Below are 57,671 nucleotides of genomic sequence, written 5' to 3' on the forward strand. Positions count from 1 at the left end.
GAAAGTCATTCATCCTATTGGAGAACCAGATTCATTTATTCATATAGACAATGAAGAAAATGCCAACTATGCAGAATACAAAATCGTTGAAAGTCAAAGCCCAGAAGGTTTCAAAGAACCTGACGAAAACGACACATGGATCTTGCGACTGTACGATAATGAGGCAGGTACCATCCAGCTTAGACAAACAGGTGAAGCAAATTGGCAATATCTCACCCATTCAACAGACGAAGAGGGCCGATTATGGGTAGAATTTACTGCTTACAATACGTTTGATTATCGGGAGATCCGAGTTAGAAAATTAAATCATGAAGGCAATCCTTTAGATGGTGCAGGTTTTGATATCAGAAAAATAGGGGATTCTTCCTTCCCACTGTATCGAGCATACACAGGCAACCCGTTAGAACCCGAAGAATCGAAACGTTTGTCTGGAATCGGTTACTTCTATCTTTATACAGTCGGTGTAGAGAAATATGTCGATTTAGAATACAGTCAACCTTTACGCTTGTCTATCGGCGAATATGAGGTCTCAGAATCTGTTGCACCAAACGGGTATCAATTGTCTGATCAAGTATTCCAGTTTGCACTGAATGAAGAAGGGAAATTTGTCATTGGAGAGACAGTCATCGAAGACGAAACTGATCCGTTACCGGAGGGTTATGACATCATCGATGGTGTATTACAAGTAACCTTAGAAGATGAACTAGCACCAATCGATCTGGAACTTTTGAAAGTTGACAGTATAAGTAGTCGACGTCTTGAAGGCGCAGAATTTTCAATTGAGAAACAAAATAGTGCAGGAGACTATGAACTCATCGTCGGAGGCTTGGCACCAGATCCAAACGATTCTTCCCTATTCAATGCTTTGGATTTGACGGAAGGATTCTATCGGATCAAGGAAGTGAAGTCGCCGGACGGCTACAGGAAACTTCCAGGCTACTTTATTTTAGAAATTAGTTATCGTGAAGAACCAGAAGTGGAAAATGATCGGGTCGTTCCAGGAAAAGAAGCCGGGACACTAAAAGTTGAGGTTTCTTATTATCCAAACGAAGAAGCAGAGACTCCTGATCTGCAGCAAGAGTTAGAATATGAACTTTTGGATACGAACCGAATCAGGCTACAGCTTAGTGTCGGGAATGATCCTGAAAATCCATTGCCTGCTACAGGGGGATCCGGACGATTATTCTATATCCTGCTTGCTGCATTCTTCGTGGCACTTGCCGGTGCTGCCTATGGTTTGTATGTCAGACAATCTAAAAAGGAGGGGGCAAGGTAATGAAAAAGCTGTTGTGTTTGATGCTTCAATTACTTGTTTTACTACCATTTGTAGCAGTCCTTCTTCCTCAAACGATGTCGGCAGAAGAATTAGGGGAAGACGTTGTGGAATTCGTATTGCATAAACGGATGATTCGAGATATCGATTATAACGACCAATTTGAATTCCATGAAAATGACGGTCTGGCTATCTCTGAGGAAGCGGGAAAAACAGCAGATATCATTTCGCAGACGGTCCCGCTAAATGGAGCGACATTCGCCGTTTACGATATGACCGATTATTATCATGACAAAAAAGCTGCTGAGAACATGACCTCTAGAGAATTCGTCCAGCAAATCGCTGAAACGAGCAGAAACAATATCCGTCAGTTGATCACAGAAGAAAGACTTGCCCAGGTTGGGGAGTCGGTAACGACTGGAAAAGATACGGTTGGTGGATTAGGAGATGGGATTGCACGCATCCAAGTACCTAAGAAAAACCAAGATCGAGATGCAGTTTATTTGATTTTTGAAGAATCAATTGATCCGGAAATCGGGTTGAATGTGGATATCGATCAAACAGCGATCCCGATTGCTGCTGTTTTGCCAATCTATCATCCAACAGAACCAACCGAGGAACTGCAAGAGATCCATATCTATCCTAAAAATGTCGGTTATTTAAGAGATCCATACTTTTTCAAGTATGGACGACAAAGAGGAACAACTGAAAAAGGACGCCCATTAGAAGGTGCTGTTTTTGCTCTGTATCAGATGATAGAAGGAGAAAAATATTATTTAGACATGGCTCCTGCGAATGACTTGAAAAATCAATGGATCAAACCAGCAAACAACGATCCTTTGAATGATAAAAATGTAAGCAAATTCATTTCAGATAAAGACGGTCTAGTCACGACAGGTCAACGATTCTTGCCCTCTGGTACCTATTATTTTGAAGAATTGAAAAGTGTAGAAGGGTACGAAATGGACGAAGCAAGTAAGCAAATCGAGGTCATTGTCCCTGAATCTTGGGTGGATGCAGAAGGACAGCCGCAATATGTAATGGTCAATGGGCAGAAGATGGCTGAATTGGAATCCGGAAAAGTTCCAGCCTCTGCCTATGAATCAGCAACGCCACGCGTGTATAACGAGACCATAAAAGAAACAACGGACAAACCGAAAGAACCAAGTGGGCCAAGCAATCCAAATCAACCAGTGAAAGGGTCCGTATTTCCACAAACCAATGAAGCAAGAACACTGATTTCTTTATTAGGAATCCTTTTGTTGTTAGGTGCTGTTTTATTAATAAAAAAAGAACGGGGAGAAAAAAATGAATAAAAAAATGATGACCATGGGGATGAGTGCACTGTGGCTCGCAGCTGTAGGATTAGGAAGTTTTGGAAATGGAAAATTAGTTCACGCTGAAGAAGTCACGGAAAAACCAAGTGAAGTGACGATCACATTACACAAAAAAGCATTCACGACTGTGCCTGAAGAACGACCGAATAGCGGGTTGGTATCAGATGATTTTGATAATGAGAATCTTCCAGGCGTCGATTTTGAAATGTTTGATGTTACAGATGTCTATTATAATTTGCTGAAAGATGACCCTAGAACAACTGACATAGATGATGATGGGTTAGAACCTGCCGCTGCGATTGCTTTGATCCAATCAGATCACACAGCAGCATGGTTTGTATCTTATGGTATCGAAAGTATAGATAAGCAGACGACTGGCGAAAATGGTGAAGCTGTTTTCAGAAATGTCCAAGTGACGGAAGAGGCACCTTCTTCGAGAGATAAAGTCTATCTCTTCTTAGAAACATATTCACCAGCTCATATTTCAAGAATCGCGTCTCCAATGGTTGTCATGATGCCAGTTATGATGCCAGATATTATTGGCGGTGTATGGGATGGAACCTCTTGGAAAGATACGTACAACACCGATGTACACTTATATCCTAAAAATGAAATCCAAGATTCTTCCAAAGAAATGAATGTAGATGAAGCAGACGTTAGAACTGTGACGATTCGCAATGAAAATGGTGAAGAAGAAACGATCCGATATGTTGACTTAGAAAAAGGAAAAACAGTTTCTTATACAATAACTGCACCGATTCCTTACTTTATTGATGAAATCAATGAGGACAATACAACAGTCATCACGCATTTCACAATCACAGATACGCCAACAGAAGGTTTGAGTTATTTTGATCAGGAACTCCTTGTACAAGCAGGAGATACAACACTGATAAAAGATACTGATTATACAGTAACAAAAGCGGGTAACGGTTTTGTCGTGGAGATCATTCTTGAAACAGGAGGTATACCGAACACAGCAACACTGGAAAAATTAGGGAATCATCGTGGCGGGGAATTAACTGTTACCTATGACTTGCAAGTCAACGCAGTTATCAATGCAGACGAATTCCATAACAATACAGCATTGATCGAAATCGGTAGAGGTGACGAGTATGACTACAACGAACGTCGCGTGCCACCAGAAGAAGTAACGACTGGCGGGAGAAGATTTGAAAAGTTTGATGCTTCAAGCAATGCTTTACTAGACGGTGCAAGATTTGAATTGTGGAACGAAGAGAAAACTGCTTATGCTGTTTTCTATAAAGATGGCGTACGTTTACCTGTTTATGAGTCAGGTGCTGATGCAGAAGAAATCACAATCGATTGGGTAAGTGATAATAGTGTAGAGGCAACAGAATTTGTCTCAAATGACCAAGGATACTTCGAAGTTGTTGGATTAGATTACGGAACATACTTCATGAAAGAAACAGTAGCACCAGAAGGATATGTTTTACCAACAGGTGAAGCAGCTTTCACAGAGTTCAATGTAGAATATGGTAGCTATGATGATGAACTTGTGATTGTGGACTATGAGTATCCAGGAGCAGCACGCGTACCAAACGTAAGACAAGGATTTCTTCCTTCTACTGGAGGGAACGGGATCTTAGCATTCTTGCTGATCGGTCTAAGTTTGATGATTGGGGCCTACAGCTGGTACCGTAAATCTAAAATGAAGTCTGAAGTATAAGCAACAAAAATAAGCTGCAGCAATCGGTTTTTATAAAGGTTGCTGCAGTTTTTTTAAATAAGAAGGTGAAGAAAATGAAAAAGAAAACAGAGAAAAGACCTCAAACAAAAATCAGTATGTTATTACAATTATTCATGGCAGTGATGTTTCTTACAGGAGCTGCAGTTTTTACATATCCATTTTTAGCTGATGCTCTCAGCAATTATTTGGACCAAAGAAGGATCGAGAATTATCAAAAACAGCTTGCACGAGAGAAAGAAGAAAAACATGAGCAACGATTAGCAGTACAAGAAAAGAAAAATCAGGCGCTTGCTAGTACGGCAGCCATCCCAGGAATGGGTCAAGTCAAAGATCCTTTTGAACAAGCGGTTAGAGATGTCCGAAATCCAGGAAAAGAATACTACGAACAACATATGATCGGAGCAATCTATATTCCAAAAATCAATGTTAGCTTGCCTTTATTCGATGAAACAAATGATCTTTTATTAGATAGAGGAGCGACAGTTCTACAAGGTACCTCTTTTCCAATTGGAGGAGAAAATACACATTCCGTCATTACCGCCCATAGCGGTGTTGCTGAGAAAAAATTGTTTACAGATCTTGAAAAAATGGAGAAAAATGACCGTTTCTATCTTGAAGTATATGGTCAGATGCTCGCTTATGAAGTCGTTGAGAAAATCGTTGTCCTTCCAACAAAAACAGATACATTAGCAATCAGAGAAAAACAGGATCTGGTCACACTTATTACTTGCACACCTTATACTGTGAACACCCACAGGTTACTAGTGACAGGGAAGCGAGTCCCCTTTACAGAAGAAGCCTCTTCGAAGATGGAAAAGACAAAAAGATACCATCTTTATCGATTACTTGCGCTCTTATTAGGTGTATTGCTAATACTAACTCTTTTCGGTTATTGGGGTTATCGAAAATTTAAAAGACAAAAACAACCAAAGAAAAATAACAGATGATAGACCAATTATTAAGAATAACATAATAAATTTAAGCTGCTTGGAAGAGACAAACGCGATTAAATCGCCTATTTCCAGTTTTTTTGAACGTTTTCTAAAATGACATTTTACAGGTAAGCCAACTTGTTTCACAAAGGCTTCTTTGATATTGTAGAAGCAAGAAGAAAGATGGAGGGATTTTTTATGGCAAAAATCATGGTAGTCGAGGATGAAGAAATCATTCGACAATTGATTATGGAAGAACTTGAGAAATGGCAATTCGAAACCTTTGGAACGACCGATTTCAACCAAGTATTTTCAGACTTTGAAAGAGAAGAACCACAGCTTGTATTGCTAGACATCAATCTTCCTGTTTTGGATGGGTATTATTGGTGTCAAAAAATACGTGAAGTATCGAAAGTACCGATCATTTTTATCTCCAGCAGGAATACGAATATGGACATGATCATGGCCATGAACATGGGAGCAGATGATTTTGTGACAAAGCCTTTCCAAATCGATGTACTGATTGCCAAAATCAATGCGTTGCTTCGCCGTTCTTATAATTACACAGAATTATCCAGTGAGATGATGAGCCATAATGGTATTACGTTGAATGTCGACAACGGAAGTATGGAGATCAATGGAGAGATCATTGATTTGAGCAAAAATGAATACCGCCTGCTATTTATTTTGATGAAACACAACGGAAAGATCTTAAGCCGTGAAAAATTGCTGCGAGCACTTTGGGATGACGAGCGGTTTGTAGATGACAATACATTGACAGTGAACATCAATCGGTTACGCCGAAAAATCGAACAGGCAGGTATCCAAGGATATATCGAAACAAAAGTAGGACAGGGATATATCGTTCCCTGAAAGGATGAGCTTTTAAGATGAATTTCTTTAAATATTTGAAAGATCAGTGGACATTGATCTTGGGATGGCTGTTTTTTATTGCCTTAACGATCTTTGTGATGTGGCTAGCCCCAAATATCAAAGTGGATTTGAGTACGATTGCTTATTTAGCTTTGATCGAGGGCGTCTTTCTGATTTTTTATCTGCTAGGTGGCTACTTGAGCAAAAGAAGATGGTGGGGGAAGTTAGCTGACATACAAAAAACATCTCCTTTGCAAAATTATTTGAGTGGCGGGCGGACAGAAGAAGAAAAACTGGTAGAAGAATATATCAATCAGCTGATCCGCGAACATCAAGAAGTGATGCAATCAGCAATCAGCAATCAACAAGACCAAAAAGATTATATTGACTCATGGGTCCATGAGATCAAAGTACCACTTTCCGCTTCCAAGTTACTGGTTCGTTCGATCGAGTTCGATATTGACGATCAAAAGTATACCTTACTCGAAAATGAATTATCAAAAATCGACGAATACGTAGAGCAAGTCTTGTATTATGCAAGACTCGACAGTTTCTCGCGGGACTATCTCATCCAAGAGTATGGATTGAAAGGAATCATCCAGCCTGTGATACGCAGTCAGGCCAATTATTTTATCCAAAAAAATCTTCGCTACGAAATCATTGGTGAGGATCATACTGTTTTGACTGATGCTAAATGGGTCGCTTTTATCTTCAACCAACTGCTTAGCAATGCCATCAAATATACGCCGGACCACGGAAATATCATGGTGAGCATAAAAAAGGAAGCGCAAGGAGTCAGTCTTTCTGTTAAAGATTCAGGAATCGGTATCCCGGAGGAAGATTTGAAACGAATCTTTGATAAGGGGTTTACTGGAAGAAATGGACGACTTAGTAAAACGCATTCAACAGGATTAGGCCTGTATTTGGCAAAAAATCTAGCAGAAAAATTAGGTATCCAATTGACGGCTGAATCAACTGAAGGAAAAGGGACGACAATGACTTTATTTTTCCCAATCTTAAATTTTTATAATGAAAAACGTTAGAAAATCGTTAGAAACGAAAAAAAACGCTTGTGTTGTTAACGTTTTCGCTGATAAGTTTCTTATCATGTGAAATAAAAGGAGATTGGTTATGGAAATTTTAATAGCATTAGTCCCTATGTTGGCATGGGGTAGTATTGGTTTAGTAAGTGGTAAAATTGGTGGCGATGCCAATCAACAAACACTAGGAATGACGATTGGTGCATTTCTGTTTTCTTTAGTTGTCTTTTTCGTTGTTAGTCCTGTAATCACCCCTTGGATTTTCTTGATCGGATTTTTATCTGGCTTAGCTTGGAGTGTTGGACAAAATGGACAATTCCATGGAATGAAGTACATGGGTGTTTCTGTAGGGTTACCATTGTCTACTGGTTTTCAATTAATTTTGAATACGATTGCGGGAGCCGTTTTCTTCCAAGAATGGACACAAACGAAAGATTATGTATACGGTATTATTGCTTTAGCTCTTCTTGTAAGCGGTGCGTATTTGACGGCACGACAAGATGACGAAGGAAAAATAGATACAGATAATAAAATGCTTGATTTTGGTAAGGGTTTTAGAGCATTGATCTTCTCTACGATTGGTTATGGCGTATATACGATCATTGTCAACTGGGCGAATTTGGATGCGATGTCAATTATCTTACCTCAAAGTATCGGAATGATCTTAGGTGCAAGCTTCTTTGCTTTCCGTAAAGTTAAAGTAGATCAATTTGTATGGAAAAACATGATCTGTGGATTATTATGGGGCTTAGGTAATATCTGTATGCTTCTAACAGTCAAATCACTTGGTTTAGCTGTTGGATTCTCACTTTCACAAATGGGGATCATTATCTCTACTTTAGGTGGGATTTTCATCCTTGGCGAAAGAAAAACGAAAAAAGAGCTCATTTATGTTATTGTTGGTTGCCTTTTAGTCATTTTAGGTGGTATCCTTTTAGGGTACATGAAAACAGTTTAATCACTGTTTTCCAACCTAAAATGGGGAGGAACTTCAATGGATTTGTTTCGTAAGAAAGAAATCAATCTCAATCATACGAGTGAGATGAAAAAAGAACTAAAAACGTCTGATTTGATCATGCTTGGAATTGGCGCGATCATCGGTACGGGAATATTTGTGGTGACAGGGGTTGCGGCCAATCAAAATGCTGGTCCAGCACTGTCACTTTCATTTGTCTTAGCTGCAATCGTTGTCATTTTGTCTGGACTGAGTTTCGCAGAGTTTGCTTCGCGAGTGCCAGTGATCGGTGGGCCATATGCCTATCTGTATGTTGTCTTTGGTGAATTTGCTGCCTGGTTGACAGGGTGGTTGTTAATCGGGGAATTTTTGCTAGCAGTTTCCTCTGTGGCTTCCGGCTGGTCTGGCTATATGCAAGGTTTCTTGAAAAGCTTAGGAGCCGAACTTCCACAAGCATTAACTGGCGGGTACAATTCGGAAAATGGTACATACATTGACTTGATTGCGGTACTCGTAGTGATATTCGTCACTTACATCGTGTCGCTTGAAGCCAAGAAAGCATTACGTTTGAATAATGTCATGGTATATGTCAAATTTAGTATCATCGCGTTGTTTATCATTGTAGGGATATTTTTCGTTAAGCCTGATAATTGGCAGCCATTTATGCCTTTTGGTTTTTCCGGTGTGCTAGATGGTGCAGCTCTTGTGTTTTTTGCTTTCTTGGGATTTGATGCTGTTGCAATGGCAGCTGAGGAAGTCAAAAACCCACAAAAAGATGTACCAAGAGGGATCATTGGTTCGATACTGATCGCTACGGTCCTTTATATCATCGTGACGTTGATCTTGACAGGAATCGTTCCTTATACTGAACTAGGTGTCAATGATCCAGTGGCCTTTGCCATGAGGTATGTAGGACATGGAACAGTTGGCGCAGTGATTGCTGTAGGGGCAATCTTGACGTTGCTGACGGTGACGATCTCGATGATGTATTCACTCGCTCGTTTGTTGTTTGCTGTCAGCAAGGATGGTTTGCTACCTAAATTTATGACAGAAATCGATCAAAAGCATCGTACACCGAAAAAAGCGACTTATGCCGCTGGTGTGGCAGCTGTATTCTTTGCCGGATTTTTCCCATTGAATGTATTGGCGGAACTAACGAATATCATGGCGCTCGCCTATTTGATGCTAGTTAGTCTAGGCTTACTGAAGTTAAGAAAAATGTTTGGCAAACCAAAAGCAGGAGAATTCAAAGTGCCATTCGTTCCGATCTTGCCAATCGTCTCGATCTTGACTTGTATCGTCTTGATGCTTCGTCTGCAGACGGTGACTTGGATCGTGTTCGGTATCGTAATGGTTATTGGACTGATCATTTATTTTGGCTATGGCTATGGACACAGCAAGATGAACGAGAAATAGATTCCAATGGAGAAGTTAGAAGAAAGATAAGAAAAACGCCCATCAACAGTTTATTGAACTGTTGATGGGCGTTTGTTTTAGTAACAAGCAAAAAATGGTCTATTGGGTTAAATCCAAAAGTTTTTGTTTCAGATCTTCTTCCATGTGTCCAAGTTCTACTTCTGCATGACGACGTTTTTCTTTTCCTTCTTTTTGGATACGCAAAGTTTCTTGGATCGTTTCGATCAAATCGTTTTGTGTAGTTTGCAGGGTCTCAATATCCACGATTCCGCGTTCGTTTTCTTTCGCTGTTTCGATGGCTGAGATTTTCAGCATTTCTGAATTTTTCTTCAATAAGTCGTTTGTTGTTTCAGAGACTTGGCGTTGAGCGGTCACTGCATCTTTTTGACGAAGCAAGGTCAATGCGATCACGACTTGGTTTTTCCACAGCGGAATGGCTGTAGCGATAGATGCTTGGATCTTTTCAGCTAAGGCCTGATTTGTATTTTGAATCAAGCGGATTTGTGGGGCTTGCTGAATCGTGATCTGTCTAGCTAAGCGAAGGTCATGTGTACGTTTATCCAGACGATCTAGGAATTGTGTATAATCGTTGGCGATTTGGACATCCATCTGATCACCAGTTTCTTCTGCTTTTTTCATTGCTTCTGGAATGATCGTTGTTTGAAGTTCTTCCATTTTCAATTCTCCAGCAGCAATATAAATATTCAATGCATCAAAGTAGTCTTTGTTTTTTTGGTAAAGCTGTTCTAACATCAGATTATCTTTTAATAGTCCGTCTTTTTCTTTATCTAATTTCACTGAGATCTTGTCGATTTGTGCACCAATTTTTTGATATTTTGCTGTCACTTCATAAATCGATTGTTTGACCTTACCGAAGACACGTTGGAAGATATTTCCTTCTCCGGCACGCAGTTCATCAGGGTTGGCTTCTTGGAGACGGTACATCAGTTCAGTCAACGAATCTCCGACTGGGCCAATATCTTGAGCTTGTACGTGATTCAACATTGATTGTGAGAACTCACTTAATTTCGCTTGAGCAGCTGAGCCATAGCTGATGACAGACTGTGCATCATTGGCATCGATTTTTGCTGCCAGCTGTTTTGCTTGTTCTTGGCGTTCCGCCGGTAGTTTGTCAATTAAGCGAGCAGCTGTCTGTTGCTCTTGGAGCTGATCAATCTCCGCTTGTTGTGAAGTGGTCAGCGTGTCTGTTGGGGTTGAAAACGGGTTGTTCAATAAGTCTTCAAGTGTATCGTTAACTGGTGTGATATCTTTTGTTTCAGTCGGTTTATGATCCATAAAAAATTCCTCCTTGTCGTATCTGTTCTCGATTCTTACATGAATGTCTCTACTTTAGAAAAAGTACTCGAAACAACCAGACATCATCTGAATGTTCCGAGTCTTTTTTATGAACAAAAGAGTTACTCTTTTTGTTCTGGTTCATGTTTATTATCACGCTTTAAGCTTTGTTTCGCAACAGATATCTCTACGTCGATGTCGTCTAGGTCATCAGCGACGAATTTTTGATAATCTTGTGCAATCAAAGCGGATAGCTGATCGATGATTTGCGCGCTTTCTTCTAGTTTTTCATAGGTTTGTTTGTTTTTGATCTCATGGTCATTGATCTCATTATACTTATTTGTCAAATCAACTAGATTCGGCAGATGCGTATAAAGAAATTGACTTGCTTCATGCAGTCGGTTTGGTTCCTTCACTAATTCTTTGAATAAAGCTTTTGCCGCTTTGACTGGATCATGACGGAGATCGATTGCTTTAAGTTTGGCTGTCTGCTGCATGTTCGCTTGCAACTGATTGATCTCGTTTTTTGTTTGATTCATCGTTTGTCGGAAAAATGAGATTTCATTCGCTGTCATACCGCTTTTTTCATAGTGAGTCTCAAGTTCGTCAGTCAGTGCAGGGATTTCTTCTTGTTTTCCTTTTTTCCTGCGCGAACCGAAGAGCCCCCACAAAACTAAAACCACGCCTATCAATAAAAGTCCTAGAACAAAAGAAAAACCATTGTTTCGGACAAAGAGAAACAGCAAGACCAGTGCTAGAAGCCACGGCCAATTTCGTTTTATCATAATAAGCCCTCCAAGTCATTTATCGTTGAGTATTGAATTCTTTCCGTTATTCGATTACATTCTTATTTTAGCATACTGACTACTAGAAAGAGTATCGGACTAAAGAAGGATTTTCTATATTTAGAGAAAATCTAAGGTTTATCTATGGTAAACTAATAGGGAGTTTTCGAGAAAAATTGAAAAATGAAAAAAAAGCAGTTATGATTACAAAGAAAGCAGGAGAAGATATGCTGAACAATGAGCAATTTGAAGAAAAAACAATCAGTCGCAAAGAAATCTATAGCGGGAAAATTATCGATGTTGCTGTAGATGAAGTTCGTTTACCAGACGGGGGAACTTCGAAGAGGGAACTGGTATTTCATCCTGGCGGTGTTGGGATCATTGCTTTTGATGAACATGACCGCCTGCTCCTTGTCAAACAGTTTCGAAAGCCTTTAGAAAAAGTGATCTTGGAGATACCAGCTGGAAAAATCGATCCAGGAGAAGGAAAAAATCCTGAAATGACTGCAGCCAGAGAATTAGAAGAAGAAACCGGCTATCGTGCGAAGTCGCTGAGCCATCTTACTTCGATGTATCTTTCACCAGGTTTTGCAAATGAAGTCCTTCATATTTATCATGCACAAGGAGTAGAGAAGGTCGAGAATCCTTTAGCTCAAGATGAAGACGAAGTACTGGAGCTGTATCATCTAACTCTTGAAGAGGCACAACAAGCGATGAAAGATCAGTTGATTTGTGATGCAAAGACGATTTATGCGATTCAATACTGGAAATTATTGACCAAAGGAAAGTAGAGGGATCGGCTTATGGCCAAAGGACCGCTTATTACGCGAAGCGAACTTCGCAAGCGACAACAAGCACAAGCAAGCGAGTCATTAAAAAAACAGCGAAAAGCAGAAACAGCTTATCAGCAAGAAGAAAAAAAGATTGCCAGCTTTTATCGTAAAGAAAGCAAAAAGAATAAACCAATCACGAAAACAAGGATCAGTGAACGAGAAAAGACGACCAAATGGAACTCTTTTTTGATGAAATCTCTTATTATTGTTATCCTAATGTTATGTGTGGTTTTTTTAGCAATCGCATTTATATAGAAAGAAGGAATTAAAAAGATGAAAATCGGTATTATCGGCGCAATGGAAGAAGAAGTAAAAATTTTGAGAGAGAACCTAAGCGAACCATTATCATGGGAACGCGCAGGCGCTTTATTTATTTCAGGTTCATTAGGTAACCACGAAGTGATTGTCGTCCGTTCCGGTATAGGAAAAGTCTTAGCATCTATTACCACAAGTCTGTTGATACAACAATACGGCGTGAACATGGTGATCAATACAGGTTCAGCTGGCGGGATCGGTGAAGGCTTACAAGTAGGCGACATTGTTATATCAGATAAAGTAGCTTACTTTGATGCAGATGCAACAGGATTTGGCTACAAACCAGGTCAATTACCAGGTATGCCTCTATATTATGAAGCAAGCACATATTTGCGCAGTGAAATGGCTAAAGCAGCAAAAGCAACGGATTTGAATGCAAAAGAAGGATTGATCGTTACAGGCGATACATTTGTCGATTCTCCAGATAAAATCAAAGAAATCTTAACGAATTTCCCAGAAGCTTTAGCTTGTGAAATGGAAGGAGCCGCTGTTGGACAAACGGCCCGTCAGTTCAATATCCCATTTTTGATCGTACGTGCAATGAGTGACACAGCGGATCACTCGGCGACACAAAGCTTTGACGAATTTATCGAAGACGCAGGCAAGCGATCAGCAGAAATGGTGATCGAATTTGTCAAACATCTCGTATAAGGAGGACTAAGATGAACGCATTGATTTCGATTGACTATACCTATGATTTTGTTGCAGAGGATGGAAAGCTGACGACTGGTGCAGCAGGACAAGCAATTGAAAAAAAGCTGACTGCCCACACAAAAAAGTTTATGGAGCAAAAGGATTTTGTCGTTTTTGCCATTGATGCACATGATCCAAAAGATTCTTTCCATCCAGAGAACCGCTTATTTCCTCCGCATAATGTGATAGGAACGAGTGGACGGGAATTGTACGGCTCTTTAAAAAATTTGTACCAAGAGCATGAGCAGCAGGAAAATGTTTATTGGATAGACAAACGGCATTATTCCGCTTTTAGTGGAACAGATCTAGACATTCGTTTGCGAGAACGTCAGATCACAGATGTTTATTTGACCGGCGTGTGTACAGATATTTGTGTGTTGCATACAGCAGTCGATGCGTATAATCTAGGATACAAACTCCATATTTTCAAAGATGCCGTGGCAAGTTTTGATCCTGTCGGACATGAATGGGCATTGAGACATTTTAAATCCACGTTAGGTGCAGAGATTCTATAAAAAAACAAAACTTTTTTTAAAATAAAAATCAAAAAATAATAAAAGAAGAGCGTAAAACGAATCACATTGTTTTGTGCTCTTATTTTGTTTGTTATTTTTTATCAAACATATCATTTTCACTGTAATAAATCCCTATATTATTAACAACTAAAGTGATATTTTTCTTTTCATAAAATATCACTTATTATAATTTTGTTTTTTATTGACAGCAAAAATAAATTAGGTAACACTTTAAGTAAACGCTTTCTAATTTGTTTCAGGAGGGATGGACTTGATAAAAAAACGAATAAAATACAGTGCACTAATGATGAATCTCCTCATGCTCAGTACTCCGATTTTGACTTCTGTCGTTGAAGTTGCTGCTAACGAACAGACTGTGAACGAAGAAAATGCACACGTGAACAGCGAAGAAACGGCAATATTGGAGGAAGAATCAACGGCTAGTGAAGAGAAGGATGTGGAAGAAGAAAATGATCCTATGATAAAAGAATCAGAAAATGAAAAGACAGAAAAGCAATCTGATGAAGTTCCTGAAGAGTGGAAAGGGGTAGTTTTCGGAGAAAGCACAAGTGCCAGCAGATATGCGATTGAACCATTAGAAGACGGCGTGCGGCTCTCTTCCACGAATAACGGCGGAAAATTCCAGTCAAGCGGATCAGATGGAATGACCTATTATTATCAAGCCATTCCGAAAGATACCAATTTTAGGATGCGGGCGACGATTGAAATAGAATCTTGGACCTATACAAATGCTCAAGAAGGATTTGCATTGATGGTGAGAGACACAGTACCAAAAGATCATTTGTTTGGGCAAGCATTTTATTCGAATTCATTTGCCATACTGGGCAGTCGGATCGAATATGTCTGGGACTCGGATAGACAAGAAGTGGTCAGCACGAACGGCAGCAAATATACGATGCGACTTGGATTGGGGACACGGGCAATCACAGGAATATCATCTGAAGATCCTCAAGCCGCGCCTGCTCCTGGGAGTGTCTCAGTGGAAACAACGCCTTTAGAGACTTCAGCAGGGCTCTTAGAAAAAGAAGCAGGTTCTTATAATATATTCGGAAACGGTCATGGGAATCTGTTTCCGGCTACGGATTCGATTACTAAACTAGATGTAGAGATGAAAAAAACGAACACTGGTTTAGAGGCATATTATTACGATCCTGAAACAGGGGAAGAGCTAGCTTCTGACATCATGTATGACTGGGAAAAGCTATATGCTTCCGATGAATCGGTTATTTATGCAGGATTTGCTGCAGCAAGGAATATGACGATCAAGGTAGAAGGAATCGAAGTGGCTTACTCAGATCCTGCGACAGATCCTCCTGGACAAGAAAGGCCCATTCGCTTGATTGATCCGATTTACACTGTGACCTCTAGTAATCATTCAGGAAACCAAGACCATACTATGTCCTTTAGAGCAAATGCTGACGGATTATTAACAATCAAAAATCAAGCAACAGGAGAGGTACTTGAGAACGCGAAAGACTTGGCAATCACTGCAAATCGGGAATTTGATTATCAGACAAAATTGATGGAAGGAACGAACGAATTTACTTTCAGTTTTACACCAGATAAAAACTATCCGCCAGAAGAATACGTAGAGATGGCTAGTTATGAAACAAAAGAGATCCTGCGTACAGTTGATTACCGTAAACCTAAATACTCGACAGTTTATGTAACACCGGAAGGGTCAGATACAGGAAACGGAAGCAGACAAAATCCGTTATCTCTGACGCAAGCATTGAGATACGCATATGCTGGGCAGACAATCGTCCTGGCTCCTGGAACTTATTCCTTTGAAAGAGGATTGACGATTCCAAAAGGAGTTAACGGGACAAGAGAAAACCCGATTCAATTGATTGCAGAGAAAAATCCAGAAAACAAGCGACCTGTACTTGATTTTAAAGGAACTGGAAATGGGATGACACTGTTTAGTCACTACTGGGTTTTACGTGGGTTTGACGTTACAAATAGTGCTGCTATGCAAAAAGGATTGCAGATTTCTGGAAACCATAATTTGATTGAAGAGATCCATGCTTATCGGAATGGAAATACAGGAATCCAAATCAGTGGTAGCTCAAATGATCCTTTCGAAGCATGGCCAGCGCATAACTTAGTCAAGAACTGTACATCTTTTGAAAATGCCGACCCGGGATTTGAAGATGCCGATGGATTTGCGGCCAAACTGACAATAGGAGAAGGGAATGTATTTGACGGTTGTATCGCTTATCATAATGCAGATGATGGTTGGGATCTTTTTGCTAAAAATGAAACAGGTTCAATCGGGAAAGTAGTCATCAAAAACTCAGTTGCTTATCGAAACGGTTGGGTACCGGGAGTTGAAGGAGAAGGGAACGGTAATGGATTCAAAATGGGTGGTTCCTCTTTATCGGGCCCTCATGAATTGATCAATAGTTTGTCTTTCGAAAATCTTGCGAAAGGAATCGATTCCAATAGCGGAACAGATATTATCGTCAATAGCAGTACAAGCTTCAACAATGGTTCCTATAATGTGGCTCTTTATACCTCTTCGGCAGGAAACACAGACTTCCATGCTTCTGGTATCTTATCTTTCCGAACAGAAAATCTTGAGATGAGAGAGCAGATCCGCCCATTGAATCAAAACGAAGATCAAATCTATCACTCGTTGAACTACTATTGGAATGAACGAGAGAAACAATCAGAAAATACTCTTGGACATACCGTATCAAAAGATTGGATCGAATCTCTAAATACACATTCGCAAGAAGGGCAGCAGCCTGTTACGCGCTATGCGAATGGAAGCATCCATGTCCATGGATTGATGCAAATCAAACCGGAGAATCGTCAAACAGAAAAGGGAAGAGTAGATGGTCTTCCACTATCTGTAGGTGCTACTTTTGACGGAGAAACCTCACCGTCTTCGGAGTATCCAGAATATGCAATCGTACAAGAACCAAATCAGACAAAACCAAACGAACAAAATAATCCAATCATTATCCAAGAGGCAAATGGTGTGACGGAGAATGCAGAAGGAAATATCATCGAACTGAAGCCTTTTACAGTATCTGTGTCAGCATTCACACCAAATCAAGGAACGCCTGTCTTCGAAGATATGCGTTATTTCCCAGAAAAGATCCAAATCGTTGAAACACAGTCAAGTGCTCAATTTTCTAATCATACCGCTATTTTTTCAGCACCCTCAAAAGGAGAATATACGCTAGAAGTCACTTATCGTTCGGAAACATTTGATGGTGAAAAATGGGTTGCTCATACAGAACCTGTTACCCAGCAAAAAGCGATCACAGTGCGAGAAGCTGTCAGTGTGCCGCCGGGAACTGATGAACCAGAAGGGGAAAATCCAGGGAATGGATCGCCAAATGAAAAACCTTCTGATCCAGATGGGACAGCAAAAGAAAGGGAAAAAGATGGCGCTCAAGGACTTCCACAAACAGGAGAGTCTAATAGCCCGTTGTTAGCAGTAGCTGGAGGAATTTTGTTGATCGGTGTAGCTGCTTATGTCATGAAACAGCGAAAAAAATAAACGCACGGTATCTTTTTGATAAGGTAGAACAATTAGTTGAGGAAAGTAAAAAAAGAAGGAAGTGAGACGTCAATTCGTCCCGCTTCCTTCTATCATTTTTATAGATGAGATCCCACTTGCTGTGTTTGTTTGGCTGTTCTTATTTCTTGAAGTAGGACAGCTTTTTCACAACCTCTTACCAGATTCGCACTCTTTTTTCTGGCGCTAGATACATAGCATCTTGTTCCGTGACACCAAATGTTTCATAGAATTCGTCAAGGTTTTTGGGTTGCACATTTGCTCGAAGTTTAGCAGGGGCATGAACATCGATTTGCAGTAAAAGTTGTTGGTATTCTTTTTTTGCTTTTGTACGCCAAATCGTTGCCCAATTGACAAAGAATTCTTCGATAGAAAGATCTGATTCTGTTTTTGCTGCTTCCAATGCACAGCTTAGACCGCCTGCATCCGCAATGTTTTCTGAAACAGTTAATTTTCCGTTTACTTTTCCGTCAGCAAAAGGCAGACCATCGAATTCTTCGATCATTGCTTGTGCTTTGTTTTGGAATTGTGCAAGATCTTCTTCTGTCCACCAATTGTTCAAGTTGCCATATTCATCAAACAAAGCGCCGTTATTATCAAATGCATGGGAAATCTCATGAGCGATAACAGCTCCGATTCCCCCGTAATTAGCAGAGCTTGATTGTTCTAGACTGTAAAACGGTGCTTGAAGGATGGCTGCCGGAAAGACGATCACATTCCGGAATGGATGATAATAAGCATTGACTGTATCAGCGCTCATTTCCCATTCTGAACGATCCACTGGTTTGTTCCATTTGCTGAAACGATCTTTTAATGTGAGTTTGCTGAAAGCAAGAGTGTTTGAAAGCAAAGTACCACCTTGATCTGCAGGCACTGTTTTGAATTGGTCGAATAGTGCTGGGATCTTATCGGGGTAACCGACTTGGATACCTAAGTTATTTAATTTTATGACGGCTTTTTCTTTTGTTGCATCCCCAAGCCAGTCATTTTCTTCTAGCCGTTTTTTATAAACGGCAATCATTTTTTTCACCATTTGCTCTACATCTTTTTTAGCAGCTTCGCCGAAATATTTTTTCCCGTAGTAATCACCAACGACTTGATCAAATTGACCAGAGGCAAGATAATACGCTGCTTTTTTCTGAGGCATTGCTTCGTCTGTTCCAGACAATACGCGAGAATAGATTCCGCTGACTTGGCGGAATTCTTCTGATAGATACCCACTAAGAGAACGTACTGTTTTAATAATCATCCAGCTTTTGAATAAGGGGAAATGAGCTTCTGTCAGGATGTCATTCAAATGATCAAAGTACACTGGATCAGTGACGATCACTTTATCTGGGGTTGTCCCAATCAAACCAGTGACAAGTTTTTTCAAGTCAAGTTTATCTGTGTATTGAATAAATGTGTCAAAAGATTGCGGATTATACATTTTGCTGTAATCTGCGTTTTCTTCTGCACTTTTTACATGAGGAGCAATCAATTTATCAAATTGCACTGCTTGTTCTGTGATTGCTTCTGCCTGACTTTTTTCTTTGCCAGCAAGCTCCAATAATTGAACCGCCATATCAAAAAAAACGCCCATTAGTTGTGCACCGTTAGGATGTTCTGGTGCATAATACGTCTTATCTGGAAGAAATAAAGAAGGCGGATAAGCAAAGAAAGCATTCGTCTGTGCATTCTTCATATCAGCATCTACATCTAGATTAAATGGCAATGGTAGTGTATCCAACAACCATTCCGGGAATTGCTCATTCAATTCGTCGAAAGACTGCAATGATTCAACTTTCTCGATTACAGGCTGAAGTGGTTGAGCATGCAACTCATTTCTTCGGTCATAATCGTTTGCCAGTTGATAATAAGCAAGGAAATGTTTCATTTTTTCTGAAGATACTTTTTCTGGATGGGCAAGCAGATCGTCTGTTTCTCCCATCAAAAGTTGGTCGATCCCGTCAACTAAGTCTTGGAAACCGCCTGTAGCTGGTTTATCTGCAGGGATTTTTGCTGTTTTTTGCCATTCTTCATTGACTGCTTCATAGAAATCTTGTTTCAATCGTTCTTTGTTCATTCATCGATCGCTCCTTTTTTGTTTCGTGTGCCCATTATCTTACAAAATGAAGGAATTAACAAATAGAACATAAAAAATTTGAAAATTTGGACAATCAAACTGATTTGTTTTTTTCAATCGTTCACTTATAATGAAAAAAAGGAGGCGATCCCAACTGAAACAAGTAGTGGATAAACCTTTCTATTTTAAAATAGATAAAAAAATCAAAAAATTAGCCAGCACCCAGCAACTACAATCAAAAAAAAGCGAACGGCTTTTTTTAGCACTGATTTTTGAAGATCAAAGTTATGTGATCATCGATCAATCAGGACATCCGATAGAATACTCTCCAGCAGAATATACCTATCAAGAGGGTATTTCTCGTAGCCAATGGAGACTGATCAATGAAGCACCAATCGAGTTCTCTCAATGGATCCACAGAAAAGAAGAGGTGCCTGTTTTGATCGAAGAAAAAAGGTCAGGAAAAGAACTCACAAATTGTTGGGTGGGATTGCCAGAAGAACGTTTTTTAAGGTATAAGAAATGGGCTACTCCTTCAGGTTATCTTTGCGGGACTTATGCGGCGGCGGTTTTACTTGCCTACTATCAAGACTATCGTGAAGAGTGGATGCTTCCCCTAGAGATCCGCAAGAAAAACACGTCTAACTCGATGGCATTGACAAAGGCGTTGCGTAGCCAAATCCAACCACTAGGCCTTCCTACGATTCCTTTTCAAGTCAGTACAGGGATTTCTAGTTTTTTAAAGAAGAATGGCAATCACGAGCGTGCACGAGCAACTCTTCTAGGTTCATGGCAGCGAGCCACAAAACGTATACGTGAAGGCAAGCCTGTGATGATTGGAATCCTGAAAGTACTTGGTAGTACTTACGGCAATCATTGGGTGACGGCGTATGCTTATTTTGAAACTGAAACAGAAGAACGTTATTACAAAGTACACGACAACTGGGGGGACTATCATAAAGTTATTCCTGCCAGTTGGAGTAACGGAACAGTTTCACTTCCTTAAGAATTTGCTGAAATTAACAGAAAATCTTGGAAAAATATGTTAAACTATCGAAGAATAGAGAAGTTTTGGGGAGGACTACATGAGTAATAAGTATCAGGACGACACGTTGAAGATTTTTAGTTTGAATGGGAATCGTCCATTAGCTGAAAAAATCGCGAAAGTGTTTGGAACAGAATTAGGTAAAAGCGTCGTGAAGCAATTTAGTGATGGGGAGATTTCCATCAATATTGAAGAAAGTATCCGTGGGGATCATGTGTACATCGTTCAATCAACGAATGCACCTGTCAATGACTACTACATGGAACTGCTGATTATGATTGATGCAATGAAGCGAGCAAGTGCGAAAACGATCAATGTCGTATTGCCTTACTATGGGTATGCTAGACAAGACCGCACGGCGAAACCTCATGAACCGATCACTGCGAAATTGATTGCTAACTTAATCGAAGAAGCAGGAGCAACTCGAGTACTGACTTTAGATTTGCACACGGTTCAAGTACAAGGATTCTTTGATATTCCTGTAGATAATTTATTTACGATGCCATTGTTTGCTCATTATTACCGTCAATTAGGTCTGACGGGAGATGACATCGTAGTTGTGTCGCCAAAAAACAGCGGCGTTCAGCGTGCACGTAGTCTTTCAGAATATTTGAACAGTACATTAGCCATCGTAGACCATGCAGATGATGCTTCAACGGAGGGTGGTTATGTGATTGGTGATGTTCAAGGAAAGACATGTATCATGGTAGATGATATCTTGAACACCGGAGCAACGCTTGCACGAGCAGCAAATGTATTAAAAGAAAACGGCGCAAAAGAAGTATATGCCTGTGCGTCACATGGATTATTATCCGATCATGCGAAAAGCATTTTAGACAATGCACCAATCAAAGATATTTGTATCACTGATTCTGTTTTCACAGAAGAAAATCGTCATCCGGAAAACTTAACGATCGTTACATGCTCAGAATTAATGGGTGAAGCGGTCAAACGCATCCATGAAAATACACCGATGAGTCCGTTATTCCGTCTGGAAGAAAAAGAATTCGAATAAGAAAAAAGACAAAAAACGAGAAGATCAATTAGCAACGAGAAGAGGGACTGTGACAAAAGTTGTGCACAGTCCCTTTTTCCGAATAAACGGTGTTCTCCTGCCAACTCCTCGGTCACAAGTCACAATATTCAACAAACATGAGAAGCTGTTTTTTTAAATTGCTCCTTGTAACTCAAAGTTAAACGGCAGGCGCACGACCTCTTGGTAAACGGTGTTCAAAAGCTTGCATCTGCGGTAATAAGTCCAACCAAACGAAAAATATGAGAAGCTATTTTTGTTTGGCTGTTCTTATTACTTGATGCAGGACAGCTTTTTCACAACCTCTTTTTCGCTACACTAAGTGCCTTCTAGGTAAAAGTAATCTCTTCTTTGGTATGTTCGCTGTTTTATGCTAGAATGTGCCTAGCGATAATTTGGAAGGGATGAATGAAGTGAAAACTATTTATTTGGATCATGCGGCAACTACCCCCATGCATCCGCAAGTAATTGAAGCGATGACGGCGATCATGCAAGAAACGTTTGGTAATCCTTCAAGCATACATGGGTTTGGCCGCCACGCGCATGAAAAATTGGAAACAGCAAGACAAGTCATTGCAGATAGTCTGCAAGCAAAACCTCATGAGATCATCTTTAATAGTGGTGGAACAGAAGGGGATAATACAGCTATCTTAGAAACAGCGTTCTCGCGTCAAAAAGAAGGCAGACATCTAATCACTACAGCTATCGAACATCCTGCTGTTCTTAATACCATGAAATATTTAGAGACAAAGGGGTTTGACGTTACATATCTGCCTGTAGATGAAAAAGGGAATCTGTCGATCGAAGAGGTCAAAAAAGCGTTACGAGAAGATACGATCTTGGTCTCTGTGATGTACGGGAACAATGAAATCGGAAATTTGATGCCAATCAAAGAAATCGGTGAACTTTTAGCGGATCATCCAGCTTATTTCCATACAGATGCGGTACAAGCTTATGGAAACCAAACGATCCATCCAGAAGAATTAGGAATCGATTTATTAAGTATCTCTGCTCATAAAATCAATGGACCAAAAGGCGTCGGTTTCTTATATAAACGAGACGGAGTAAATATCCCTGCCTTGCTTTTAGGTGGCGAGCAGGAAGAAAAGCGGCGTGCAGGTACAGAAAACTTAGCAGGAATCTGGGGAATGGCAAAAGCAGTTGAACTGCTGTCACCTGAAGAACGTGAAGCACGTAACAACAAATATCAAGGATTCCAACAATTGATTCTTGATACATTAGAAGCAAACGACATCCCTTATCAAGTAAATGGTGATTTAACGAATAAACTCCCTCATGTGTTGAATCTTCGCTTGATTGGCGAAGCAAATGATTTGCTACTGATGAAGCTTGATCTGAACGGAATCGCTATTTCTACTGGTTCAGCTTGTACAGCAGGGAACATCGAACCTTCTCACGTATTAGAAGCGATGTATGGAGAAAATACGCCGATACTAAAAGAATCCATTCGTATCAGCTTTGGATTGGATAATACTGAGGAAGACATCCATTATTTCCTTGATCAATTAGTTCGTGCTGTCAAAAAATAACTAGTAAAGTCATTCTGATGTGGACGGATGTCTGAGAGAGCGCCTTCAATTTTTAGGGAACTTAACTGAAAAACCTAGTAAAAATCAGGATAAACTTTTATAATAAAGAGAAACTAATTTTATCGAGGTGAAAATCATGGCATTTGAAACAACAGCAACTGTACTTGGCGCACCGATCAGCTATCGTTTGCATCCTGATGCAAAAAGATATACATTGCGCGATAATGGGTTTACAGAAACAAACGGAGGCAATTATCAATTGATCCGACCATTAGATGCAACGCCGCAAAGCAAAGAAGGCTTCAAACTGAAAATCACTGTATCAAAAGATATCCAAACATTGAAAATGTCGATCACTACAGCAAACGGACTGAAAGCAGTCAATATTTTCAAAGATCCAAAACAGAAAATGAGTCAAGATAAATTCTATTTTTTGATGGATGGGATGATCAGCCGAGGGTTATTCGAAAAAGTCGAATAACCTGTGGATATAAAAAGACAACTAGTTTTGAAACGGCCTAATCGTTAGATCTCTAACTTTGAAAGGACGACACAAAATAGTTGTCTTTTTTATTTTTTCTGCTGTAAATCAGACTCTCGTCCACTCATCAATTGATTTTCCATGTTCATCCACTATTTCCAACCAACTATTTGTTCCGGCAAAGTACAACAGCAAGCTTGCCTCATTCACACTTTTTACGATGATATCTTCGATCGTGGTTGTGCCTGAAATCTTGTCTTTATAATCATCTCGTAGCTTTTGCCCATATTTAGCAGCATAACCTAATGAGCCGTCTTTATTTAAAGGAGGATCTTTGACGAGCGTCGCGCCTGCTTTGATCAGCAATTCATTTCGTTTGATCCAGTAAAGCGTTGCTTGACTTCCCCTGAAATCGACGGTAAAAGGAATCTCGCTGACTTCTTTTGACCAGCGATGACGAGCTTTTGCTGGTTTTTTCTTCGTATCTTCAGCGGCAGATGGCACGGAAGAATCGATTGGATAACCAAATGTACTTAGTATAGCAGCAATCTTCTCTTGGTGTTCTGCCATTTTCTTTCTAGCCGTTTCAGGAATCGAAGGAAACGATTCTTTGGCTATTGTAAGACCAGCATTTTCTGCTTGTTCGGTGAGCAAGTAGATCATATAATCGGCTTCTATATCCCAAGGAAGCTGAATCATGATGACGGTATCGATTGTTTCTGGTTGGACTGTTTTCCCAATTGCTGTACACACCTTTTGATGATAAAAGAGATAAAAAGCATTTTCTGGAAGCTTAGGCAAATTGTGGCTGATCCAGATTGTACCCTGTGCCTGTTCAAGTACGATTTTGATTTCTTCAGGGGTAAGAGTGGTCTGAAAGTTGATTTTCATGACTGATGCCCTCCTAGTTTTTTCTTAGTTTAGCATGCTTGCTGATTTTTTTCTGCTAATTTTACTTTTTTAACAAAACTGAAAATATATAACGATGGTATTTGAACAAACAGCTAGGTTTCAAGGAAATAATCAAGTATAATTCTAGCTACGTAAGGACGATAAGTCTTAGAGGAAGTGGGGAAAGGATATGGGAGAAGAAAAGGAGCCGGTTTTACATTGGCGTAAAAATATCAACTTGTTTTTGACAGGTCAATTTTTATCTGGAATCACGAGTATGATCGTGCAATATGCAATCATTTGGTATCTGACGAAAGAGACAGGTTCAGCAACAATCTTGAGCTTTGCTACGTTATTAGGTATGATCCCGATGGTTTTGCTGAGTCCGTTTGCTGGTCCGTTGGTGGATCGTTGGGACAAAAAGCGATTGTTGATTTTGACAGATATCATTGTCGCATTGTTTGCGATGGTCTTGGTAGTAGTCGGTACGATTTCTGACACATTTCCGTTGTGGCTAGTGTTTGTATCGTTGTTCATTCGTGCGATTGCTCAAACTTTCCAGATGCCGACGATCCAATCGATCCTTCCTACGATGGTCCCAGAAGAAGAGCTGACACGTATCAATGGACAGCTAGGCATGGTCCAGTCAGCGAATTTTATCATTGCGCCTGCAATAGGTGCGTTTTTATTTACAGTGATACCTATCAACTGGCTGATTTTGCTTGATGTGCTAGGCGCGGTATTTGGTGTGGGCTTACTTGTTTTTGTGACGATCCCTAAGGTTATTTCGCAAGGAGAAACCATTCATTTGTTGACAGATACAAAATTTGGTGTGAAAAAATTGTACAAGAATAAAGGTCTTTGGCATATCATGCTCAACGGTGCTGTGTTCACGTTATTGTTTATGCCAGCTGCCAGTCTGTATCCGTTGATGACGATGGGCTATTTTGGTCAAAATGTAGGACAGGCGGGTCTTGTCGAAGTAGTCTATTCAGTAGGGATGCTTGCAGGTGGGGCGGTGATTGGCTTTTTTGGAAAATGGAAAGACCGGATGAAGCCGATTTTCATGGCTTATGTAGTCGTAGGTACCACGATTGGTGCTAGTGGATTGTTGCCGGGGACAACACAAGGATTCTTTTATTTTCTTTTACTGAATGCCGGGGCAGGTTTTGCCACACCTTATTTCAATACCTTACTGATGGCGATCATCCAACAGAGTTATGAACCGAACGTTTTAGGACGAGTCTTAGGTGTATTCAACTCATTAATGACTTTGCCAGGGCCGATTGGCTTAATATTTGCCGGCCCCTTGACAGATAAGATTGGTGTAGAAAAGATGTTTCTGATTGCGGGAATTGGTACGCTTTTATGTGGGATCGTTTTATTTTTGACACCCGTTGCTCGAAATTATGATAAAGAATTACAGAAAAAACTGGTGAAAGAACACCGTGAACAAGAAAACGAATAGAAAAGGAGCGGTGATAAAAATTTTCTTCCTACTTGAAATCAAGTGGTTTTTTCACAGCTTTTTTAGATGTTATGAGTTGCTCCGATCAGCAATTTTGTTTACTCTAAGGAAAAGGGAGGCAGGAGAAACATGAATTATTTTACGAGTGATATGCACTTTTTTCATGAGCGTTTACTAGGAGAAAATGACTTTGCTCCGCGACTCTTTGCAAATGTAGATGAGATGAACCAACAGTTGATCACTAGCTGGAATGCAGTAGTAAAAGAAACGGATCACGTCTATCATCTAGGTGATCTTGCTATGCATCCGCAATATGAAAAAGCAAATGCAGAAATCTTAGAATTAGTCAGTCAACTGCAAGGAACGATCCACTTGATCAAAGGGAATCATGACAGTCGTGCGTTCTTCCGTTATTTAGAAAAAAACGATCCTAGACTTTCTGATGGCAGTCCCAAATTTTATTTTTATGACGTAGGTGCTATCGTGAAGTTCGACCATCAGCAATATTACTTGACGCATTATCCAATGTTACTCGGACCTAACGACACCATTCGAAACCTTCACGGACATATCCATCATTATAGTGTACCCATCGAAAACGTCGTCAATGTAGGCGTAGACGCACCAGAAAGAGACCTTCTAAAAGAAAAACTGCCATTCGGTACGCCATTATCCGAACAGCAAATCAAAGAAATATATGAAGCAAAGAGGTCGTGAAAAAGCTGCCCTGCATCAAGTGATAAGAACAGGCAATCAAAAACAGCTTCTCGTGTTTTTGATTGGGTAGGACTTGTCCCCACAAATACAAGCTTTTGAGCCTGCTACCCAATTCTGTGCCATAAGGATCAAAATAGAAAAACAGTTCGCTGCATGTTATAAAAGAATTGAAGTACCTGATTTTCAAAAATAGGATAAAAAGTCGTCCCTTTTTGGCGCGACTTTTTATCCTATTTTTTAGTAATACAGTCATATGTTGTAAGGAGGAACTACAAAATACAGTACACGAATTTCCCTTGATCATTAACTGCTTTTCTGACCGTGGCAGTACCATCATTCAATTTCCTAACATCATTATCTATATTATTGGAATAGACGATCAGGGTGTTTTCTTTTGTGTATCGGTTTAGCCAGTCAATCGCATAATCCACTGACTGATTCACGCCGATATGATAGAAATAATTCCCATAAATCGCTTTTGCTTCGTCCGTCATCGTGAAATCATGATTGAAGCCATAACCATTCCTGACAGAAGCAGCAGTTGTGAATGAACCATGGATCCTTAGATAAGAGGCATAGCGATATGTGCCATTCTCTAATTTCACTAGTACATAGAAGTTATTATAAAAATAATACCAACTTGGTGTAGCTCGATTATAAGAAACATCTGCATTGAAAGGATTCGGTCGCGTCATTTCGTATTTGTCATAGATACTGAGGTTCTCTGTATAGTCAAATCTTTGCTGAGTGAAGGCAGGCGGTGTATGGACGACTTGGTTGATCTGATAAGGATTGACTGGATGATTTTTCTTCGTGATTTTTGTAAAAGAAGGATTATATCTTAAGTGATTGTTGTCAGTAGAGATATTGTTAGAATAAACGATCTCCAACGAACATTGGGTATAGGTATTGATCCAGTTCATCACATGGTTCGGAACATCATGATCTTCGATCGTCTCTGGAATAAGCGGGATATTCCTGTCAGAAAATTTGGCTCTTGCTTCGTCTGTTAAAAGAAAACGGGTGAACATATCGAATTCTACGACGATCGTTCCAGAATGATTACGCCCGAAAGTAAGACGTGTACTTGCATAAGGTCTCCCGTTAGTTTTGTCCGTGGCGATGAAATGATAATCATTCCTTAAGGTGTATGAGTTGGAACCGCGGCTAAAAATGAAATCTTCGCCATCTATAGGAGTGCCGGCGTTCGACCATCGTATGTTTTCTGCGTAATCTTTATAATTTATGAAAAAAGGATTGATTTTTTCTACTTTATCGGATTTTTTTATATCATTTGGAGTTACACCCATTCCGTTAATAAAATCTGTTCTTTCTAAATCAATACCTTGGAAACTAGGATCATTTTCATTAGTTAGTTCATCGATTCTCCCATCAGGTGTTGCATTCATATAAGCAGCCCAAATTAGATAAGAGCAATACCATTCATTTCTAGTGGATGAGCGATCCCTTTCTCTTGCCTCGAACCAGATATCATATGGTTTACCTAATTGCCCATGCATAAATGAGATGGCTGCTTTTTTTTGTGCTGTTGTCGCTTCTGGAACTCTTAAAATAGTTGAATCAGTATAATCGAAACGCTCATCATCCAAGACGCCGTAAACAACGCCTCCAGCTTTTGTTTCAAGCATAGGACTATAATCAGTTGCTTCGATAGTTCGGATATATGTGAAGGTCTCTGGTTTTCCATTGATGAGATGTGTCTCTTCATAAATGCCTTCTACGATCATCACATGATGAAGATAACGCAAAACTATATCCGCTCGTTTCCGTTCGAAAATGATATCTCCTGGTTGAACGATATTCATCAGATCATATTTATGATAAGTCGGTACTTTTTCAAAAGTGATATTCTCCAAAGCATTTCCGATATTAAATGACCAGAGAGGCGGGTCTTTGGATAATTGTTCGGCTTCTTTACGAATATAGTGCTCATTGACGGTGTTTAGGTAGTCACGCAACTGGTCTTCTTCGGTAATCGCGGAATTGAATGGTTGGTTGTAATAATTCGAGGTGAACTCTTCAAATGTCTGAATAAAGAAAGCGTATTCATTTTTGAATTCTTCATAATACTCCTCCAATATCTGCTGGGTATCTGTATCAGCATGTACAGTCGTGATTGGGATGGCAAATGCGACGGCGAGTAAACAGGTAGTCAGAAACAATTTAATTTTTGATTTCAATGTAATCCCTCCTTGTTTTATGCTAGAATAATAACATATGAATCAGTATGATGATAGCTTAAAAATAAAATATATAAGTTATTTAATATAGGCGTATATTGCACATAACACCAAAGAGTAAAATCAGCTATATCGATGATTGAGAACTGTTATCTTTAATGGAATAATTAGTGTTTAACTTAGGTTTTTTACGAATAAAATCAAAGGTGTTATATTTTATTTGGGGTTAGATAGTCTACAGAAGATACAATTTCTTGGTAGGGATGAGTATTGAATAGGCGTGTTGATTTGTATATCTGTTTATTTTACTACGTTATTATATTTTTTGTTTGTTTATTTTTAAATAACAAATTATGAGATTTTTTGTTTAGGGTTTTTTTGAAGATAGACAAGTATCAATCAATTAGAAAGGAGATGTGTGAATGTTACCATTAAAAAGTAAGACGTGTACAATCATTTCAATAAGTCTGCTAGTGCTTTGTATAGCTTTGACTATTTTTTTCCTTCAATAAATTATAACGACGATGGGACTCGTATACGAATAATGTTTTGTATTTGGTTATTTGGTGGGTTAAGCCTGGTTTTTTCAACAAAAATCAATTCTAAATGTTTAAAAGCGATTGTTATAGTATCGAATTTGATATGTATCTTTAACTGGATCATTTTTGGTTGGTAAAAAATGGCGGAACGTTTCTGTTGTAAGAAAAAGAGGATTAAAAACAAAAGGAGAAAAAATGAAACTAACTATCAATTTGGTCGGGTTATGTATATCTATGTTACTGTCTGGCTGGTGTCTAGTGATGGCTCATTTCTATTATGGAAATAGTCTTCAAAGTGCAGCTTTAATGATTTTCATATCTTTCCCTGGCTTAGCAGGTCTTTATTTTTCGACAAAGATCAAATCTGCGAAGTTAAAATGGCTGTTGTTAGTCATCAATTATCTATTTGCTACATATTTTAATGTTTTCCAATTTCTATTTATTTTGTTTCAAACTTTTTGAAGTCAGCAACGAAGCAAACAATTAAAAAGGAGCGAGTTGAATGTTATCAATAGAAAGTAAGAATAGTAAGCGGGTATCAGTGGTTCTGTTAGTCTTCTGTATGATTTTGCTCAGCAGTCATTTGTATATTCGTCATGAAGTGATAGGGTTTCTGATCATTCAGTATTCATGTTGGATTTTAAGTGGTATCAGTTTAGCTTTTTCAAGAAGAATAGAGTCTAATCTATGGAAACTAGTGATTATTGTTTTTCATCTTCTTGTTATTTGTGGTTTGGGTATCGGATGGGTAGGTATATCAAGGCCGGATTGGTTGTTAGGATGCGTGTTGTATTTTGGAGCAGTTGCAACATTAGATTATCAAAAAAAGAAAAAAACATTCTATCTGTTCGGTCTAGGTCTACCGATGTTGATATCGATTAGTTTACTTATTTGGATCCATTATCTATTGGCTTTCTATTTAAATACTGACAGGATGTGGGCAATCATCGCTTTGTTGCTTTTCATGATGATTTCCGGCTTGATGGGGCTCTATTTCTCTACAAAACTTGAGGATAATCGAATAAAGTGGCTACTGTTAGGGATGAATTATCTATTTGCTACTTATTACAATATTGTTCTTTTGTTTTTCTTATGAATCGAAACTGCCATTTCACTTTTGATCATGAGAATCACTGGAGTATGAAGATAGCGCTGTTTTTTCCCTATGATAGGTTATGTATTCGAACGCTGATAATTAAGGGATGAAATTTTCAGAAATATGACGTATAATGTAAAATACTGAAAAGTTGCGACCTTCAACTCGTAGATGTTTCAGAATCTAATTGAAATGATGGTGATATCATGACAGACAACAGCCAAACACGCGTTGTCGTAGGGATGAGCGGCGGTGTCGACTCATCTGTAACAGCACTTTTATTAAAGGAACAAGGATATGACGTGATCGGAATCTTCATGAAAAATTGGGATGATACGGACGAAAACGGCGTATGTACGGCCACGGAAGATTATAAGGATGTAGCGAAAGTAGCTGCTCAAATCGGGATTCCTTATTATTCTGTGAATTTCGAAAAAGAATATTGGGACCGTGTATTTGAATATTTCCTAGCCGAATACCGCGCAGGACGTACACCTAACCCAGACGTGATGTGTAACAAAGAAATCAAATTCAAAGCATTCTTGGACTATGCAATGGATCTTGGTGCTGATTATGTAGCTACTGGACATTATGCGCAAGTCACTCGCGATGAAAACGGTGTGGTCCATATGCTTCGCGGAGTAGACAACAATAAAGATCAAACTTACTTTCTTAGTCAATTATCACAAGAACAGCTTTCAAAAACGATGTTCCCTCTAGGCGGTATGGAAAAATCAGAAGTGCGGGCAATTGCTGAACGCGCAGGCCTTGCGACTGCTAAGAAAAAAGATTCAACAGGAATCTGCTTTATTGGTGAAAAGAACTTCAAACAATTTTTGAGCAACTACCTACCAGCGAAAAAAGGAAATATGGTCACTCTTGACGGTGAAATCAAAGGGCAACATGCTGGCTTGATGTACTATACGATCGGTCAACGTCAAGGCCTAGGAATCGGTGGCGGAGGAGATTCGCAAGAACCTTGGTTTGTCGTAGGGAAAGATTTAGCGACGAACACATTATACGTGGGTCAAGGGTTCCACCATCCTGCACTGTACGCCACAAGCTTGGATGCAAGTGAAATCCACTTTACGACGAATGAACCAATGCCAAAAGAATTCAAGTGCACAGCGAAATTCCGTTACCGTCAACAAGATGTTCCTGTGACAGTTCGCTTATTGGATGATAACCGTGCAGAAGTCGTATTCGACGAACCTGTACGTGCCATCACTCCTGGACAAGCAGTTGTATTTTATGACGGAATGGAATGTCTAGGTGGCGGTTTGATCGACCATGCATACCAAGAAACAAAAGTTTTACAATACGTTTAAGCAATATGAAATGAATCAAAACAGCTATGGCTAACAAAAGAAACACCTTTTCTTTTGGACAGCATAGCTGTTTTTTTGCAATAAAATTAATTTTTATTCATTTTGTACTTGTAATTTCAGCGGAAACAGTCCATAATATCCAACAATATGAATAAAGTTGCTTTTTGGTAAGCAAGAGCAGTTGCAAAATAAAGGAAATATTTTGCAGGTGGTTTGTTCAATTTTATAAGTGAAGGTGATGGAAATGGAAAAGAAATCGACAGGTATTAGTAAGTGGGGACTGGTTGCTCTCGTTGTCAGTTCGTCAATCGGAAGCGGTGTGTTTGGAATCACGAGTGATCTGGCTAGTTCTGCCGTCCCTGGGCCAGCAATCCTTTCATGGATAATCGTCGGGATTGGTATTTTAGCTTTGGTATTATCGCTGAATCATTTAGGAGAAAAACGCCCAGATCTGGATGGCGGGATTTTTGGGTATGCAGAAGCTTCATTTGGGAAGTTAGGTGGCTTCATTAGTGGCTGGGGCTATTGGTTGTCTGCGTGGCTAGGAAATGTTGCTTTTGCGACGATGCTAATGAGTGCCATGGGAGAATTTTTTCCGATATTCAAAGGGGGACAAAATGTTCCTTCTATTTTATTTGCAAGTCTTTTTATTTGGGGTCTGACTTTATTAGTAAACAATGGGATTGAAGGAGCGAGCGTGATCAATACGATCGTGACGATCTGTAAATTAGTGCCATTATTCCTATTTTTAATATTTGTATTTATCGCATTTAAAGTGAATATATTCACTACTGATTTTTGGGGCAACGTATCTGTTAATCTAGTGAATGGATCAGGACAGCAAGGAACGATCTGGTTGCAGATCAAAGGTTGTTTGATGGTCATGATGTGGGTCTTTGTAGGGATCGAAGGTGCAAGTGTTTTAGCTAACCGCGCGAAGAAACGTTCAGAAGCCCAGCAAGCCTCAATCATTGGGCTGCTTTGTTTATTGTTTATCTATATCCTTGCTTCGATCTTGCCATACGGTGTCTTATCTCAAGAAGAGTTAGCAACTATTTCACAACCTGCTATGGCAAATATTTTAAAAGGAATCGTGGGAAATTGGGGAGCGGCACTGATCAATATCGGCTTGATCATTTCGATCATCGGTTCTTGGCTGTCTTGGACGATGCTCCCAGCAGAAACAACGATGTTGATGGCTCGAGACGGTCTGTTGCCGAAAGCTTGGGGAAAAACGAATAAAAAAAATGCCCCAACTTATTCGTTAGTTGTTACTGCCATCTTGACTAATCTATTCTTATTGACTTTCTTAGTTACTGATTATGCCTATCAATTTGCCTATTCTTTATGTACAGCGGCAATCTTGATTTGTTATCTGCTTGTCGGAATCTATCAAGTCCAGTTTTCTTTAAAAGAAGGAGTCAAAAAACAAGTAGTGATCGGTGGGATTGCTGTAGTTTTTGAATTGATGGGAATCATTTTAGCAGGATTTTCTTATGTCCTTTTATGTAGTATTGCTTATCTTCCTGGTTTTTGCTTCTACTGGATCGCTTGTCGGGAAACCAACCATCAAATCACGGGAAAAGAAAAAGTAATGATTGGGCTGATTTGTGTGGCCGCACTGCTTTCAATCGGGTTGCTTGCTGTAGGCTGGATCAAGATATAAGGGGGAAAGAAACATGGAAATCGCAAATTTCGGTGTAGAAGAATGGCTAAATAAATGGGAGAAGAAAGCGGTATATGATATTGCACAAAGTTCGATCGAAGCATTGACATTAGACGAACTCGTTGGCTTAGACGGGACTAGCGTAAGTGAATTTTTCGAAAACCGCAAAAATGAACCATTGGACTATGGGTGGATCGAAGGATCAGATGCGTTCAAAGAAGAAGTCGCTTCTCTTTATCAAACCGTCGATCCAGAAAACATCTTACAAACGAACGGAGCGACTGGTGCTAATCTTTTAGCTCTATACGCGTTAGTGGAAGCAGGAGACCATGTTGTTTCGATGCTTCCCACTTATCAGCAATTATATGACATCCCCAAATCTTTAGGTGCCACTGTTGACTTTGTTCATTTGAAGGAAGAAGAAGATTGGCAGTTTGATTTAGAACAGCTGGAAGACTTAGTCAAACCTGAAACAAAGATCATCTGTTTGAATAGTGCAAACAATCCTACAGGCACATTGCTAGATCGGAAAGCTTTAGAAAAAATCGCAGAAATTGCTCGTACAGTAGATGCATATGTATTGATAGATGAAGTATATGCGCCTTTAACGGATAAAGGTGAATTCTTGTCGATCGTAGATGTCTATGAGAAAGGTATAGCAACCAATTCCCTATCCAAAACCTACTCCATTCCAGGTATCCGTATTGGCTGGACAGCTACTGGACCTGAGTTGGCAGAGGTTTTTCGAAAATATCGAGACTACACGATGATTTGCGGCGGAGTCCTGTCAGATGATCTTGCTGTACATGCATTGAAGAACAAAGAAAAAATCTTGGAGCGAAACCAAAAGATCATTACAGAGAACCTTGCGATTTTAAAACAATGGGTAGCAAATGAACCGAAAGTTGAACTTGTCGCTCCCAATTACGTCTCTACTTCTTTCATCAAATTAACCATCGAAGAAGATGATCAGACATTTTGTATCAATTTATTAGAAGAAACAGGAGTACTATTAGTACCAGGAAGTGCCTTTGATTTACCGAAGCATGCCCGACTAGGTTACTGTTGTAAAAAAGAAACCTTGGAAAAGGGATTATCCCTCTTATCTGAATTCTTGAAAAAACAGGACTAAACAAAAACACTGCAAGGACAGTCTGTGACAACTGTTCAAGCAGTGTTTTTCATTTACGCTTATTGTCTATGAAAAGGAGAGTGCTCTGAAGATATGGAGACTCCTGAAGCTTTTTCTTCTGCAGTTTCTTGCTGATGGATCTCTTGTGTATTGTGTCGTACAAGCAAGAAGTTGACCAAAACAAGAAGAGAAGTTGAAAGAAAAACGCCACGATAACCAAATGCACTGGAAACACTGGAGCCAATCATAGGTCCTACTACGTTACCAGTTGCTTGGAAAGATTGGTTATAACTGAAGATCCGTCCAGCAGCTTGATGAGGCGAATATTTTGTGATCAATGCTTGGACAGCAGGAAGCAGACAAGCATCAGAGATACCAATCAAAAAACGTAAGGCAGCTAATTGCCAAACATTCGTGACAAATGCCATTGGGATATAAACCAAAATCGCAAAACCCAAACCAATCGCAAGTATTCTTTCACTCCCAATCTTGTCACCTAAGCGACCAAATCTTGGAGCGGCTATCAAAGTAGCAATTCCAGGTATCGAAGCGATGATTCCGCTGATCAATGTAACATTGCCATGTCCATGCAGCAATTGACGAATGTACAGACTGATGATTGGACTGATGGAATTGTTGGATGCTTGGATGATCATCGTTGTGACGAACATACCGATGACGACGTGTGGATATTTCAAGTCTTTGAAAATCTGTTTGGCAGAAACCATGTTTTCTTTTTTCACTGGGACAAATTTTTCATGGACGAAAAACAGACTCAACAAGAAGACGAAAAATAAGATAATCCCTGTAATGAAAAAGGTAGGGCGATAGCCAAACGCTGAAGCAGAGATCCCGCCAAGAAGCGGTCCAAGTAATGTTCCTGTAACAGAACCAGTTGCTAAGGTTCCAAGAACTTGACCACTTTTTTCTTTTGGCGTTCCAGTTGCGACAAGGGCAGTGGCATTACTGATATAACCAGAAAAAATCCCTTGAAGCAGACGCAATGCGACTAATTGATACACACTAGTCACGCAGCCCATCAAAGAAATGACGATTGCCATTCCCAATGAAGCACGCAACAGCATCAATTTTCTTCCTTTTTGGTCGGCTAATTTCCCCCACCAAGGAGAGATCAGCGTAGTCACCAAGAAAGTAGATGAAAAAGTCAATCCGCTCCAAAAGTTCAATTGTGCCGTACTATAATTACCTAACGTATCTATGTAAAGTGACATAAAAGGCATGACTAAACTAAATCCGATACCAGCCATAAATGTTCCAAACCATAAGACAAACAAGTTTTGTTCCCAAGTTTCTCTTTTCCTAAATAATTTTTCCTTTATTCTTGCAGCCAATTAGACTCCTTCTTTCTGAAAATTTTCATCTACGACTCTTTATTATAAACTACAATATGTAGTTTATCAATGAAAATCTCTTTTTTCTCGTTCTTTTTCGTGGTAAACTGAAAGAGTGAAGGATTTATTTTATGAGAGGAAACATGGAAATGAAAAAAAGAAATCTGTCTCAAGAGAAAATCATCGACTGCTTTCGAGAACTAGCAGAAGAGATGGATGTTCAGCAAATAACCTTTCAGCATTTAGCAAAACGCTTGGATATCAAGGCTCCCTCGCTGTATAACCATTTCAAAAATATTCGTGATGTCAAAACAGCGTTAACAGCAAAACTTCTGCAGGAACTTAATGACCAGCTGCGTCGGGCTCTTGTGGGGAAAAGTGGTCAGGAAGCACTGCAGATCTATGCAGAAACTTATCGATCCTTTGCTTTTTCGAATCAAGCAGTGTATGAGTTGCTGATCAGTGTGCCCCACACCAATGAAGCAGTTTTATTAGAGGGAATCCATGAAACGAACCAGATCATTTTGCAGATCTTTGAGGCTTTTCAGTTAACGAAAGAAGAAAAAGTCCACCGAAGCAGAGAATTACGTAGTATGATCCACGGCTATCTTTCCTTGCGTTTTTTAGGATACTTTACAAAAGAACCGACAATCGATCCAGAGGACAGCTATTTTTGGATGATCAATGACTTTATCGCTACTTTGCCTTAAACAATCAGATTCATTGGTATCATTTTCAAGATGTTCATTAAATGATCCTTTTATAAGAGAAAATTCTTGCAACTTTCTTGAAAAGTGACTAAGATGAGTCTAGAAAAGCTGAAAGAAGGAGCACGAGTATGTATCAAGTAATTACCATGTTCGGGGACAATGAGCCTTGGTGGTTTTTTGAAGACTGGGAAGAAGATATTGAAGCAGAAGAAACATTCGAGTCTTTTGAAGAAGCACGACAAGCGTACGAAAAACAATGGATCGCGATCCATCAAAATTATGAATATATCAATGCAAAAAGCAACTTTCTCAGCGCCTTTTGGAATGACGGAGATGAGCGCTGGTGTGAAGAGTGTGACGATGATTTACAGCAATACAAGGGACTTGCGTTGTTGAAAAATCATCAGCCCATCACAGTAGAAAGCAGAAAGGAATTTTATGAAACAACTAATTCTAGCGGAAAAACCAAGCGTTGCGAAAGACCTAAGCAAGGTGCTTGGTGCTAATCAAAAGCACAAAAATTATTATGAAGGACCCAAGGTGATCGTTACTTGGGCCCTTGGTCATTTATTAGGATTGAAAATGCCGGAAGATCTGAATAAGGAATGGCAGAGCTGGCAAATGGACACGTTGCCGATGATTCCTAAAAAACTAGGAATCAAACCACTGCCTAAAACAGGACATCAATTAAAAGCAATCAAGCAGCTGGCTCAACGAAAAGATGTCTCAGAAGCAGTCATTGCGACAGATGCCGGAAGGGAAGGAGAACTTGTTGCTCGCTGGATCTTAGAGTATGTGCATTTCAATAAACCAGTGAAGCGGTTATGGATCTCTTCTCAAACAGATAAAGCAATCAAAACAGGATTCAAGCAACTAAGACCTGCAAAAGAATATGATGCATTGTATGAATCTGCTCTTGCCCGGGCAAAAGCGGACTGGCTGGTAGGATTGAATGTGACCAGGGCCTTAACTGTGAAGTACGCCGATAATTTATCAGCAGGCCGTGTGCAGACACCGACACTAGCATTAGTGAGAGATCAAGAAAAGAAAATCGAGCAGTTCCGTCCACAAACGTATTTCACGATCACGTTGCACGCTGGAAAAGAACAAGCCAAAATGGTTCAAAAAAATCAATTTGCTTTAAAAACACAAGAAGAAGCACAAAAACTTGTTCAATTGATCAGTACAAGCAAAGGAACTGTCACAGAAGTCCAAGAAAAATTAAAAACGGAATCTGCGCCGCTGCCTTATGATTTAACAGAGATCCAAAGAGAAGCCAATCAACGCTATGGCTATTCTGCAAAGAAAACATTAAGTCTTGTACAAAGTTTATATGAGACCCATAAAATCGTTACTTATCCGCGTACAGACAGCAAATATCTGACAAACGACATGAAAAGTACGATGAACGAACGACTGCAAGCAGTCAGCGACTTTGCTCCTGAGGTCAAGCAGTATTTGAAAAACGGAGCCATCGTCCAACAGACAAAAGTATTCCAAGACAATAAAGTGACCGATCACCATGCGCTTTTGCCAACTGAAAACCGAGCACGTTATGAAAAACTAAGTAATGAAGAGCAAAAAATCTATCAGATGATCGTCTCTCGTTTCTTAGGCTTATTTGCTCAACCACACAAAGTCAGTCAGACAAAAGTCACGGTTGAATTTGGTAAAGAACAATTCATTTTCCGACAAAATCGTGTCGTCCAAGCAGGGTGGAAAGGCGAAACGGAATCTGAAACGGAAACAGTCAAATGGGAAAAAGGAATGCGGATCAATCCTGATTTCACCATCAAAAAAGAATTATCTGCACCGCCTAAACCATTGACAGAAGCAAGCTTGCTTGGACAAATGGAAAAATACAGTCTGGGAACCCCGGCTACTCGTGCAGAGATCATTGAGAAACTGATCAAATCAGAGTTGATGGAACGTACCCCTCAAGGACTGCAAGTATCCCCTAAAGGTAAACAATTATTAGTATTAGTCAACCCATCTTTAGTGACACCGGATCTGACAGAGAGCTGGGAAAAAGACCTTGAAGCGATTGCTGCAGGAAAGAAACAAGCAGGAACCTTCTTGAATGGGATCGAAAAAGAAACAAAACGCTTGGTGAATGAAATCAAATCAAGCAAACAAGAATATCAAGATTTCTCGATCACCCAAAAGAAATGTCCAGAATGTGGGGCCAATCTGCGTGAGAAAAACACACGAGACGGCAAAATTTATGTCTGCACCAATTCAGATTGTAGCTACCGCAGAAGAAAAGATCCTAAAGTTTCCAACCATCGCTGCCCACAATGTCACCGGAAAATGGAAATCATCGAAGGCAAAAATGGTGCTTATTTCCGTTGTAAATACGACGGAACGACAGAAAAAATGCTTGATAAAAAAGAGCAGAAGAAGAAAATGACCAAACATGAAGAACGTCGCTTGCTGAAAAAATATGCACAGGCAGAAGAACCAGAAGAAAGCCCATTAGCAGCAGCACTAAAAGCGGCAATGAAGAAGTAAGAAGATGGAGGTTGTGACAGAAGTGGTCAGCTTCAAGAAATAAGAAGGAATTGACGAAAATTGCTTTTCAAATTTTTGTAACATTTCGGCTTATTTTTCGAAGAAGCTACTTCTGGAACACCGTATATCAGAGATTGTGAAAAAGCTGTTCTGCATCATCCTGCATCAAGTAATAAGAACAGCCAAGCAAAAACAGCTTATCATGTTTTTGAATTGGCTGGATTTATTACCGCAGATGCAAGCTTTTGAACACCGTTTGTTCGGAAAGAGGGACTGTGACAAGATTTTTGTCACAGTCCCTCTTCATTAAAAAAATGTTTACTTCATTTGACGTATATTATTGGTGAGGCTTCAATTCATTTGGCTTCACTTTTTCTGTTTCTCTAATAATATAAACAGGACGTTGTTTCGTTTCTAAGAAGATTTTTCCGATATATTTTCCGATGATTCCAAGACATAACAGTTGGATTCCGCCGATGAATAGGAAGATCGAGACCATGGAAGGCCATCCTGATGTAGGATCACCAAACAGCAATGCCCGCAAAATAATGAACAAGATCGCAATACCAGAACAAACACAAGACAAAGCGCCGATAAATGAAGCAATCGTCAATGGCGCATCGGAGAAGTTCACGATACCATCAATCGAGTAGTTGAACAATTTCCAGAAGGACCAAGATGTTTCACCAGCTACACGTTCGCGGTTTTCATAAGAAATATATTCTGTTTTGAATCCGACCCAACTGAATAATCCTTTTGAAAACCGGTTGTATTCTGTTAGTTCTAGGACAGCATCCACCATTTGTCGGGTCATCAAACGGAAATCACGAGCGCCATCGACCATTTCTGTATCGCTGATTTTATTGATCAACTGGTAGAATTTTTTCGCAAAGAAACTGCGGATTGCAGGCTCACCTTCACGAGTCGAACGCCGGGTGCCGACACAATCGATATCAGAAGTAGTGATTCGTTCAATCATCTCAGGAAGCAGTTCAGGCGGATCTTGCAAGTCAACATCCATAACAGTCACTAAATCTCCTGTAGAAGCTTGTAATCCTGCGTATAGAGCCGCTTCTTTCCCGAAATTTCTGGAAAATGAGACAAAGCGGACATAAGGATAAGCTGCAGCTAGCTTCTTGATTGCTGCTAACGTACCGTCTTTTGATCCATCGTCAATAAATAAATATTCGAACTCATGGGTACCTTTGAATTTTTCAACCTCATCAAAAAAAAGAGGAACCGTTTTTTCTTCATTGAAACATGGGACAACAATTGATACTTTCATCGTTTCTATCCTTTCAATCGTATGTTTATATATGGTTTACACTCAAAATTTAATAAACCTTAAATAACACCTTTTAAATTTGATTTTACGTAAAAGAACAGGTATTCTTTTGGTAAACTACCGTATTTAGTTTACCATGTTTCCTCGGTTTATCAAACTTTTAAGAACAATTTTTAGTAGTTGGCAAGTAATTTCGGACAGAGAAAAAGGAGGAAGCTCCAGTCTGTTGACCAGGAGCAAACAAAATGAAAATACACACACCTATCGGCTTTTTATGGTTAGATGCAGATGAATCCGGGTTGACTGCTGTATCTTTTCAGCCAATTTCAGAAAGCGAATCAGCGAATCAGCAAATTTTAACGCGCACACAGGAACAGTTTGAAGAATATTTTGCGGGAAAAAGAAAAGAATTTGAAGTTCCTTTATCTATAAAGAGAGGTACGCCTTTTCAGCAAAATGTCTGGAAAGCTTTGTCGACCATTCCTTATGGAGAAATCCGAACGTATAAAGAAGTAGCCGTTGCTGTCGATAGTCCGAAAGCTGTGCGAGCGATTGGACAGGCAAATCGAACCAATCCATTGCCAATCGTTATTCCTTGTCATCGAGTGATCGGGCAAAATGGAAAACTGACAGGATATATGGGAAACGCAACAGATGGAGTCGAAATCAAACGCCAATTGCTGCTATTAGAAGGGTATCTGCAAAATTAAAAAACAGTTGTGATTTGAACATTGTTCCATGCGAGAATCACAACTGTTTTTTCGTGTTTATTCTAAAGTTTGATCAGCCAAATAAATAGTAAAGCCATCACTGTTTGGAGAAGCCCGACAGCCAATCCGTAAGATAAGAAACGTGTACCTTCTTTCATGAATTTTGCAAAGTCTAAACGCAGCCCAATTGCCGCTAAAGCAGTGATCTCAAACCAGCTACTGATAAAATGTGCCGATTGGTCAATAACTACAGGTAAAGAAAACAAACTGTTGACCAAACAAAAGATTACAAACCCTAATACATACCAAGGAAGCGGTAATTTTCGTTTTTTCTGCGTATTAGTCGGTGTTTTAAACAGAGCTGGTTGTTTCTTGCGCATGAATTTTTCAAACAAATAGACAACAACAACAAGCATCATGATACGTAGAATCTTAAACAACATGGCAAATTCGACAACAGAACTGTCAAGCAAACTTGCACCAGCGACTACTTGACCCACAGATTGGAGTGTGCCACCTAAAAGTGCGCTTTTTTCAATGAGATTTCCGCCGAATAGCTGTAATCCAAGAAAAGGGAGGGTCAACATCATCACAGTACCTAGTAGATTGACCAGTGTGATGATCTGTCCTTTTTCTTCCTCTTTTGCATGGATGGAAGGGGCGATCGAAGCAATAGCAGAAGAACCACAAACAGCGTTTCCTCCAGCCATCATCAAAGAAGAAGTATCGCTGAATTGCAGTTTCTTACCAATCAAGTAAGCACCGATGATAGTGATTGACATCTGTAGTAACACAAAAACAATTCCTTTTACACCAATTTGAGCAATCGTTTGAGCGGTGACAGTTGCACCTAGTAAAAAAACAGAGAATTCCAATAGTTTGCTTTCAGCGAATTTTGTGCCGATTGCTAGAACAGGCTGTTTAAAAAAAGTATTTCCTAATAAAATACCCAATAAAATAGCAATAGTCGCTCCACCTAACTGTGGTAGATAAATAGCAAGAAGCCGGCTGACGGCAGCAATGGCAAAAGAAAGCAGTAACCCGGGCAAAATCTCGCGGACCGCTGAATCCTTTACAGATTTTATTGGATGTGACAATGATTTCATTTGATTGGTTCCTTTCGTCAATAAATACTAAAAGCATACTCGAACATAGTAGCACTAAACCAGTATTTTGACAAAAGAATAAGAGGCCGTGACAAAAGTCTTGTCACAACCTCTTGTTTCGAATAAACGGTGTTCAAAAGCCTGCATCTGCGGTAATAAGCCCAACCAATTCAAAAACATGAGAAGCTGTTTTTGATTGGCTGTTCTTATTGCTTGATGCAGGGCAGCTTTTTCACGACCTCTTCACTAAACGGTGTTCAATCAGCTGACCCTCGGTATTAGCTCAACAAACGGCAAAATATGAGGAACTATTTTTCCGTTTGTTGAGCTAATACTCAGGTCAAAACGCTGATTTCACAACCTCTGATACACGGTGTTCCAGAAGTAGCTTCTTCGGAAATAAGCCGAAATGTTACAAAAATTTGAGAAGCAATTTTCGTAAATTCCTTCTTATTTCTTGAAGCTGACCACTTCTGTCACAGCCAATCGAATCAATTATGAAGGGATTTTTTTAGAAACAAATTTTCCATGTTTGCTATGTTCTTTAGTTAAGAAACGTACGTAATGAGCAAGCACGTAGAAGACAACTACACTTGCAAACAGACATTCCGCAATTTTTAAGAAATCTAATACGCTACTATAAATACCTAAACTGTTGAAGTAATGAACAGTAGTAAATAGAGCTGTTGCAGAGATAACAAGTGGGAATGTAAAGGCTGCGTAGCTTGGATAAAAACGAAGCTTGAACAAGCGTGGCAGCATAGACAGCACAACGAAATACAATACTTGAGATAAAACGAACAACGCTACGACAAGATAAAAGTTAGGTTCTGCAAAGTTTTTCAGGTAACCTGTCAGGCAAAGAGAACCAGGTGCTGCAACGATCGTAATCAGCGGACGTGTCGGATGAGCCATATTTCTTACGAAAAAGACGCGTTTGATGATGATTGGCAATAAGAACGCATAGCAGACCAATGAAATCCAAAAGAAGATTTTTCCAATAAGTGGGAAGAAGTTCCCAGCAGTTACAGTGATGACCCCAAACCCAACATAAATGATAAACCAGCTTGGATAAATTGCTTCAATAGAAAGATCAGCTTTGATGACATGGTGATAATTGAAATAAAAGACCAGTATCACTTGGAAAATAACTGCGCACAACCAAATGAATTTGACAATCGGTACAATACTTTCATATGAAACAAAATAAGTACAAATAACCATGAGTGACATCGTAAAAGTTGGTGAAACGGAGGCGATGATCGGATCATGCAACGTTTGTTTCGTATGCTCAAATAAGATAAACAATTTAACAAAAATGAATATCATAAGAATCATTGAGATACCGCCAGTTAGATTGCCTAAAGCGACATGGTGATAGTCTTTAAACAGATTTCCAAGGGAAGCTAACCCAAGGATCAACCCGCAGATTGGGATCGGAATAATTTTCAAAAAGTTCTTCATATATATATTCTCCTTTTTATTTAATAGATTTTAGTACCAAGATGAACGAATACATTGTAAAATGAATAGGTCTGTATGATTACGAGCAAAGCAGACAGCTGATTGTCTTGTCTGAGTTACTAGTTGGATCAGCAACTGTTTTGTTGTACATTTCTATTATAGATGGTTTTTTGTATATTTAAATCAAATAGTTTTTATAGTAATTATCATAAAAAGTTATGGAAGTGGTGCCATGTTTAAGTTATTAACGACTTTTCGAGCAGTATATGAAACAAGAAATTTTTCTAGAGCAGCAGAAGTACTGTTTTTATCTCAGCCAGCCGTCTCGAATCAAATCAAACAATTAGAGCGGGAGTTGAATATTGATCTTTTTCAGCGTAATGGCAGAAAAGAGATGCTTCCAACTAAGCAAGCCGATTTATTATACGAGCGGACGCTGGTTTTATTAGAAGAATGGGAAGAGACCCAGCAAAAATTGCTCAATGAACAAAATGAAGAAGAAGTATGTCGGATCGTTGCTTCCCACACATTTGCTGTCTATCTTTTGCCTCAGTTGATGAAACATCTGATCAAAAGGTTTCCTAAAGTGCATTTTGAGATCGAGATCGCGAATTCACATGAATCATTAGAACAAGTAGCGAAACATGAATCCGATTTTGGTTTTATCGAAAAGCCATTAGAGACTTCCGGCGTACAAAGGTACTCTTTGATGGAAGACCAGCTAGTCATTGCTGGGGACCCAAAAAGTAAATTGTGGCTTGTAAGAGAAGCAAATTCTGGCGTTTTTCATTACACACAACGTTATTTTGAAGAAATGAACATCCAAGATAAGAAAATGATCGTGAAAAGCAATGATGTGATCGTTGCGTTGCTGAAGGAAGGCATCGGACGCTCGATTTTATCTAAGCGCTCTGTGCCAAAAGACGTGCCAATGATTCCGTTGAATTTCCATCGGTATTTTTATTTCATCCAACGAACCAATCTGGTTTCTGATCAGCTGTTAGAGATTGCTGAAGAGATCCTTCGATACAATGAAAGCACAGAAACTTCTCACAGCGAGGAGAATCTCAGCTGATAGATAATTGCATGTATCAAAAAAAGTTCTATGATACACTAAAGATAAGCAGTAGGCTTTTGCCCTTCGTTTGCTCAAGCAGCTGCACAAACGGAAAGTTAATTTTTCCCAAATGTCTGTGGAAAGACTTTCCATTATCTAACTGGACCGCTATAATAATCAGCAGTATGGTTTTTAAGAAAAGGGATGAAACATGGAAAAAAAATTAAAAGCTTCGAACGATAATCGTATTGATTATGGCGTGATTTTACCAGTCTTTCTGTTATGTTTGATTGGTCTGCTCTCATTATATGTAGCACTTAGCCATGATCCGAACAATCCAGCAGTCTTGAAAGGCGTAGGGATGCAAGTTGTCTGGTATTTAGTTGGGGCGGCAGCAATCGTTGTCATCATGCATTTGAATTCCAAATGGATTTGGAAACTGACTCCTTACCTTTATGGCTTGGGGTTAGTAGTAATGGGACTCTTACTGGAATTCTATGACAAGAATTTAGCCGATTCTACAGGTTCTAAAAACTGGTTCCGATTCGGTGCGTTCACCTTCCAGCCAGCAGAGCTAATGAAGATCGCGTATATCTTGATGATGGCGCTGATCGTGACCAAACATAATACGCAAGTAAAAGAACGGACGATGAAATCGGACTTTTGGCTGATTGGGAAGCTCTTGATCGTGACGATACCGGTTTTAGCGTTGATCATGGCCCAAGATGACTTTGGGACGATGCTCGTCTTCCTTGCGATCTTCGGCGGGATATTCTTGATGTCTGGGATCTCTTGGCGTATTATCGCCCCTGTAGTGATCTTAGCAGTAGTCGTTGGTGCAGGAACGATTTTCTTAGTGACGACTGAAGGCGGAAGAGACTTGCTTTACAAAGTTGGTTTCAAATCTTATCAATTTGCACGTATTGATTCATGGCTGGATCCTTTCCATGATACGTCTGGGATGAGTTATCAGCCGGCACAAGGACTTTTGGCAATCGGCACCGGTGGCTTGTTTGGTAAAGGATTCAATGTAAGCAATATTTATGTGCCTGTTCGTGAGTCCGATATGATTTTTACCGTTATCGGTGAAAACTTCGGCTTTATCGGTGGTGCATTCGTCATTTTCTTGTATTTTATTTTGATTTATCGTATGATTCGGGTGTGTTTCGATACGAATAATGAATTTTACGCCTATATCGCAAGCGGTTTGATCATGATGCTGCTGTTCCATGTCTTTGAGAACATTGGAGCAAATATCGGATTACTTCCTTTAACAGGGATCCCATTGCCTTTCATTAGCCAAGGAGGATCTTCGATTTTAGGGAACATGATCGGTATCGGGTTGATATTATCGATGAGATACCAAAATGAAGCACCTGCAAGATCTTCAAGGAGGTAAGAAAATTGTACACCTTTTACTGGTACCCGAAATGTTCAACATGCAAAAAAGCCAAAGCGTGGTTAGACCAGCATGGCGTTAGTTATCAAACTGTTGATATGATCAAAGAAGTACCGAAGGCCTCAACGATTGAGACTTGGCTAGAAACGAGTCAAGTACCAATCCGTCGCCTGTTCAACACAAGCGGGATGAAATATCGGGAACTTGGACTGAAAGATCAAGTAGGCGAGTTTACGGCTTCAAAAGCAAGCCAAGTCTTATCGACAGATGGCATGCTGATCAAGCGGCCGCTGATCGTGCAAGAGGACCAGCTTGTTGCAATTGGATTCAATGAAAAAATTTATGAAGGAGAACTGATATAAAATGGCAGGCAAACATTTGAAGAAAAAGGACAACCTTTGGATCTTATTTAATGGAAAAGAATACTGTGTTGGTTTGACAAATGAAGCGCAAGAAGAACTCGGAGACATCACGTTTGCCAATTTGCCAAAAGCAGGACAATCGCTAAAAAAAGATGAACCTCTGATCGAAGTCGAAGCGGAAAAAGCTGTCAATGAATTTGCTAGCCCGCTAACGGGTACAGTTTCTTCTGTGAATGATAAAATCGGTGAAGATATCAATATCTTGAATGATTCAGATGAAATGAATGCGTGGATCTTAAGTTTCAAAGATGTTGATCCAAAAGAATTTGACGAATTATAAAATCAGAAAATCACTTGAAAAAAGTTGACACTGATTCTTCCAGTTGCTATAATCATAAGCAATCCTATATGAAACGAGAAAGCTTTGAAAAGAAGAGTACATGTCACGGACGTTTGAAGAGAGCCCTGTTTGCTGAAAATGGGTAACGAAAATGAGATGGAAGATGGTCTTAGAGCAGAGTAAGCGAGCGTAAGCAAACTTACTACGGGAGTGCCCGTTACAGCGCGACAGTATACGGAAAGAAGCTAAGTCCAAGTACTGGAAGAGGCTGTTATTGCGAAGTAACGGTAAATCAAGGTGGTAACACGGAAGTTCAAGCTTTCGTCCTTTTGCTTAAGGCAAGAGGGCGAAGGCTTTTTTGTTTGAAAAATCATAAGAGAAAGATGTGAATGGCATGTCATTAATCCAACTAACGAATGTCAAAAAGACATTCAATGGGAAAAACGGAAACATCCAAGCCGTCAATGACGTTTCACTAAACGTTGAAAAAGGGGATATTTATGGAATCGTCGGCTATTCTGGCGCAGGAAAAAGTACATTAGTTCGACTCCTGAATGGACTTGAGCTTCCCACGAGCGGCGAAGTGATCGTAAACGATCAAGATATCACAAAATTAAAAAACAAAGAATTACGTACATTCCGAAAGAAAATCGGTATGATCTTCCAGCATTTCAACCTGTTATGGTCAAGAACTGTACTTGAAAATATCCAGCTGCCGTTGGAATTAGCTGGTGTACCAAAGAGCAAACGAAAAGAACGAGCAGAAGAATTGTTGCGTTTAGTCGGGTTAGAAGGACGCGGACAAGCGTATCCTTCACAACTTTCCGGCGGACAGAAACAACGTGTCGGTATCGCACGAGCATTGGCAAATGATCCTGAGATCCTGCTTTGTGATGAGGCTACGAGTGCATTGGACCCGCAAACAACAGAAGAAGTATTAGACTTATTGTTAGCAATCAATAAGAAATTGAATTTGACCATCGTCTTGATCACACATGAAATGAATGTGATCCGCAAAATCTGCAACAAAGTCGCTGTGATGGAGTTGGGGAAAGTCGTAGAAGAAGGAGACGTGTTGACTGTCTTCAGACAACCGAAAAAAGAAGTAACCAAACGTTTTGTACAACAAGACATCGAACCAGAAGCTGATTCGACAGAACTATTAGCTGAACTCATCAAAGAAAATCCAAGCGGCCGTTTGGCAACTTTGACCTTTAGCGAAAGAAATGCCAACGAGCCAGTCATTTCCCAAGCGATTCGACGCTATAACATTGATGTCAATGTCGTATACGGGAAAATCAAACAAGTAAAAGAAGGTTCCTTTGGTTCATTGACTGTCTTGATGACAGGTGAAACCAAAGAATTAGATCAAGCAGAAGTGTTCATTAAAGAACAAGGAGTAGGAATTGAGGTGATCCATCGTGGATAAAAGCTTTTCAGAAACATATCTAGATTTTAAACAAATCAATCCGGAAACGATGAATCAGGCCATCCTTGATACACTATATATGACATTGATCTCAATGGTCTTAGTGACGATCATCGGATTAGTTTTGGGATTGATCCTTTACTCTATTGGACGCAAAAACAAACCGTATGCTCGAATCATTTACGGGATCGTATCGATCATCAGTAATATTTTCCGGTCAACACCATTTATGATTCTGATGGTTTTGATCATTCCATTTACTAAAGCAATCGTAGGCACTATGCTAGGTGCGCAAGCAGCCATTCCAGCTCTTGTTTTATCCGCGGCACCATTTTATGCCCGTCTAGTAGAGATTGCTTTTCGTGAAGTCAGCCCTGGCGTACTGGAAGCAGCAGATGCAATGGGAGCAAGTTACTGGGAAATCATCTGGAAGGTCTTGATACCTGAAAGTATTCCCGCGTTGATTTCTGGATTAACAGTTACAACGATCTCGATGATCGGATTTACCGCCATGGCCGGAGCGATCGGCGCAGGTGGACTTGGAGGTCTTGCTTGGCAGGAAGGATACCAACGTGGTAATCTGACAGTGACATTCGTTGCGACTTTAATTATTTTATTAATCGTATTTATCGTTCAAGGAATCGGTGATTTCTTAACTAAGAAAACAGACAAAAGATAATAGGATATAGGGGGATATAGGATATGAAAAAGAAGATTTTTGGATTAGCAGCAGCGCTTTTGCTGACTGTAGGATTAGCAGCATGCGGTAACAACAGCGACAGCAAAGATTCAGCAAATAAAGCAGACGACACGACATTGAAAGTCGGCGCTTCGCCGACACCGCACGCAGAGATTTTGGAACATGTGAAACCATTATTGAAAGATGAAGGAATCGCTCTTGAAATCGTCAAATTCGATGACTACGTTTTACCGAACCAATCTTTGGAAGAAGGCGATATCGATGCCAATTACTTCCAGCATATTCCTTATTTGAACAAAGAAATCAAAGAAAAAGGGTATGACTTTGTCAATGCCGGTGCTGTCCACATCGAACCAATGGGCTTGTACTCTAAAAAAGTCAAAGATGTTTCTGAACTAAAAGATGGTGCAACGATCATCACTTCGAATTCTGAATCAGACTGGGGACGCATCATCACGATTTTACAAGATGATGGGCTAGTCAAAGTCAAAGATGGAGTAGATCTGGAAACAGCAACATTCGATGATATTGCAGAAAACCCTAAGAACTTGAAGTTCAACCATACGATCGACCCATCACTTTTAGCTTCTACGTACCAAAATGATGAAGGTGACCTAGTCGCAATCAATGCAAACTTCGCTTATGGCGCAGGATTGAATCCATTAGAAGATGCCGTATTACTTGAAAAAGACAACTCTCCTTACGTGAATATCATTGCGACTCGCAAAGGTGATGAAGACAGTGACAAAATCAAAAAACTGATTGAAGTGCTTCACCGTAAAGAAGTCCAAGAATGGATCACAGACAAATGGGGCGGCTCTGTTAAACCAGTAAAGGCTGATGCAAAATAAGGAATGAAACAAAAAAGATGAGAAATAAGTCTGTAACGGCTTATTCCTCATCTTTTTTATACCTATTCTAATTTAGAAATCAAAATTGTTTAATAATCAATAAAAGATATTTGATTTTAGTAAGGAAGATCATTGCGCTTCATTCTCAATTAGTCTAAAATGAGTGAGAACGAAAGAGAATTTGGGGGTATAATGCATGTCTGTCTTAGAAATAAAAAATCTACATGTGTCGATCGAAGAAAAAGAAATCCTTAAAGGCGTAAACCTAACAATGAAAACCGGAGAAATTCACGCCATCATGGGACCTAACGGCACAGGAAAATCAACCTTATCTGCCGCTATCATGGGCAATCCAAACTATGAAGTAACAGAAGGTGAAATCTTGTTTGACGGAAAAAATGTTTTAGACTTGGAAGTAGATGAACGTGCACGACTTGGCTTGTTTTTAGCTATGCAATATCCAAGTGAGATACCAGGTATCACGAATGCGGAATTCATGCGTGCAGCAATCAATGCGAAACGTGATGAAAACGACAAGATCTCTGTTATGGCATTTTTGAAAAAGTTAGATGAAAAAATGGCTTTATTGAATATGCCAGAAGAAATGGCTGAACGTTATCTGAACGAAGGTTTTTCTGGCGGGGAAAAGAAACGGAATGAGATCCTACAATTGTTGATGTTAGAACCAACATTTGCGATTTTAGACGAAATCGACTCGGGTCTGGATATCGATGCTTTGAAAGTCGTTGCTAAAGGAGTAAATGAAATGCGCGGAGACAATTTCGGTGCATTGATCATCACCCACTATCAACGATTATTGAACTATATCACACCTGACGTCGTCCACATCATGATGGAAGGTCGAGTAGTCATGACAGGAAATGCTGACTTAGCTAAACGCCTGGAAGCAGAAGGCTACGCTGGAATCAGTAAAGAATTAGGAATCGACTATAAAGAAGAAGAAGCGTAAGGGGGAGCAAGAATGAAAGAAAAAAACTGGCTCGATTATCTTAACGCGGTAAATGATTTTTCTTTAAGTAAAGGCGAACCTGATTGGATGAGAACCTTCCGTCAAGACGCACTAACAAAAGCAGATGAACTGCCATTGCCGCATATCGATCGGGTGAAATTCCATCGCTGGTCGTTATTCGATGTGAAAGAAACACAAACTATCAGTGAAACAGGCACGATTCCGGCATTTGATGCAATGAAAGACAATCCTGTGCTTGTCCAACAAGGTTCATGGACGATTTTTGAACAACTGCCTGTGGAATTAGCAGAAAAAGGAGTCATTTTTACTGACTTATTCACTGCAATGATCGAATACCCAGAACTAGTCCAAGAATATTATATGAAAAAAGCAGTAAACATGGACGAAGACCAATTGACTGCACTCCATGTAGCTTTTATGAACAGCGGTATTTTCCTGTATGTGCCTAAAAATATCGTGATCGATGAACCACTCGAGTCCTTATTCATTCAAGATGGCGCATCTGATGAGCACTTCTTCAAGCATGTGTTGATCGTGGCAGATGAACATAGTGAATTTTCTTATCTGGAACGTTTCCAGACAACCAAAGAACAAGTAGCAAAATCATCAGGTAACATCATCGTGGAAGTCATCGCTAAAGCTGGTTCAAAAATCAAATATTCAGCTGTAGATCAATTAGGAGAGAATATTACTTCTTATATGAATCGCCGTGGGCACATTTTACGAGATGCTTCTGTCGACTGGGCAATTGGTGTCATGAATGACGGTCATGTGATCGCTGACTTTGACTCAGATTTAGCAGGAGAAGGTGCACACGCAGAAGTCAAAATCGTGGCAATCAGCTCGGGCAGACAAATCCAAGGAATCGATACACGAGTAACCAATAAAGTCCCTCATACAATCGGGCATATTTTGCAACACGGAGTGATCCGAGAAAAAGGAACATTGACCTTTAACGGTATTGGCCACATCCTGAAAGGGGCAAAAGGTGCAGATGCCCAACAAGAAAGCCGTGTCTTGATGCTTTCTGACAAAGCACGTGGTGACGCGAATCCTATTCTTTTGATCGATGAAAACGAAGTAACTGCTGGACATGCTGCCAGTGTAGGACGAGTTGATCCAGAAGAAATGTACTATCTGATGAGTCGAGGATTGCATAAAGAAGAAGCAGAGCGCTTAGTGATTCGAGGATTCCTCGGTTCTGTCTTAACAGCAATCCCTGTAGAACAAGTTCGGAAAGAATTAGTCGAAGTAATCGAAGGGAAGTTGAATGGATGATCGATGCTAAAAAGCTACGCAATGATTTTCCTATTTTATTTCAAGACGTCAATGATGAACCTTTCGTTTATCTGGATAATGCAGCGACGACCCAAAAGCCAAAACAAGTGCTCCAGTCATTAGCGCACTATTACGAACACGATAACGCCAATGTTCATCGCGGTGTCCATACGTTAGCAGAACGCGCAACCCATGAGTATGAGCAAGCAAGAGAAAAAGTACGGGCATTCATCCATGCAGAAGAAACAGCAGAAGTTCTATTTACTCGTGGTACGACGACAAGCTTGAATTGGGTAGCCAGAAGCTTCGGCGACCGCTATATCAAAGCAGGAGACGAGATAGTGCTCTCTTACATGGAACATCATTCTAATGTTATCCCATGGCAGCAGTTGGCAAAACGAACAGGTGCCGTCCTGAAATATATCGATCTAACAGAAGAAGGCTTCCTGGATATGGAGGATGCAGCGAAAAAGATCACGAACAAAACCAAAATCGTTTCCATTGCTCATGTATCCAATGTCTTAGGTGTCATCAATCCTGTTCAAGAATTAGCTGAACTTGTCCATGAAAACGGCGGGGTCATCGTAGTAGATGGTGCACAGTCTGCCCCGCACATGACCATTGATGTTCAAGCACTAGACTGTGATTTCTTTGCTTTCAGTGGACACAAAATGTGCGGACCAACAGGTATTGGTGTCTTATATGGTAAACGAAAATGGTTAGAAGAAATGGAACCCGTTGAATTTGGTGGCGAAATGATCGATTTTGTCGAATTATACGACAGTACATGGAAAGAACTACCTTGGAAATTCGAAGCAGGGACACCAAATATCGCTGGCGCTATCGCATTCGGCCATGCAATCGATTATTTGCAAGAACTCGGCATGGACAATATCCATCGATATGAAGAAGAACTAGCCGCTTATGTGTTGCCAAAATTACAAGCAATCGATGGATTGACTGTTTATGGTCCGCAAGACCCGAATTTTCGGACAGGAGTCGTTGCGTTCAATTTGGATGGGTTACATCCCCATGATGTCGCGACAGCTTTAGACATGGAAGGGGTAGCCGTTAGAGCAGGTCATCATTGTGCACAACCGCTATTGAAGTACCTTGAAGTATCAGCGACTGCTCGCGCCAGCTTTTATTTCTACAACACGACGCACGACGCCGACCGTTTAGTTGAAGCAATCATGGCAACAAAGGAGTTTTTCCAACATGGGACTATCTAAATTAGACAATTTATACCGTCAAGTGATCTTGGATCATTCTTCCCATCCGCATCATCGTGGAAGCTTGACCGACTCGACAAGCAAGATCGAATTAAACAACCCCACATGTGGAGATGTGATCGAATTGCAAGTCGATGTAAAAGACGGAATCATCAAAAATATCGCCTTTGACGGCAGCGGCTGCTCCATCAGTACGGCAAGTGCCTCGATGATGACAGATGCCGTCATTGGAAAATCAATAGAAGAAGCAGAACATTTAACTGTAGACTTTCTACAGCTTGTCCAAGGAAAAGAAGTCCAAGATCCCGACCAATTAGGCGATGCTGCTATGCTTGGTGGTGTAGCTAAATTTCCCGCTCGGATCAAATGTGCGACACTTGCCTGGAAAGCACTAGGAAAAGCAATGAAAAACGATGGTACCGCAGCTTTCCATCATTACCACAAGGAAGAGGAGTGAGAACATGGGCGTACCAGAATTAGAAGAATATAAATTCGGGTTTCACGATGATGTCGAACCGGTTTTCAGTACAGGAGAAGGCTTGACAGAAGAAGTGATCCGTGAGATGTCAAGAATCAAAGGCGAACCAGAATGGATGCTTGAATTCCGTCTGAAATCTCTAGAAACATTCAATAAAATGCCAATGCAAACATGGGGACCCGACCTTTCAGACATCGATTTCGATGCCATCAAATATTACCAAAAACCAAGTGACAAACCCGCTCGTGACTGGGAAGACGTACCAGAAAAAATCAAAGATACATTTGAGAAGATCGGTATCCCAGAAGCAGAACGAGCTTATCTAGCCGGTGCTTCCGCACAATATGAATCAGAAGTCGTGTACCATAATATGAAAGATGAATTCGAAAAATTAGGGATCGTCTTTACTGACACTGACTCTGCTTTGAAAGAATACCCTGAATTATTCAAAGAGTACTTTTCAAAACTTGTACCGCCAACCGACAACAAATTAGCGGCGCTGAATTCAGCCGTATGGTCAGGCGGGACCTTTATTTACGTGCCAAAAGGCGTCAAAGTCGATGTCCCATTACAAACGTACTTCCGGATCAATGCGGAAAACACGGGGCAATTCGAACGTACGCTGATCATCGTTGACGAAGGAGCAAGCATCCACTATGTCGAAGGCTGTACGGCACCTACTTATTCAAGTAATAGTTTGCATGCCGCCATCGTAGAAATCTTTACAAGAAAAGATGCGTATTGCCGTTACACCACGATCCAAAACTGGTCAGACAATGTGTACAACTTAGTAACCAAACGAGCAAAAGCTTACGAAGGCGCAACCGTTGAATGGATTGACGGAAACCTAGGTGCAAAAACAACGATGAAATACCCAAGTGTTTACTTAGATGGAAAAGGTGCACGAGGCACCATGCTCTCCATCGCCTTTGCAGGAGCAAACCAAATCCAAGATACGGGTGCAAAAATGATCCACAACGCACCAAACACTTCTAGTTCTATCGTCTCTAAATCAATTTCAAAAGACGGCGGCGAAGTAAACTATCGAGGACAAGTAACCTTTGCCAAAAACAGTGCGAGTTCGATTTCTCATATCGAATGTGACACGATCATCATGGACGAATGGTCGAAATCCGATACGATCCCATTCAATGAGATCCACAACAGCCAAGTCTCTTTAGAGCACGAAGCCAAAGTCTCAAAAATCTCAGAAGAACAACTCTACTACCTGATGAGCCGAGGCCTGACCGAATCTGAAGCCACTGAAATGATCGTCATGGGCTTTGTTGAACCATTCACCAAAGAACTTCCAATGGAATATGCAGTCGAACTCAACCGATTGATCAGTTATGAGATGGAAGGGTCTGTTGGATAATAACTATTTCATTGCTCGAAACGTTGATATTAAAGCGTTTCGAGCATTTTTTTATTTGCATTTTAATAGTTGGCTACGTTTTTGGCTACGTTTGGAATTATTCGCCCATAAATTTTGCAAATCGGTCACCTGTTTTCTTAATAGATTGTGGTGTGACATGAGCATAGATATTCATGGTAGTTTTAATATCTTTGTGACCTAATCGTTCTTGTACTTCTTTTATCGACGCACCACTTTCAAACAATAAGCTACAGTGGGTATGCCTAAATCCATGTGGAGTAATTTGAGGCTCCATCGGTGTCTTTTTGTAAATCCAGTCTAACCAATCGTTTACTACTTGGGGGTAGTACAGCTTGTTTGTGTTTGTAGTGAAAAGAAACTGCTTTGGTGAATTCGTGTTATAGCCATATAAGATCATTATTTTCATTTGTTCTTGTTGCCAAATACGCAGTTGTTTAAGTGTAAAATCATCAAGCTGAATCGTTCTTGATGAATTTTTAGTTTTAGGTACTTGTAGAACTACTTGATTAAACTCGTCTTGAGCGATAGTTTTACCAATTGTTATTGTTTTATTGAAATAGTCTATATCTTCCCATTGAAGCGCCAATGCCTCGCTTTTACGCATTCCTGTATAAGCTAATAAACGGAAAAAAGTGTACAGTTTAACTGAATTATTTTCTTTAGTATTCTTTAAAAATAGTTGTAATTGATCTTTCGTATAAAACTTCAAGGGTTGTTCTTCTTCAATTTTTCTTGGAAGCAATGTTTTAGACATAGGATTATCTTTACAGACTTCCATTGCTACTCCAAATTTAAATATTTGAGCAGTTGTTTTTCTCAAGAAACCATATTGTTTTAATGTTTTGTGCCATTCATTAACCTGTTTTTGACAATAACTAACACTTATTTTATCCAATCGTAATTCCCCAAAAGCAGGTAATATATGGTTCTTGCAAAAACGTTGAGCAACGGCAACGGAAGATGGTTTTACTCTCGTTCTGTAGTTATCAATCCATAATTCATATAACTCTTGAAAAGTTGTAACATTGATTTTAAACTCTTGTTTTTCTTTAAAGTCTACAAGTAGTCTATTAAGTGCTATTTGTGCCTCAGCTTTTGATTTGAATCTTCTACGCTTTGTACGTATATCTTTTCCAGTCTTGGGATCTTTTCCTAAATAAGTTTCAAATCCCCAATTTTTTCGCCATTTTGTAATTTATAACTAAAAAATGTGGCCATTTGATTCTCTCCTTACTTCATGATTGCAGGTAGAGAAGTTATTTGAAGAATCAATTGCTTTTAAATTTATCGTGATTATTAGTTAGAAATTTTGCGACTATACTATTTTTCTCATATGGGAAATTGTATTTTTTGCTAAGATCAGAAATAAATTTTTCTGTTTCAAATTGATTTTTAGTAATTTTATAAAAGAAATCCTCGACAGATGAATACTGTGAAATATCTTGATAGGCTAAGTCCATTTCGTTTAATAGCTGTTTTGAAGAATCAATCAGTATTTCTTTTTCACCGTATTTGAAATCCCCATTTCTTATCTTATCTTGAAGTCTACTGTTGGCTCTTTTGAAAAATAGCTCTTTAGAGATAGAGTGTTTTTGACTAGCATACTCTTCGATAAGAGGATTGATATCATTAGCAAGTATCTCATTTAGATAAATTTCAAAATCTTTTGAGTAATATTTTGAAAATATATTTTTTATTATAGGATTCAATAACTCATAGTCTTTATCTAGCGAAAACGTATCACTATATCTTTCTTGAATATCATTAAAGACTTTGTGAGGTATCTCTGGGAAGTCCTTAATATATAGCTCATACCCTGAATCTATAAGGTATGAAGCTATGTATTCTTCCAAAGTTCCCCATTTAATCCAGTCTGCACTAGTGTTTCCAATATTTGCAATTGTTAAAAGCCTATTTTTATTGGGTAAAGACACACCTCTAAGCCAATTATTAACGGAACTTATTGGTGTGTCTCCAATTAAATCACCGAATCGTTCTAATGTCAGACCTTTGGATTCGATAATTTTTCTAATACGTTCACTAGTTAACGATAGATTAGGTTTCATAACTAAGCCTCCTTTTTCTGATTTATTGTAACATATATTGCTATCATTTACTAAAATTTATTAAAAATGTTGACAATGGAATTTCTATAAGATATTATAAAATAGTGATTTTTAGTAATTTTTAGTAATTATTTTTTTGTTGCTCATTACTAAAAATTACTATTTAGGTAGAGAAGTTATAGAACAATCAAAAAGGAGAGGTTTTTGTGGAAGCA

At 39.6% G+C, this 57,671-nt stretch carries 51 protein-coding genes, 1 pseudogene and 1 other annotated feature (2 of these 53 cut by a window edge); of the genes and pseudogenes, 41 read left to right on the plus strand and 11 right to left on the minus strand.

Features of this window, described 5'->3' with window-relative positions:
• The 8 genes from KFO35_RS04690 to KFO35_RS04725 all read left to right on the plus strand — a co-directional run.
• On the plus strand, positions 1-1,276 hold the 3' portion of the coding sequence (locus KFO35_RS04690; protein ID WP_167513740.1) for a VWA domain-containing protein. 3,233 nt of this gene lie to the left of the window's left edge; the window shows 1,276 of its 4,509 coding nt (coding positions 3,234-4,509); its start codon lies beyond the left edge, outside the window; it ends in the stop codon at positions 1,274-1,276.
• Positions 1,276-2,589 (plus strand): pilin N-terminal domain-containing protein, encoded by a 1,314-nt coding sequence (locus tag KFO35_RS04695; RefSeq protein WP_002340984.1) that lies wholly within the window; start codon positions 1,276-1,278, stop codon positions 2,587-2,589. The genes KFO35_RS04690 and KFO35_RS04695 overlap by 1 nt, the downstream gene beginning before the upstream one ends.
• On the plus strand, positions 2,582-4,300 hold the full coding sequence (locus tag KFO35_RS04700) for a SpaH/EbpB family LPXTG-anchored major pilin (RefSeq protein ID WP_156272215.1): 1,719 nt from the start codon (positions 2,582-2,584) through the stop codon (positions 4,298-4,300). The genes KFO35_RS04695 and KFO35_RS04700 overlap by 8 nt, the downstream gene beginning before the upstream one ends.
• A gap of 74 nt (positions 4,301-4,374) precedes the next feature.
• Positions 4,375-5,268: a class C sortase gene (locus KFO35_RS04705; RefSeq protein ID WP_025477194.1), complete on the plus strand. Its 894-nt coding sequence runs from the start codon at positions 4,375-4,377 to the stop codon at positions 5,266-5,268.
• Between the two features lie 183 nt (positions 5,269-5,451).
• On the plus strand, positions 5,452-6,126 hold the full coding sequence (gene sapR, locus KFO35_RS04710; protein WP_002291233.1) for a two-component system response regulator SapR: 675 nt from the start codon (positions 5,452-5,454) through the stop codon (positions 6,124-6,126).
• A gap of 17 nt (positions 6,127-6,143) precedes the next feature.
• A complete protein-coding gene (sapS, locus tag KFO35_RS04715) occupies positions 6,144-7,169 on the plus strand; it encodes a two-component system sensor histidine kinase SapS (RefSeq protein ID WP_002308195.1) in 1,026 nt (341 codons plus the stop codon).
• An 88-nt stretch (positions 7,170-7,257) separates the two neighbouring features.
• A complete protein-coding gene (locus KFO35_RS04720) occupies positions 7,258-8,124 on the plus strand; it encodes a GRP family sugar transporter (protein ID WP_002291228.1) in 867 nt (288 codons plus the stop codon).
• A gap of 36 nt (positions 8,125-8,160) precedes the next feature.
• Positions 8,161-9,537 (plus strand): amino acid permease, encoded by a 1,377-nt coding sequence (locus tag KFO35_RS04725; protein WP_002314537.1) that lies wholly within the window; start codon positions 8,161-8,163, stop codon positions 9,535-9,537.
• 99 nt (positions 9,538-9,636) lie between these two features.
• On the opposite strand, the gene KFO35_RS04730 is transcribed toward KFO35_RS04725, so the two are convergent.
• The gene (locus tag KFO35_RS04730; RefSeq protein WP_002291224.1) at positions 9,637-10,833 is read right to left on the minus strand and encodes a toxic anion resistance protein; all 1,197 of its coding nucleotides are present in this window, start codon (positions 10,831-10,833) and stop codon (positions 9,637-9,639) included.
• A gap of 122 nt (positions 10,834-10,955) precedes the next feature.
• Positions 10,956-11,618 carry a 5-bromo-4-chloroindolyl phosphate hydrolysis family protein gene (locus KFO35_RS04735; protein ID WP_002374972.1) on the minus strand — a complete coding sequence of 221 codons (663 nt, stop codon included), beginning with the start codon at positions 11,616-11,618 and terminating at the stop codon, positions 10,956-10,958.
• A gap of 227 nt (positions 11,619-11,845) precedes the next feature.
• On the opposite strand from KFO35_RS04735, the gene KFO35_RS04740 reads away from it, so the two are divergent.
• The 5 genes from KFO35_RS04740 to KFO35_RS04760 all read left to right on the plus strand — a co-directional run bounded on the left by KFO35_RS04740 (position 11,846) and on the right by KFO35_RS04760 (position 17,509).
• Positions 11,846-12,409 carry an NUDIX hydrolase gene (locus KFO35_RS04740; RefSeq protein ID WP_025477195.1) on the plus strand — a complete coding sequence of 188 codons (564 nt, stop codon included), beginning with the start codon at positions 11,846-11,848 and terminating at the stop codon, positions 12,407-12,409.
• A gap of 12 nt (positions 12,410-12,421) precedes the next feature.
• The gene (macP, locus tag KFO35_RS04745; protein ID WP_002286760.1) at positions 12,422-12,706 is read left to right on the plus strand and encodes a cell wall synthase accessory phosphoprotein MacP; all 285 of its coding nucleotides are present in this window, start codon (positions 12,422-12,424) and stop codon (positions 12,704-12,706) included.
• Between the two features lie 18 nt (positions 12,707-12,724).
• Positions 12,725-13,417: a 5'-methylthioadenosine/adenosylhomocysteine nucleosidase gene (locus KFO35_RS04750; protein ID WP_002308200.1), complete on the plus strand. Its 693-nt coding sequence runs from the start codon at positions 12,725-12,727 to the stop codon at positions 13,415-13,417.
• 11 nt (positions 13,418-13,428) lie between these two features.
• Complete coding sequence (locus KFO35_RS04755; protein WP_002314540.1) at positions 13,429-13,974, plus strand: cysteine hydrolase family protein; 546 nt, start codon at positions 13,429-13,431, stop codon at positions 13,972-13,974.
• A gap of 271 nt (positions 13,975-14,245) precedes the next feature.
• Entirely contained in the window at positions 14,246-17,509 is a 3,264-nt protein-coding gene (locus KFO35_RS04760) for a right-handed parallel beta-helix repeat-containing protein (protein WP_404997466.1), read from the plus strand.
• 175 nt (positions 17,510-17,684) lie between these two features.
• On the opposite strand, the gene KFO35_RS04765 is transcribed toward KFO35_RS04760, so the two are convergent.
• Positions 17,685-19,592 (minus strand): M13 family metallopeptidase, encoded by a 1,908-nt coding sequence (locus tag KFO35_RS04765; RefSeq protein WP_038398445.1) that lies wholly within the window; start codon positions 19,590-19,592, stop codon positions 17,685-17,687.
• Between the two features lie 130 nt (positions 19,593-19,722).
• Between KFO35_RS04765 and KFO35_RS04770 the strand changes: the two genes are divergently transcribed.
• From KFO35_RS04770 to KFO35_RS04785, 4 genes are all read left to right on the plus strand, one after another.
• Complete coding sequence (locus KFO35_RS04770) at positions 19,723-20,598, plus strand: hypothetical protein (protein WP_002314543.1); 876 nt, start codon at positions 19,723-19,725, stop codon at positions 20,596-20,598.
• Positions 20,599-20,677: 79 nt separating this feature from the next.
• A complete protein-coding gene (locus KFO35_RS04775; RefSeq protein ID WP_002286741.1) occupies positions 20,678-21,652 on the plus strand; it encodes a ribose-phosphate diphosphokinase in 975 nt (324 codons plus the stop codon).
• Positions 21,653-22,074: 422 nt separating this feature from the next.
• On the plus strand, positions 22,075-23,220 hold the full coding sequence (locus KFO35_RS04780) for a cysteine desulfurase family protein (RefSeq protein ID WP_002314544.1): 1,146 nt from the start codon (positions 22,075-22,077) through the stop codon (positions 23,218-23,220).
• Between the two features lie 136 nt (positions 23,221-23,356).
• The gene (locus KFO35_RS04785; RefSeq protein ID WP_002286736.1) at positions 23,357-23,701 is read left to right on the plus strand and encodes a DUF1831 domain-containing protein; all 345 of its coding nucleotides are present in this window, start codon (positions 23,357-23,359) and stop codon (positions 23,699-23,701) included.
• Positions 23,702-23,809: 108 nt separating this feature from the next.
• On the opposite strand, the gene KFO35_RS04790 is transcribed toward KFO35_RS04785, so the two are convergent.
• Positions 23,810-24,592, minus strand: a complete 783-nt coding sequence (locus KFO35_RS04790; protein ID WP_002314545.1) for a hypothetical protein — start codon at positions 24,590-24,592, stop codon at positions 23,810-23,812.
• Positions 24,593-24,782: 190 nt separating this feature from the next.
• Here KFO35_RS04790 and KFO35_RS04795 point away from each other — a divergent pair, with 190 nt between their 5' ends.
• A complete protein-coding gene (locus KFO35_RS04795) occupies positions 24,783-26,060 on the plus strand; it encodes an MFS transporter (RefSeq protein WP_156272219.1) in 1,278 nt (425 codons plus the stop codon).
• Positions 26,061-26,189: 129 nt separating this feature from the next.
• Positions 26,190-26,777: a metallophosphoesterase family protein gene (locus KFO35_RS04800; RefSeq protein WP_002314547.1), complete on the plus strand. Its 588-nt coding sequence runs from the start codon at positions 26,190-26,192 to the stop codon at positions 26,775-26,777.
• Positions 26,778-27,046: 269 nt separating this feature from the next.
• Here the strand turns inward: KFO35_RS04800 and KFO35_RS04805 are convergent, their stop codons facing one another.
• Positions 27,047-28,978, minus strand: coding sequence for a YiiX/YebB-like N1pC/P60 family cysteine hydrolase (locus KFO35_RS04805; RefSeq protein ID WP_130624874.1), 1,932 nt, complete (start codon positions 28,976-28,978; stop codon positions 27,047-27,049).
• Positions 28,979-29,712: 734 nt separating this feature from the next.
• Here KFO35_RS04805 and KFO35_RS04810 point away from each other — a divergent pair.
• From KFO35_RS04810 to KFO35_RS04830, 5 genes are all read left to right on the plus strand, one after another.
• Entirely contained in the window at positions 29,713-29,979 is a 267-nt protein-coding gene (locus tag KFO35_RS04810; protein ID WP_025477198.1) for a hypothetical protein, read from the plus strand.
• 40 nt (positions 29,980-30,019) lie between these two features.
• The gene (locus KFO35_RS04815) at positions 30,020-30,613 is read left to right on the plus strand and encodes a hypothetical protein (RefSeq protein ID WP_070703782.1); all 594 of its coding nucleotides are present in this window, start codon (positions 30,020-30,022) and stop codon (positions 30,611-30,613) included.
• Positions 30,614-30,819: 206 nt separating this feature from the next.
• Complete coding sequence (mnmA, locus tag KFO35_RS04820; protein ID WP_002314554.1) at positions 30,820-31,941, plus strand: tRNA 2-thiouridine(34) synthase MnmA; 1,122 nt, start codon at positions 30,820-30,822, stop codon at positions 31,939-31,941.
• A 244-nt stretch (positions 31,942-32,185) separates the two neighbouring features.
• Entirely contained in the window at positions 32,186-33,607 is a 1,422-nt protein-coding gene (arcD, locus tag KFO35_RS04825; protein WP_083314190.1) for an arginine-ornithine antiporter, read from the plus strand.
• A gap of 13 nt (positions 33,608-33,620) precedes the next feature.
• A complete protein-coding gene (locus KFO35_RS04830; protein ID WP_002314556.1) occupies positions 33,621-34,739 on the plus strand; it encodes an aminotransferase in 1,119 nt (372 codons plus the stop codon).
• A gap of 59 nt (positions 34,740-34,798) precedes the next feature.
• On the opposite strand, the gene KFO35_RS04835 is transcribed toward KFO35_RS04830, so the two are convergent.
• Positions 34,799-36,091, minus strand: coding sequence for a multidrug efflux MFS transporter (locus tag KFO35_RS04835; RefSeq protein WP_070703778.1), 1,293 nt, complete (start codon positions 36,089-36,091; stop codon positions 34,799-34,801).
• 149 nt (positions 36,092-36,240) lie between these two features.
• Here KFO35_RS04835 and KFO35_RS04840 point away from each other — a divergent pair, with 149 nt between their 5' ends.
• From KFO35_RS04840 to KFO35_RS04850, 3 genes are all read left to right on the plus strand, one after another.
• Entirely contained in the window at positions 36,241-36,801 is a 561-nt protein-coding gene (locus KFO35_RS04840; protein WP_002325115.1) for a TetR/AcrR family transcriptional regulator, read from the plus strand.
• 128 nt (positions 36,802-36,929) lie between these two features.
• Positions 36,930-37,307, plus strand: coding sequence for a DUF1033 family protein (locus KFO35_RS04845; RefSeq protein WP_002312065.1), 378 nt, complete (start codon positions 36,930-36,932; stop codon positions 37,305-37,307).
• Positions 37,240-39,312, plus strand: coding sequence for a DNA topoisomerase III (locus tag KFO35_RS04850; protein ID WP_002314558.1), 2,073 nt, complete (start codon positions 37,240-37,242; stop codon positions 39,310-39,312). The genes KFO35_RS04845 and KFO35_RS04850 overlap by 68 nt, the downstream gene beginning before the upstream one ends.
• 337 nt (positions 39,313-39,649) lie before the next feature.
• Here the strand turns inward: KFO35_RS04850 and KFO35_RS04855 are convergent, their stop codons facing one another.
• Positions 39,650-40,597, minus strand: a complete 948-nt coding sequence (locus KFO35_RS04855; protein WP_002314560.1) for a glycosyltransferase family 2 protein — start codon at positions 40,595-40,597, stop codon at positions 39,650-39,652.
• Positions 40,598-40,842: 245 nt separating this feature from the next.
• On the opposite strand from KFO35_RS04855, the gene KFO35_RS04860 reads away from it, so the two are divergent.
• Positions 40,843-41,307, plus strand: coding sequence for a methylated-DNA--[protein]-cysteine S-methyltransferase (locus KFO35_RS04860; protein ID WP_002314561.1), 465 nt, complete (start codon positions 40,843-40,845; stop codon positions 41,305-41,307).
• Between the two features lie 62 nt (positions 41,308-41,369).
• Here KFO35_RS04860 and KFO35_RS04865 read toward each other — a convergent pair whose 3' ends face one another.
• On the minus strand, positions 41,370-42,413 hold the full coding sequence (locus KFO35_RS04865; protein ID WP_024635339.1) for a YeiH family protein: 1,044 nt from the start codon (positions 42,411-42,413) through the stop codon (positions 41,370-41,372).
• 495 nt (positions 42,414-42,908) lie between these two features.
• Positions 42,909-43,877, minus strand: coding sequence for a TDT family transporter (locus KFO35_RS04870; protein ID WP_002314563.1), 969 nt, complete (start codon positions 43,875-43,877; stop codon positions 42,909-42,911).
• 232 nt (positions 43,878-44,109) lie between these two features.
• Here KFO35_RS04870 and KFO35_RS04875 point away from each other — a divergent pair, with 232 nt between their 5' ends.
• The 12 genes from KFO35_RS04875 (at position 44,110) to sufB (ending at position 55,369) form a co-directional block, all read left to right on the plus strand.
• Positions 44,110-44,952, plus strand: coding sequence for a LysR substrate-binding domain-containing protein (locus KFO35_RS04875; protein WP_002314564.1), 843 nt, complete (start codon positions 44,110-44,112; stop codon positions 44,950-44,952).
• Positions 44,953-45,145: 193 nt separating this feature from the next.
• On the plus strand, positions 45,146-46,333 hold the full coding sequence (locus KFO35_RS04880) for an FtsW/RodA/SpoVE family cell cycle protein (protein WP_002312069.1): 1,188 nt from the start codon (positions 45,146-45,148) through the stop codon (positions 46,331-46,333).
• Between the two features lie 5 nt (positions 46,334-46,338).
• Entirely contained in the window at positions 46,339-46,695 is a 357-nt protein-coding gene (locus KFO35_RS04885; protein WP_002308244.1) for an arsenate reductase family protein, read from the plus strand.
• A gap of 1 nt (position 46,696) precedes the next feature.
• A complete protein-coding gene (locus KFO35_RS04890; protein ID WP_002291179.1) occupies positions 46,697-47,035 on the plus strand; it encodes a glycine cleavage system H family protein in 339 nt (112 codons plus the stop codon).
• Positions 47,036-47,110: 75 nt separating this feature from the next.
• Positions 47,111-47,367, plus strand: a binding site (T-box leader).
• Between the two features lie 62 nt (positions 47,368-47,429).
• Entirely contained in the window at positions 47,430-48,464 is a 1,035-nt protein-coding gene (locus tag KFO35_RS04895) for a methionine ABC transporter ATP-binding protein (protein WP_002304234.1), read from the plus strand.
• The gene (locus KFO35_RS04900; protein ID WP_002287674.1) at positions 48,457-49,143 is read left to right on the plus strand and encodes a methionine ABC transporter permease; all 687 of its coding nucleotides are present in this window, start codon (positions 48,457-48,459) and stop codon (positions 49,141-49,143) included. The genes KFO35_RS04895 and KFO35_RS04900 overlap by 8 nt, the downstream gene beginning before the upstream one ends.
• Before the next feature lie 23 nt (positions 49,144-49,166).
• Positions 49,167-50,015 (plus strand): MetQ/NlpA family ABC transporter substrate-binding protein, encoded by an 849-nt coding sequence (locus KFO35_RS04905; protein WP_156272221.1) that lies wholly within the window; start codon positions 49,167-49,169, stop codon positions 50,013-50,015.
• A gap of 196 nt (positions 50,016-50,211) precedes the next feature.
• Positions 50,212-50,985 carry a Fe-S cluster assembly ATPase SufC gene (gene sufC / locus KFO35_RS04910; protein ID WP_002287679.1) on the plus strand — a complete coding sequence of 258 codons (774 nt, stop codon included), beginning with the start codon at positions 50,212-50,214 and terminating at the stop codon, positions 50,983-50,985.
• A 12-nt stretch (positions 50,986-50,997) separates the two neighbouring features.
• Positions 50,998-52,284, plus strand: a complete 1,287-nt coding sequence (gene sufD, locus KFO35_RS04915) for a Fe-S cluster assembly protein SufD (protein ID WP_002314566.1) — start codon at positions 50,998-51,000, stop codon at positions 52,282-52,284.
• Complete coding sequence (locus tag KFO35_RS04920; RefSeq protein ID WP_002314567.1) at positions 52,281-53,516, plus strand: cysteine desulfurase; 1,236 nt, start codon at positions 52,281-52,283, stop codon at positions 53,514-53,516. The genes sufD and KFO35_RS04920 overlap by 4 nt, the downstream gene beginning before the upstream one ends.
• The gene (gene sufU, locus KFO35_RS04925; RefSeq protein ID WP_002314568.1) at positions 53,503-53,973 is read left to right on the plus strand and encodes a Fe-S cluster assembly sulfur transfer protein SufU; all 471 of its coding nucleotides are present in this window, start codon (positions 53,503-53,505) and stop codon (positions 53,971-53,973) included. The genes KFO35_RS04920 and sufU overlap by 14 nt, the downstream gene beginning before the upstream one ends.
• 4 nt (positions 53,974-53,977) lie before the next feature.
• Positions 53,978-55,369: a Fe-S cluster assembly protein SufB gene (gene sufB / locus KFO35_RS04930; RefSeq protein WP_044383682.1), complete on the plus strand. Its 1,392-nt coding sequence runs from the start codon at positions 53,978-53,980 to the stop codon at positions 55,367-55,369.
• Positions 55,370-55,466: 97 nt separating this feature from the next.
• Here sufB and KFO35_RS04935 read toward each other — a convergent pair.
• Positions 55,467-56,608, minus strand: a pseudogene (locus tag KFO35_RS04935) (site-specific integrase).
• Between the two features lie 50 nt (positions 56,609-56,658).
• Complete coding sequence (locus tag KFO35_RS04940) at positions 56,659-57,456, minus strand: helix-turn-helix domain-containing protein (protein WP_002295173.1); 798 nt, start codon at positions 57,454-57,456, stop codon at positions 56,659-56,661.
• A gap of 206 nt (positions 57,457-57,662) precedes the next feature.
• Here KFO35_RS04940 and KFO35_RS04945 point away from each other — a divergent pair, with 206 nt between their 5' ends.
• Positions 57,663-57,671: the 5' end (the start) of a helix-turn-helix domain-containing protein gene (locus KFO35_RS04945; RefSeq protein ID WP_002314570.1), read on the plus strand. 294 nt of this gene lie beyond the right edge of the window; the window shows 9 of its 303 coding nt (coding positions 1-9); its start codon is at positions 57,663-57,665; its stop codon lies off the right edge, out of view.

The organism is Enterococcus lactis (assembly GCF_015751045.1).
GTDB lineage: Bacteria > Bacillota > Bacilli > Lactobacillales > Enterococcaceae > Enterococcus_B > Enterococcus_B lactis.

Bases quoted from the DNA above. Each gene is read 5' to 3' on its own strand.
- KFO35_RS04730 (WP_002291224.1), bottom strand. From the start codon at position 10,833: ATGGATCATAAACCGACTGAAACAAAAGATATCACACCAGTTAACGAT.
- KFO35_RS04695 (WP_002340984.1), top strand. From the start codon at position 1,276: ATGAAAAAGCTGTTGTGTTTGATGCTTCAATTACTTGTTTTACTACCA.
- KFO35_RS04940 (WP_002295173.1), bottom strand. From the start codon at position 57,456: ATGAAACCTAATCTATCGTTAACTAGTGAACGTATTAGAAAAATTATC.
- KFO35_RS04905 (WP_156272221.1), top strand. From the start codon at position 49,167: ATGAAAAAGAAGATTTTTGGATTAGCAGCAGCGCTTTTGCTGACTGTA.
- mnmA (WP_002314554.1), top strand. From the start codon at position 30,820: ATGACAGACAACAGCCAAACACGCGTTGTCGTAGGGATGAGCGGCGGT.
- sufU (WP_002314568.1), top strand. From the start codon at position 53,503: ATGGGACTATCTAAATTAGACAATTTATACCGTCAAGTGATCTTGGAT.
- KFO35_RS04705 (WP_025477194.1), top strand. From the start codon at position 4,375: ATGAAAAAGAAAACAGAGAAAAGACCTCAAACAAAAATCAGTATGTTA.
- KFO35_RS04920 (WP_002314567.1), top strand. From the start codon at position 52,281: ATGATCGATGCTAAAAAGCTACGCAATGATTTTCCTATTTTATTTCAA.
- KFO35_RS04735 (WP_002374972.1), bottom strand. From the start codon at position 11,618: ATGATAAAACGAAATTGGCCGTGGCTTCTAGCACTGGTCTTGCTGTTT.
- KFO35_RS04765 (WP_038398445.1), bottom strand. From the start codon at position 19,592: ATGAACAAAGAACGATTGAAACAAGATTTCTATGAAGCAGTCAATGAA.
- sufB (WP_044383682.1), top strand. From the start codon at position 53,978: ATGGGCGTACCAGAATTAGAAGAATATAAATTCGGGTTTCACGATGAT.
- KFO35_RS04850 (WP_002314558.1), top strand. From the start codon at position 37,240: ATGAAACAACTAATTCTAGCGGAAAAACCAAGCGTTGCGAAAGACCTA.
- arcD (WP_083314190.1), top strand. From the start codon at position 32,186: ATGGAAAAGAAATCGACAGGTATTAGTAAGTGGGGACTGGTTGCTCTC.
- sapR (WP_002291233.1), top strand. From the start codon at position 5,452: ATGGCAAAAATCATGGTAGTCGAGGATGAAGAAATCATTCGACAATTG.
- KFO35_RS04750 (WP_002308200.1), top strand. From the start codon at position 12,725: ATGAAAATCGGTATTATCGGCGCAATGGAAGAAGAAGTAAAAATTTTG.
- KFO35_RS04840 (WP_002325115.1), top strand. From the start codon at position 36,241: ATGAAAAAAAGAAATCTGTCTCAAGAGAAAATCATCGACTGCTTTCGA.
- KFO35_RS04875 (WP_002314564.1), top strand. From the start codon at position 44,110: ATGTTTAAGTTATTAACGACTTTTCGAGCAGTATATGAAACAAGAAAT.
- KFO35_RS04855 (WP_002314560.1), bottom strand. From the start codon at position 40,597: ATGAAAGTATCAATTGTTGTCCCATGTTTCAATGAAGAAAAAACGGTT.
- KFO35_RS04815 (WP_070703782.1), top strand. From the start codon at position 30,020: ATGTTATCAATAGAAAGTAAGAATAGTAAGCGGGTATCAGTGGTTCTG.
- KFO35_RS04845 (WP_002312065.1), top strand. From the start codon at position 36,930: ATGTATCAAGTAATTACCATGTTCGGGGACAATGAGCCTTGGTGGTTT.
- KFO35_RS04785 (WP_002286736.1), top strand. From the start codon at position 23,357: ATGGCATTTGAAACAACAGCAACTGTACTTGGCGCACCGATCAGCTAT.
- KFO35_RS04790 (WP_002314545.1), bottom strand. From the start codon at position 24,592: ATGAAAATCAACTTTCAGACCACTCTTACCCCTGAAGAAATCAAAATC.
- sufD (WP_002314566.1), top strand. From the start codon at position 50,998: ATGAAAGAAAAAAACTGGCTCGATTATCTTAACGCGGTAAATGATTTT.
- KFO35_RS04780 (WP_002314544.1), top strand. From the start codon at position 22,075: ATGAATGAAGTGAAAACTATTTATTTGGATCATGCGGCAACTACCCCC.
- KFO35_RS04880 (WP_002312069.1), top strand. From the start codon at position 45,146: ATGGAAAAAAAATTAAAAGCTTCGAACGATAATCGTATTGATTATGGC.
- KFO35_RS04700 (WP_156272215.1), top strand. From the start codon at position 2,582: ATGAATAAAAAAATGATGACCATGGGGATGAGTGCACTGTGGCTCGCA.
- KFO35_RS04810 (WP_025477198.1), top strand. From the start codon at position 29,713: ATGAAACTAACTATCAATTTGGTCGGGTTATGTATATCTATGTTACTG.
- macP (WP_002286760.1), top strand. From the start codon at position 12,422: ATGGCCAAAGGACCGCTTATTACGCGAAGCGAACTTCGCAAGCGACAA.
- KFO35_RS04800 (WP_002314547.1), top strand. From the start codon at position 26,190: ATGAATTATTTTACGAGTGATATGCACTTTTTTCATGAGCGTTTACTA.
- KFO35_RS04755 (WP_002314540.1), top strand. From the start codon at position 13,429: ATGAACGCATTGATTTCGATTGACTATACCTATGATTTTGTTGCAGAG.
- KFO35_RS04830 (WP_002314556.1), top strand. From the start codon at position 33,621: ATGGAAATCGCAAATTTCGGTGTAGAAGAATGGCTAAATAAATGGGAG.
- KFO35_RS04890 (WP_002291179.1), top strand. From the start codon at position 46,697: ATGGCAGGCAAACATTTGAAGAAAAAGGACAACCTTTGGATCTTATTT.
- KFO35_RS04740 (WP_025477195.1), top strand. From the start codon at position 11,846: ATGCTGAACAATGAGCAATTTGAAGAAAAAACAATCAGTCGCAAAGAA.
- sufC (WP_002287679.1), top strand. From the start codon at position 50,212: ATGTCTGTCTTAGAAATAAAAAATCTACATGTGTCGATCGAAGAAAAA.
- KFO35_RS04770 (WP_002314543.1), top strand. From the start codon at position 19,723: ATGAAAAAAAGGAGGCGATCCCAACTGAAACAAGTAGTGGATAAACCT.
- KFO35_RS04860 (WP_002314561.1), top strand. From the start codon at position 40,843: ATGAAAATACACACACCTATCGGCTTTTTATGGTTAGATGCAGATGAA.
- KFO35_RS04720 (WP_002291228.1), top strand. From the start codon at position 7,258: ATGGAAATTTTAATAGCATTAGTCCCTATGTTGGCATGGGGTAGTATT.
- KFO35_RS04895 (WP_002304234.1), top strand. From the start codon at position 47,430: ATGTCATTAATCCAACTAACGAATGTCAAAAAGACATTCAATGGGAAA.
- KFO35_RS04775 (WP_002286741.1), top strand. From the start codon at position 20,678: ATGAGTAATAAGTATCAGGACGACACGTTGAAGATTTTTAGTTTGAAT.
- sapS (WP_002308195.1), top strand. From the start codon at position 6,144: ATGAATTTCTTTAAATATTTGAAAGATCAGTGGACATTGATCTTGGGA.
- KFO35_RS04725 (WP_002314537.1), top strand. From the start codon at position 8,161: ATGGATTTGTTTCGTAAGAAAGAAATCAATCTCAATCATACGAGTGAG.
- KFO35_RS04865 (WP_024635339.1), bottom strand. From the start codon at position 42,413: ATGAAATCATTGTCACATCCAATAAAATCTGTAAAGGATTCAGCGGTC.
- KFO35_RS04795 (WP_156272219.1), top strand. From the start codon at position 24,783: ATGGGAGAAGAAAAGGAGCCGGTTTTACATTGGCGTAAAAATATCAAC.
- KFO35_RS04870 (WP_002314563.1), bottom strand. From the start codon at position 43,877: ATGAAGAACTTTTTGAAAATTATTCCGATCCCAATCTGCGGGTTGATC.